Below are 57,671 nucleotides of genomic sequence, written 5' to 3'. Positions count from 1 at the left end.
GACATAAACTCCATTTGTTTGGTAAAGAAATCAATTAGATATCGATCCATTTCTTGTTTAGATTCTGGCCAGTTTTGCTGCCATTGAAGTAATTTTCCTGGCTGGTCAATATCTTTGCAATCTGGACTCATATATTTAAACAGATTTTTTCCCTTTTTTGAAATATCATAGCGTTTATTATCTAAGACACCTTGTCCATTGTCTTCTATTATTCCTGCTTGGCATAAATTTTCAATCATCGTACCTGAATATGGACTACCAGTTTCTGGATATAAACCTGTTCCTTTCCAATTATATACTATATCAACAACATCATGTTCGCTAAAATCAGATAGATTTTGAAGTCGAAAGAAAAGTTGCAAAACGTATTTTGTAAAAACAAAATTTTCGAATTCAATCTCAGCTTTTGTCAAAGCAGATTTAAAAAGTATACAAGAATTAAAATTGAAATTATACTCAAAATAACGCTTGGCAGTATCCAATTTTAACTGTTCTTGGAAAATTGGGTCATCTTTAGTTTTCTGATTATTTAAAGAAAAAAGAATATCCTTTTTGTCAAAACTTTTGGGGTGGCAGAATAAATAATTGTCCGTCAGTATATCTCCCAGACTTTGCTCGATAAGCACTTGAAATGCAATTGCTAGAGACACACCTAGAAAAGACATATAGACAATTTTTTCAGCAGATTTAAGAATAGAAGTATTGCTATAATCTGTCTTAGTAACCTCTTTGTTTTCAAGATGCCAGACAAATCCAGTATCTTTTCCTTCAGTTTTCCACAAAGGTTCAGCAATATGAGGAAAAGTTAAGCCTTCTATATCTTTAGTATAATCAAATTTATATATAATGGGTCCTGAATAATTTACTAAAAAATAGATGGAATGGGATGGCCAGATTTCTTGAACTTCATTTTTAAAAAAGTCAAAGTATTTATCACCTTGAATAACAATAACTAAGTTTGGTTTCTTGTTCATAGCACATTTTTACTTAAGAATGCTGCAAAAGTAAAAATATTTTGTAAGTTTTTTCTTTTATATTGTATTTATTTGCTAAGAACAAATTAATCTACAATAAACGTTTCCATAAATAAATCAAAAAGGCTCAACGTAATTGTTGAGCCTTTTTTTATATTTTAAAAATCTGTTTATTTATAAAACTTACGGTATTTAGAATATGTTATACCACCAATAATAGATATAGTTCCTAAGCAGTAGTAAATCCAGTTTAATGAATGTGCTTCACCACTTGCGTAAGAATGAAGACCAACCAAGTGGAAGTTTACGCCATAGTAGGTAAACAAAATCGAAACGAAAGCGTACATACTCATTAAATTAAAAAACCATTTTCCTCGCAATGCAGGAACAAATCTTGCATGAATTACAAATGCATATACCATAATTGAGATTAATGCCCAAGTTTCTTTAGGATCCCAGCCCCAGTAGCGTCCCCAGCTTTCATTTGCCCATTGTCCTCCAAGAAAGTTACCAATCGTAAGCATAATTAAACCAATTGTAAGCGCCATTTCGTTAATATATGAAATCTCTTTTACGTGAAGATCCATTTTGGCTTTGTTCTTTTCATTTGTAAAGAAAATCAATAGCAATGCTACAAATCCTAAAATCATTCCTAATGCAAAAGGTCCATAACTCGCTACAATTACAGCAACGTGAATCATTAACCAATACGAATTAAGAACAGGCTGTAAATTAGCAATTTCCGGATCGATCCAGTTCATGTAAGCCGCCATCAAAATCATCGCTGTCACAAACGCTGAAGAAGCAACAGTAAGTTTAGATTTTCTATCGAAAGCCAATCCAAAGAACATCGTTGCCCATGCTACATAAACAATTGATTCGTAAGCATTACTCCAAGGGGCATGCCCTGAGATATACCAGCGTGCCACTAAGCCTAATGTGTGAAGGAGAAATAAAAGTCCAACAATAATATGGAAAACATTTACTGTAATTCGAAGCCATTTTTTCTCAAAAAAGATATTTACAATCGCAAAAATGAGCATAAAAATAGAGGCTGTAATGTACCAATATGGCAGCTTCTTGAAAACATCGTATTTGTTATAAGCAATTTCGGCATCAATTTTTTGCTCGCTTGGACGAACTTTACTTCCAAATTTCTTTTGAAAACCATTGATACTTTCTACTAAATTATCTGCTGTATCGAAGTTTTTCGAAATCGAACCGTTATTTAAAGCGCTAAAATACAAAGGTAGAATTTGATTTACATAAGTAGAATCCATGCCTTTAAAAGCACCATGTTCTCTCTCTAAATAAGAAACCCATTTATTTCCTGGGTCATTTGGAACTGGAAAAATTTTCAGAATACTTCCGCTTAAAGCAGATTCCATTAAATTTACTTTTTTATCCGTTTCAATAAAATCTTTTTCAAACTGATTTGGATTTCCTGCTTTGTAAGCTGCATCTAAATACGGTGATAATTTATAATTTCCATGTTCGTCAAAAAACTTTACAAAAGGAGCGTATTTTGCTTCTTTTTCAATTCCGATGATTTTACGGATGCTATCATTTCCTGATTTAATATAAATAAGCGGAATCTGAATCCAAACCTGAGCATATTGCGTCATGGACAAAAATACCTGATCAGAATTCATTCCATTATACGTATCGCTATGACTTACTTTTCGAAGTAATTCAGATGAAAATGTATTAATAGGTTTCATCCTTCCTCCTGCATCCTGAATAATCAAACGCCCAAATTTTGCGGCGTGAGCTTCTGGAGCTTTATAAATTGTAAGCAAAGAATCTAATTGTTTCTGGCTTGGCGGTGCTGTTACGTGATTTGCATGATCATTCGGATCTGCACTATGATTGTGATCGTGTGAATGTACATGAGGAGTTTGTTGCGCAAAACCACTCAAGCTTATCATTAAAACAAGAATTGTGATTAGTTTTTCTTTTTTCTGCTGAATTTTTTCTAGTTTCTTTTTCAAATCTCCAAAACGAGAATGTTTTGTAAACATAATGGCCATTAGACCAAAGAAAAGCATAAAATATCCTAAATACGTAATTGAGGTTCCCCAGAAATCGTGGTTTACTGATAAAACAGTTCCTTTTTCGTCTGGATCAAATGAAGATTGGAAAAAACGGTATCCTTTGTGATCTAAAACGTGGTTCATATAAATATCAGCATCAAATGTTTCTGTAGAATCTATAACTGTTACTTTACTTTCAAAAGCCGAATAACTTTTTTCTGTTCCAGGGTATTTAGTGGCAATAAAATCATTTAAACGAACTTTAAAAGGTAAAATATACGCTTTACTTCCAAAGAATAAAGAATATTCGATGTTTCCAATTTTAACTGTTTTAGGCTCTCCAATACTTCCTTTTGAACCCATAAGCATTACTTCTTTCTCCTGCCCTTCTGCTTTAACTTTAACTACTAAACCATCTGTATGTGATTTTGCTTTAAAATCATTATTAGATTCATAAGTTATTTTTCCCTTCATTGGTGGTTCTGGAAAAACAATACGAATATCGCCAATGCTGTATAAAGAACGCATCATTAAAGGCTGAACATCATCTTTAGTTACTTTTCCTTTAAACTGATCTGCCATTCGCATAAACTCACCTTCAAAAGGAGTTTGAATGGTGTAATTATTAGTAGTTGTATTAATATTAATGGCACCGTCTGTATGTTTATTTAAAGCAAATAATACGTTGTGAATGTTTTGAACTTCACCTTCTTTAAGATAATGCTCTTCTCGTCCGCCTGCACCGGCTTCAACTAATTTAAGGTATAAAGTCCCTTTTGGGTCTGGTTTTACGACTTCCTTAGCTCCCATTATATAATTTGAATACGAAACTTCAAATGGAGTTTCATCAAATTTTCCTGAAATTGTAAAATCATTATTGGTTACTGGAGAAAGCAAAAGACTTTTTTCGAAAACGCGGCGTTTCATTTCTCCTTTATATTCACCATCAGCAAAAATGGTGATGAATGTTTTATCTGAATAAATCTGATTTTCAGCTGCTCCTTCACGAATTGGCATCATACCTTCATAACTGATATATCGGGTAATAAAAGCTCCTAATATGATAAAAACAAAGGCAATATGAAGTAATAAAGTTGCCCATTTTTCTTTTTTAAGTAATTGGTATCTTTTGATATTTCCGAAGAAGTTAATCATAAAAATGGCCATAATTGCCTCAAACCACCATGTGTTATAAATTAAAATTCTGGCTGTATCAGTATTGTATTTACTTTCGATAAAAGTTCCAACACCCATTGCAATTGCGAATGTTAAAAAAAGAACGGCCATTAAACGTGTAGAAAACAAAAAAGAGAATATTTTTTTATCCATTTCTTAGGGATTACATTGTATAAAAGTGCGACAAAAGTACTTAAAAATGTTGATTTGAAGTCCGTGTCTTTTGTTAATAAAAACCAAAAATGAAATACTTAATATAATTTTAAATTTCTTAAAATTTGAAAGCTTTATAAATTGTCTTTTAAAGAACTTCGTTCTAGCCTTTATAAAAAATAATACTAATTTTGCGATATGATTAGACTCACCATTATCGGTTCTGGAAATGTGGCACAGCATTTAATTAAAGCTTTTTCTGCAAGTTCTCTTGTTGAAATTGTACAGGCATTTTCCAGAAAAAAAGAAGCTCTTACGCATTTACTTGATGCAGAGAAAATTATAACCGATTTTTCTGCTTTAAAAGAAACCGATCTATATATCATTTCGGTTTCAGATAATGCCGTTTCTGAGGTTTCAAAACAGATTCCGTTTGAGAATAAATTAGTGGTTCATACTTCAGGAACTACCTCAATTGATGTTTTGGATTCTAAAAATAGAAAAGGCGTTTTTTATCCGCTGCAGACTTTTTCTAAAAATAAAGCTGTCGATTTTTCCATCATTCCGATTTGTTTAGAAGCTGATAATCAAGAAGATTATGATATTTTAGAAACAACAGCCAAAAGTATTTCAAATGCTGTTTTTTCTATCAGTTCTGAACAGCGAAAAGCTTTACATGTTGCTGCCGTTTTTGTAAATAACTTTACGAATCACTTATACCAGCTGGGTCAGGAAATTTGTGAAGAACATCAGGTTCCTTTCGAGATTTTAAAACCGTTGATTCAGGAAACAGCTGATAAAATAAAAACTTTAAATCCTGCTGAAGCTCAAACCGGACCAGCAAAACGCCATGATTCGGTTACGACCGATGCGCATTTGGATTATATTACAGACGAAAATCAAAAAAATATTTATAAAATACTAACACAATCTATACAGAATAATGGCAAAAAGTTATAAAGAAATAATGAACGACATCAATACATTTATTTTTGATGTTGACGGCGTACTTACAGACAGTTCAGTTTTTGTAACCACAGAAGGAGAAATTCTTCGAACAATGAATATTCGTGATGGTTACGCTATGAAAGCTGCTGTAGAAAGCGGTTACAACGTTTGCATTATTTCTGGCGGAAGTAACGAAGGTGTCCGAGTAAGACTTCGCAATTTAGGAATTACCGATATTCATTTGGGAACTCCTAATAAAGTAGAAACTTTTAAAGAATACACAGATAGTAACAATATCAAACCAGAGCAGGTTTTATATATGGGAGATGATATTCCTGATTATCACGTTATGAAATTAGTAGGTTTGCCAACATGTCCGCAAGATGCAAGTCCCGAAATTAAAAATATCTGTCGCTATATTTCTCATGTAAAAGGCGGAAAAGGCGCCGCGAGAGATGTTATCGAACAAGTGATGAAAGTTCAAGGTAAATGGATGGAACATTTTAACGGACAACACGATTAAGATTTGGCCACTATCACAGTTTACAGTTGCAGTATTCAGTCTCAGTAATAAAAAACCTTAGCCCCTTACAACCTAAAAAAATGAAATACCTAAAACTTATTCGTTATAAAAATCTACTAATGCTTGCTTTCATGCAGGTTTTGTTTCGTTATGTTTTCCTGGCGCAGCAAGATGTTCCGTTAGCATTGGCTGAATGGCAGTACGGACTATTGGTTTTAAGCACAGTTCTAATTGCCGCCGCTGGATATGTGGTAAACAATATTTTTGACATTCCAAGCGACACGATCAACAAGCCAAACGATGTCGTTGTAGGCAGAGGAATTTCAGAAACAAGAGCTTACAATATTTACATCGGATTAAATATAACTGGTGTTGCACTAGGATTTTATTTATCAAATGTAATTATGAGGCCCATGTTTGCTTCTCTTTTCATTTTTATTGCTTCTCTTCTGTATTTTTATGCTACCAATCTGAAACAAATCATGATTATTGGAAATGTAGTGGTTGCTTTGCTTCTTGCTGCAAGTGTTCTTATAATTGGTGTTTTTGATCTTTTTCCAGCAACAACATCCGAGAATCAAGCGCAGATGGCAAGTCTTTTCTCCATTTTGTTAGATTATGCCCTATTTGCTTTTATCATTAATTTTATACGAGAAATAGTTAAAGATATTGAAGATGTAGACGGAGATTATAATCAAGGAATGAATACTTTACCAATTGCCATTGGAAAAAGCCGCGCAGCAAAAATTGCATTAGCTACGGCGATTATGGCCTTTATTTTACTGCTTCTATATACCACTAAATATTTTTTTGAAAATAATCTTTTAATCGTAACATTTTATTCTTTTGCTTTTGTTTTAGCCCCTTTATTATACTTTATAGTAAAAATATTTGGAGCCAAAACGCAAAAAGATTTTCATCATTTAAGTACGATTTTAAAACTAATTTTATTCTTCGGAATCTTATCTATTCTAATCATTTTTCTGAACCACAAATACAATGCTTAAAGAAAAACTAAAAAAATACAGACTCATTCTTGCTTCGGGATCGCCTCGCAGACAGCAGTTTTTTAAGGATTTAGATCTTGATTTTGAAATCCGTGTAAAAGATGTTGAAGAAATCTATCCCCCTGAATTAAAAGCAGTTGAAATCACCAATTATCTAGCTGAATTAAAAGCTTCTGCATTTGACGGTGATCTTTCAGAAAACGAAATATTAGTTACAAGTGACACAATCGTTTGGCATCAGAACAAAGCTTTAGGAAAGCCTAAAAGCGCCGAAGAGGCATTTGAAATGATTAAATCAATGTCAAATACTACTCATGAAGTAATTACATCGGTTTGTTTTAAAACGAATACCGGTTCTACCCTTTTGCATGACGTAACGAAAGTAACTTTCAAAGAATTATCAGACGAAGCTATTTTATATTATATCGAAAACTATAAACCTTATGATAAAGCAGGTGCATACGGCATTCAGGAATGGTTTGGTTTCATGGCAGTTACAAAAGTTGAAGGTTCTTATACCAATGTAATGGGGCTTCCAACAGCCAAAGTTTATGAATATTTGAGTACATTAGTGTAAAAATTTAGATTATGTTTTCGTTTAAAGAATACACTCAAGAAATATTTGCCACTATAATTCTGCTTATTATTTTAATAGCGCTGAGAATGATTGTGGCAAAACTAATACGCCGTTATGCCAATACAAGTCACTTATTAGAACATCGTACTAATTTAGTAATCAAATACATTCACATCTTAATGAATATTTTGGTCACCATAAGTCTGATTGTAATCTGGGGAGTAGACACCAAAGATATTTTTATTACCGTTTCGTCAATTGCCACCGTAATTGGTGTTGCTATGTTTGCACAATGGTCGATATTAAGCAATATTACTTCAGGAATGGTTTTGTTTTTCTCTTTTCCATTTAGGATTGGAGATACTATAAAAATTCACGACAAAGATTTTCCTATTGAAGCTGAGATTGAAGACATCAGCACTTTTCATGTAAATCTAAAAACCAAAGACGGAGAAAAAATTATTTTTCCCAACAACCTTTTACTTCAAAAAGGGATTTCGATTCTTCCTACTCATCACGAAGAAAGAGAATTTTACGATTAATTATTTTTTGAATGGAAATTTTATAAAGTAAAGCGGAAAAGCTAGAACGATTTAATTTAAAGAAATCGTAAAATTTGCTTAACCATTTTACATTTATTTAATAAAATTTCATCAAAAATGATTCAACCTCTAAAATTGCCTTTTTATGCAAAATTGGCCTGCATATTAGTAAGTTTAATTTCGTTTGCTTATATATTTTGTATTGCTAAAGATATTCTGACTCCAGTATTGATGGCATTTTTATTTGCCGTATTACTGCTTCCTGTCTTTACCTTTTTAAATACCAAACTTAAACTTCCCCGACATTTGGCGGCTATTATTTGTATGGCAATTTTTCTTTCTTTCATTATCGGAATTCTTGTTTTTATATCCTATCAGGTTAGTTATATGGCAAATGACTTTGAAACAATAAAAAAGAACGCTAATTCATTTATTATTCAAATTCATAATTTTATACGAGAAAATTTTCAGGTAAGCATTGGTGAACAAAAAAAGTACTTGAATAGTGTAACACAAGATTCGGTTAAAAACGGACAGGCAAAATTAGGTTCTTTTATAGTTTCCGTAAGCGATGTACTTTTGGACAGCACCATTATTATCATTTATACATTTTTGTTTTTGATCTATAAAGAGCATTTCAAACTGTTTTTTGCCAAATTAATTTACAAAGAAAACCATGCTGTTTTAAAAGATATTCTTTCTCAAATAAAAGTTTCTATCAATAATTATATAGTAAGCCTTTTAATCGAAATGATTGTTGTTTCAATACTTACAGGTCTTGGACTTTGGATTATTGGCATCAAATACTTTGTTCTATTGGGATTAATTACAGGAATCCTGAATCTTATTCCTTATATCGGGATTACGGTAGCTGGAATTATTACCGTTTTAGCTTCGCTTACCGGTTCTGGTGAAACTTCGGTTATTTTAGGAATTTTGATTGTCAATATTATTGTTCAATTTATTGATAACAATTTACTTGTTCCATTAATTATTAACTCAAAGGTAGAAATCAATGCTTTTGTTTCAATTATGGGAATTATTGTAGGCGGTGCAGCAGCTGGAATTGCAGGTATGTTTTTGGCGATTCCACTACTAGCAATTCTAAAAATTATTTTTGACCGAATTGAATCTTTAGAACCCTGGGGCTATCTTATGGGAAATCATATTCCGCGAAGGTTTGCATGGAGAGTACGCAAAGTAAAAACAGAAAACTAAAAATCTGTTAATTTCTAAAATCATCTTTCTATTTATAGTAAATTCATATCATAATCCGCCTAAAAATTCTAATTACCTCTGAATGCGTCAAACTTTAAAAATAGTTGTTTTTATTTTCTTATGCTTTTGTTTTCAAAGCCTGAACGCTCAGACTGATAAGACAAAAAAGGATACGGCTCCGAAAAAGGACAGTACCGAGATTTATACGAAAATCAAAAATTATTCGAAAAAAAATAAATTCACGCAAACGCTTCATAAACTTCTTTTCAGAACTAAAAAACCTAAAAAAAGAGAAATAATTGAACCGGTTGATAACAATAGAACTTTTGAAGGCAAAATCATTCGAAAAATAAATATTATAACACTCGATCCTTTCGGACATTCGGTTGTAGACACTACAGCAATGCCGCGAAATTGGGGAGAAAGAACCGGAAACAGACTTCATCTTAAAACTAAAAAGTTTGCGATTTACAACCTGCTTTTATTTCGAAAAAACACACCTTATGATTCCTATAAAGTTCAGGAATCAGAACGTTTAATTCGTGCGCAGCGATATGTTACAGCAGTTCGTACAACAAATGAAATTGTAGGTGCAGCCTCTGACTCCGTTGATGTTACTATTCGTGTTCTCGATTCGTGGAGTACCATTCCTCGATTTTCAATTTCAAGCAGTCGTGTTTCGGCTGGATTTAAAGAAAAAGATTTTTTCGGAACCGGACAGCAGCTCGAATATCGTTTTACCAATAGGTTTGACGATGGTGCAAATGGTAACGAAATGACGTATACAGTTCCCAATATTTTAAATACCTATATAGGAACGGTACTGCATTATAATATGGATCTCGATAACAATTATACCAAAAGTGTTAAAGTGGAAAGAGATTTCTATTCTCCCCTTACCAAATGGGCAGGCGGAGTTTTCATTGGGCAAAATTATAGACGGGACACTCTTCAAGCACCTGATTTAAGTTATGCTTTTCAGTCATTTAAAAATAATTTTCAGGATTTTTGGGTGGGTAAAGCCACGAAAGTATATGAAGATGATAATGAAGCGATTACAAATTTAGTTACTACAGCTCGATTTTTGAATGTTGATTATACCGAATCACCAGATTCATTGTACGATTCCACAAATTTTTATTCCAGCGAAAAATTACTCTTAATGGGAATTGGTCTTAACAGGCGTAAATTTATCAAAGACAATTACATTTTTAGAAACGGCCAGACCGAAGACGTTCCGATTGGAAGAATCTACGGAATTACCTTTGGTTATCAATATAAAAACACTTTTTGGAGACCTTATGTTGGAGCGCAGTTTTCTTTTGGAAACTATTATAGGTTAGGATTTTTGAGTTTTAATTTTGAAGCCGGAACCTTCATCCATCAATCTAAAACCTATGATACAGCTTTCTTGGTTGAATCTAATTATTTTACAAAACTATATACGATAGGAAATTGGAAATTAAGACAGTTTTTTAATCCAAAATTTGTTTTAGGAATAAATCGTGAAAATATTATTGGCGACCAGCTTAACTTAAACGAACAGAACGGAATTGCTGGTTTTAATAGTGCGATTTACGGAACAAGCAAAATGATACTTTCGCTGCAAACACAGACATATTCACCTCATTCCTTATTAGGTTTTCGTTTAAATCCTTTCTTTAATTATTCATTCGCTATCCTGGGAAATCAAAATGATGCCATGATTAAGAATAAACCGTATCAAAAAATCACTTTAGGACTTTTAATCAGTAATGACTATTTAGTATTCAGTTCCTTTCAGCTTTCTCTTTCCTATTATCCTAGTATTCCATATCAGGGTGATAATGTTTTCAAAACCAATACTTTTGAAACAACCGACTACGGATTGCAAAGTTTTGAACTCGCAAAACCACGAATTGTTGATTATAAATAATCAAAATAAATTAGAAATTTTCGAAATATTTTTTAGCGACTTAAATCTTTAAATATCATTGTTTTACACAACAATTACAAAATAACTCAATCGACGAAACTACATATTTATTCGACGTAATACATTTCTTTTTTTATTTTTGGCACGGTATATGGAATTCCCTATACAAGATTAACATTTAAATTTTAGAAAAGATGAAAACGATAAAGTTAGCAATCGCCGGATTATTTCTTTTGGTTGCAAATGCCACACAAGCTCAGGTATCTGTTAACGTTAATATAGGTACTCCTCCAGCTTGGGGACCTGCAGGATACACAGAAATGGAATACTACTATCTGCCAGACATTGAAGCCTACTATGATGTACGTTCTGCACAGTTTATTTATTATGGAAGAGGAAAATGGGTTAGAACCACCTACTTACCAAGACAATACAGAAATTACGATTTATATGGAGGTTATAAAGTAGTGTTAACCGATTACCACGGAAGAACCCCATATGTGTACTTTGATCGTCATAAAGTAAAATACTATAGAGGATATCATGGACCAGCACAAAGACCTTACAAACCAAGACCTGCGTATGGATACAGCGAGCCTCGTCATAGACACTATGACAAACACGATAGACACCACGATAAACACGATCATGATCACGATGACCACGGACACGGACATGGTCATGGCCACGGAAGAAGATAAAATCTAATTCACTAGTTTTCAGCATAAAGAGAGTATCAAACACATGATACTCTCTTTTTTTATGATTTTATTTCCAGTTGATTTGTTAAAACATTGTATATTTAATATAAATACCTGTAAAGCAGTAAGTTTCGTAAGAAAAAAGTCTGATCTTACTATAATTATACCGTATCTTTGCCGCGAATTTAAAAAATCAAAAAACAATTTATGAAAAAGAATGTCTATTTACTTTCATTTTTAGCAATGTCATTATTCATCGCTTGCGACAAAAGTGATGATTCAAACGACAACCAGTCTACGAATAGCATTACGATTACTACAGACCAAGCCACTTTAAATCAAAGACTTGATTTAACAAACTCTGGAGTAGTTGCAATCGAGAACATTAATGCAACAGGAAAAATGGCAGCTGCAGCATCTACTACATTCCCATTAGTACAAATTGCAGAGGTAAAACCGCCGGTTGATGCAAATGGAAGAACTTTACAAGCCAGTCATGTTACAGTAAACGGAAATTATGCGTATGTTTCATACATTATGCGTGGCGATGCCTATTCGGGTGCAATTGATGTTATTGATGTTTCAGATCCTTACAAACCAAAATTAGTTACATCGGCTTTAATCCCTAATACTGATATTACCTCTCTTACATTCTCTGGTTCAAACTTAATTATTGGAGCTGCAAAAGATGTAGATAAAGACCCACTTTTAACTAATAACCCAGCTATTGCATTTAATATGGAATTAAGCTCAGGGCTTCTTACAGATAAATTAAAAACAAACTATTTAGAAAGCAGAGTTACCACAGATGTAGCATCTAATACTGCTAATTATTTTGCTGTAACAGGAGATAACGGAAGTTTATTTAAACTAAGCAGTTCTACTAAAGCCGTTACCGGAAAAGTAGCTGTAGCTGATTTACGCTCGATTGCTTTAACTAGCGATAAAATTGTTACTTTAAGTGGTACTAAGGGAGTTAATATATACAACCAAACAACGCTTGCCTTACAAAAAAGCTTTTCAACATCTACAGATGTAAGCGGCGCAAAAAGAACAATGGATATTGACGGAACAAAACTTTTTGTTTCTGAAGGAAAAAACGGTCTTGGTGTTTACGACATTAACAGCGGATCAAAATTGCAAACTCTCGGCATTCCAACTGCTGCAGAAGATAACGTAACAAATGCTGTTTCTTTTAATGATGGTTATGCTTTTGTTGCAAACGGAGCTTTAGGCCTTAATGTATATCAATCTGCAAATCAGCTTAATTTATTAGGTTCTGTAGGAATTGCAGGTTCTTCAAACTACGTAAAATCTAGTGGAAATTATATTTACGTAGCAAGCGGAACAGGTGGTTTAAAAATCATTAAAATGGAAAAACCAAGTACAGCTTTCGAAAGTTGTGCTGCTTACGGATTATATAATCAAGGAAGAGATTTGATTTTGAATTCAAATGAAATTAAATCTTATCAAGGAGCAACTGCTATCAATTCGGCTATTGTAAATTCTGGTGCTGTTTTAACACATTGTGGTTCTATAGCAGTTTTAAGCAATTTAACATTAAACAGTGGTGGGACATTTAACATGAGAGGAAGCATCTCGCAAGGTAAATACCAGCAAACAAACCCAACTGAACTTATTATCAATGACAAAGCAGTCATGAATGTTGAAGGTTCTGTTGTGATCTGGGGAGACTTACGATTAAATAGCGGTGCTACCATTAATTTCGTCAATAGTACTTCTTCTATCACTATTTACGGAAAAGTTACTAAGGGAACCAACGTAAAAATTACGGGAAGTTACGTAGATACCGAAAATAAATTAAAATAAAAGAGATTTTTAAATTTTCAATTTACTATAAAAGCCGTCAGTATTAAACTGACGGCTTTTTAGTTTTTACACCAAATTAGAACGAAAATTATCAAGCATTAACATTTCATTTAAATACTGTTCCGTAAAATAATTAGTATTTTTGAAGCTATTTCAAAAAAACAACTAACTATACCATGCGAAAAATACAGGTTCAATTTCTTCTTCTATTTTTTATAGGTTTTCAAACTTCATTTGCTCAGCAGCCGCAAAAACCAAACTCAGTCGAAATTTACAATCAAATTAAAAAACTAAACTTTTTAGGTTCTGTATTGTACGTTGCAGCTCACCCCGATGATGAAAATACCCGAATGATTTCATATTTAGCAAATGAAATGAATGCCAGAACCGGATATTTATCTTTAACCCGCGGTGATGGCGGACAAAACTTAATTGGTCCGCAACTCCGTGAATTATTAGGCGTTATTAGAACGCAGGAGCTAATTGAAGCTCGAAAAATTGACGGAGGAGAACAGTTTTTTTCAAGAGCAAATGATTTTGGTTTTTCTAAAAATCCAAGCGAAACTTTAGAAATCTGGGATAAAGATAAAGTACTTGCCGATGTCGTATGGACAATTAGAAAATTTCAGCCGGATATTATTATTAATAGATTCGATCATCGTTCGCCGGGAACTACGCACGGTCATCATACATCGTCAGCTATGTTAAGCGTGGAAAGTTTCAAATTAACAAACGATCCTAAAATTTATCCTGAACAATTAAAATACGTAACGCCTTGGCAGGTAAAACGTCAGTTTTTTAATCCTTCATGGTGGTTTTATGGAAGTCAGGAAAAATTCGACGCAGCTAATAAATCCAAATTCACCAAACTAGAAACAGGTGTTTATTACACTGGAATTGGAAAATCAAATCAGGAAATAGCCGCTTTAAGCCGCAGCCGCCACCAATCACAAGGATTTGGAAGCACAGGAGTTCGTGGTGAAGAAACTGAATATCTGGAATTAATCAATGGTGAAAAACCAGTCAATAAAGATGATTTATTTGACGGAATAGACACTTCATGGAATCGCGTAAAAAACGGAAAACCAATTGGAGATTTAATCAGCTCAATCATTTCAAAATACAATTTCAACAATCCATTTGCCAGCATACCTGATTTGGTAAAAGTATATGGAATGATCGAAGCTCTAGAAGACAGTCATTGGAAAACTACAAAAGCAGAAGCCGTTAAAAACATCATTGCTTCTTGCTCAGGATTATATCTTGAAGCAGTTGCAAGCGAGCAAGAAGCTACTCCAGGAAGTACCATCAAATTAAGTCTTGAAGCCATTAACAGATGTGCGGTTGATATGCAGTTAATAAGTGTTACAACACTTCCAGATAATAAAACAACAACCCAAAATGTAGCTTTGCGAAACAATAACGATCAAAAAATCAATCTTTCGTTACAACTTCCAAACAATATCGAATATACACAGCCATATTGGTTAAAAGAAAAAGCCAGTGTGGGAATGTATACTGTTTCTAATCAGGAAAACATTGGAATTCCTGACATTATAAGAGAAGTAAAAGTAATTTTTAATGTAAAAATAAACGGCGTCCAAATTCCTTTTGAACGTACCGTTGTATACAAATACAATGACGGCGTAAAAGGCGAAATGTATAATTTCCTTGATATCGTGCCAGAAGTTACAACTTCTATCTTAGAAAAAGTTTTAGTTTTTAGAGATCAGAAAAGCAAAATGATTCCAGTAAAAGTACGTGCTGGAAAAGACAATGTGCAAGGAAATTTACAATTAGAACTTCCTAAAAGCTGGAATATTTCTCCAAAACAAATTCCGTTTACATTAGATAGAAAAGGAACTGAGCAAATATTTTATTTTGAAGTAACACCTCCTTTAAATCCTGAAGAAGTTATTGCTAAAAGTGTGGCTGTGGTTGATAATAAACGTTTTGACAGAGATCAAACTATTATCGATTTTAGTCATATCACCAAACAAATGGTTTTAAAACCTGCAGAGTCAAAATGCATTAGAATTGACTTAAAAACTTCAGGCGATGCCATTGCCTATATTATGGGTGCTGGCGACGAAGTTCCTGAAAGTTTAATGCAGATGGGATATAAAGTTTCTATTTTGAAACCAGAAGAAATCACTCCTGAAAAACTAGATGCATTCAGCACTGTTATTACTGGAATTCGTGCTTACAATACTGTAAATGCTTTGGCTAACAAACAAAATATTCTATTCAATTTTGTGAAAAGCGGTAAAAACATGATCGTACAATACAATACATACGGTAAATTAGTAACCGATAAAATCGCGCCTTATCCATTAAAACTATCAAATGACCGCGTAACTGAAGAAAATGCTAAAATTACATTTCTAGCTCCAAATCATCCGGTTTTGAATACGCCAAACAAAATTACTTCAAAAGATTTTGAAGGATGGACACAGGAACAAGGCTTATATTACCCAGATGAATATGATGCCGCCTTCACTCCTATTATCTCATCGCACGATAAAGGAGAATCACCTAAAAATGGAGCCTTATTAGTCGCTCCATACGGAAAAGGATATTATATTTACACTGGTTTGAGTTTCTTCAGAGAATTACCGGAAGGAGTTTCTGGAGCCTATCGATTATTATCGAATATCATTTCGCTAAAGCAGCCGCTTGAAGCTCCAAAGCAAGATTTAAAGCAGTAAATTTTTAGAATATGCAGCCTAAAAAAACAAAAAAATGGAAAAAAAGCTACACCTATGTTCTCGTAGCTAATGCAATTTACATTGCTATTTTTGTCTTAATCATGCAATTATACTCATAACCTATGCAGCTATTTGACTGGATCGTACTTATTGTAACGCTATTATTTATTGTTGGTTATGGTTCTTGGAAAACCCGAGGCAGTAAAAATGTAGAAGATTTCATTTTAGGAAACAACGAAACACCTTGGTATACAGTTGGACTTTCTGTAATGGCCACGCAGGCCAGCGCCATTACCTTTCTATCTACGCCAGGACAAGCTTATCATGACGGAATGGGCTTTGTACAATTCTATTTTGGACTCCCAATTGCCATGATAATCATTTGTTATACGTTTATTCCTCTTTACCATAAAAATAAAATTTATACCGCTTATGAGTTTTTAGAAAAACGATTTGATGTAAAAACACGTTCCCTTGCTGCTATTTTATTCTTGGTGCAGAGAGGATTGGGAACTGGTCTTACAATCTATGCTCCGGCTATTATTTTATCGGCACTATTAGGTTGGAATTTAACCATAATGAACATTATAATTGGGGTTATGGTAATTATCTATACGTTTTCAGGAGGAACAAAAGCCGTTAACGTTACGCAAAAACAACAGATGTTTGTAATCATGTCTGGAATGTTTATTACCTTTTTTCTAATTCTACATTATCTTCCAAATGATATGACTTTTACAAGTGCACTGCACATTGCGGGTGCCAATGATAAAATGAATATCGTGAATTTCTCATTCGACCCAGAGGAAAAATATACTTTCTGGAGCGGAATTACCGGCGGATTCTTTCTAGCTCTTGCTTATTTTGGTACAGATCAATCTCAGGTGGGAAGGTATTTATCAGGAAAATCAGTGGCTGAAAGTCAGATGGGATTAATCATGAACGGGCTTTTAAAAGTACCAATGCAGTTTTTTATTCTTTTAACAGGAGTTATGGTATTTGTATTTTTTCAATTCAATCCGGTACCGCTAAACTTCAATCCAAACAATAAAATTGTAATCGAAAAATCTGCTTTTAAAGAAGAATACCATACTTTAGAAAAAAAATTAAGCAAACTTTCTGAAGACAAAAAAGTAATCAATCTATTGTATATCGATCAGTTGAATCAGGATTACGATAATCCTATTTTGCGTAAAGAACTGGTAACATTATCAAACAAAGAAAAAGATCTTCGTGATCGCGCTAAAGAAATCATTTCAAGAGCCGACAGTAATAGCGAAACCAATGATAAAGATTATGTTTTCTTCCATTTTATTCTGCATTATTTACCAAAAGGATTAATTGGTTTATTATTGGCTGTTATACTTTCTGCTGCCATGTCTTCAACTGCTTCTGGATTAAATGCTTTGGCTTCTACGACTGCAATTGATATTTACAAAAGAAATGTAAAAACCGAAAAATCAGAAAAGCACTATCTTAATGCTACTAAATTCTTTACCTTGTTTTGGGGAGTTATCGCTATTCTTTTTGCCTGCGTAGGAACTTTATTTGAAAACTTAATTCAGCTTGTTAATATCATTGGTTCTATCTTTTACGGAACCGTTTTAGGAATATTCCTGGTTGGATTTTACCTAAAAAGAGTTCAGGCAAAGCCAATGTTTATCAGTGCTATTATTAGCCAGCTGACCATTTTCGGAATCTATTATTACATGATTTACAGTCAGGAAAAATTAGGCTATTTATGGCTGAATTTCATTGGCGCAATTTTGACTATTGCATTATCGCTTCTATTACAGGTTTTATTCTTTAGAGGAAAATCAAATGATGATCAGGTAATTTTAGACTAATAAAATACAATCAATTCTAATACAAAATGCTCTTTATTAAGTTTGAAAACTTAAAAGAGCATTTTTAAAAACTACAAGTTTATAGTTCTATCACAAAATCTTTATCTTTGAGAAAGTTACTCTTAAAGAAAGCATTATGAAAGACTTAAAGAAATACAGTAATAAAACTAAAGCTGCTTTTGTTTTATTAGTTGTAATGCTTTTGATTCTGTTAGGAAACTTCAATACACTACAAAATTCCAAAAACGTAAACGAAAATATTAATGCTATTTACAAAGACCGTCTTGTTGTAGCACATTATATTTTTCAATATTCCAAACAGCTTCATTTTATAAAAGGCGAAGCTGAAAAATTAGATTTAAGCGACAATATTAAAAAAGACGAAATCATTCATACACTCAATATCATTCACAATATTGATGATTTGTACGCCAAAACTGTTTTAACAAATAAAGAAAAACAATACTTCGATACATTTTTAAGCGCCTGCAAAGAAATAAATCATCAAGTAGAAAATAAAAACTGGAATAAAATTGCCAGTTCAAGTGCCGAAGCTCTAAAAACTTTAGATGCTTTATCGCAGATTCAGATTGAAGAAGGCAAACTAAAACTGGCTGCAGCAAACAACATGTACAGCAAAAACAATAGTCTCGGACAGCTTCAAATCGCGCTTCTGATTATTCTTGGAGGTATTACTTTTTATCTCTTAATCAAAAAAATAAAGAAAACCATCAAAATTCCTGAACCACCTAGTTTGAATTAAAAATCTAGCATAAAAAAAATTCCAAAACCCGAAAGCTTTGGAATTTAGAAATTTTATATTGAAATTTTAAAACCTTATCTGCTCCATTCAGCGATACTGTCTTTATTCATTTTAACGTAATCTTGATTGTTTGCCGCTTCTGCAGCTGCTAAAGAAGCTTTTGCAGTTTCAACCGCACCTTTTTTATCTCCTTGTTTTGCCTGGATTAACGATTTAAGTCTTGAAACGTAATATGGTTTTTCAGCACTCATATCCAAAGCTTTATCAACGTATGTTCTTGCAGTTTCGATATTCCCATTTGACGAGAATAAATATTGAGCAGAAGCATAATAATCATTCCAAGTTGGACCAGACAATGTTTTTTCGATACTTGCTGTCGCTGTTTTTGCAGTTGGCACTTCAAATTTTAAAGCTACATGAGAGTTTTCCCAAGACATTTCTAAATATGCAAAATTAGGATCTAAACCGTTAATTCCGATTGTAAAAGTTTCAACCGGTGTTGGTAATGCATCTTCTTTTACAGTTGTTCTCAAAGCTACATAAGCATCACTCCAGTTTTCAGGTAATCCCCAATTATCAGTTGAAAGGTAAAAAATCACTTCCCAGCTTTCAATTTTAGGAATAGTATAAATTGAATATTTTCCTTTTTTAAGAGTTTTTCCGTCGATCACTACATCATCACTAAAATTAATGACCGTATTTTCATTAGCTCCCGTTCTCCAAAGTTTCCCAAACGGAACTAGATTCCCAAAAACAGCCCTTCCTCTGGCACCTGGTCTAGAATATGTAACTTCTACATCAGTTAATCCAACAGTTTGTTTTATATAAGCTTTTGGACTCGCCTGAGGCGTTCTAACCTGTGCTTCAGATGCAAAAGGAGCCACAAATATGGCTAATGCAATAAGTAATTTTTTCATTATTAGAGTTTATTTGTTTTTTTCAAATTTACAAATTCAATAAGGGAAAGAATGTTAAATTTTATATAATTCAAGGCTTTAACTGTGATATTTTTTGTGCATTTAATTCATTAAAATGACTGATTACAAGATCAGCTTCTGATAAATCCTGCAGGTTAGAATTTGCACTTCTGTAACCTACGCAATAAATTCCAGCACCTTTCGCCGCTTTTATACCGTTTGTACTGTCTTCTATGATGATGCATTCTTCTTTTGGGGCAATCGACAATGAAGCAGCGTGAATAAAGATCGCCGGATTTGGTTTTGACTGCGGAAAATCCTCTCCGCTCACAATATGTGAAAAATACTGATGAAGATTAAATCTTGTAAAAACACGTTCGATAGTAACTTTTGATGCCGAAGAAGCCAAAATCAGCTGCATACCATTTGCATACAAATCTTTAATTAATTCTTCAACTCCTTCCAATAGATATAAATCTTGTTTGGTATCGAAAGCATCGTTGAAAATATTTCTTTTTCTCTGAATTAAATCTTCAACCTCGTGCTCAATAACTGGGAAAAATCCTTTAAGAGTCTGGAAAGTATTTCGAGTTGATAATCCAGTAAATGAAGTATACATTTCTTCTGAAACATCAATATTTAACTCTGAAAATTGTTGGTAATAAGCATAACGATGAACGGGTTCTGTATCGACAATTACGCCGTCCATATCAAAAATTACTGTTTTAATCATTTTTTTTAAAAGGTGCTAAGGTTCTGAGGGGCAAAGGTTCAAAGGTTTTTCTACTGAGACTGAATACTGAGACTGAATACTGAGACTGAATACTGAGACTGAATACTGAGACTGAATACTGAGACTGAATACTGAGACTGAATACTGAGACTGAATACTAAGAAAAACTACTCTTCCTTTGCAATTAAATAACGAATAACCGTTTCAGCTGCGTGCAGACCAAATAATCCTGGCATATAACTATTGGTTCCGTAGAATGATTTTTTGAAGTTTTTACCGTCGGTTAACTTTAAGCTCTTTTCGTTTTGAATTTCCGAAGAAAAAACCACTTTCAATTTGTTGATTTTTACAGCTTTTAATCTTTTACGGATTGTTTTAGAAAAATAACAGTTGATTGTTTTAGAAATATCGGCCACTTTTACTTTAGAAGCAAGCATCTTTCCTCCTGCTCCCATACTGCTTATGATTTTAACTCTCTTGCGTTTTGCGGCTATAATTAAATTCAATTTTGGAGTGATACTGTCAATACAATCCAATACATAATCAAACTCTGGAGAAACGATTTCAAAAGCTCTTTCTGGAGATAAAAACTCTTTTACTCGAGTTAAATTTAATTCAGGATTAATATCCATTAAACGATCACCTACAATTTTAATTTTTGGTTCGCCAACTGTAGAATGAAGCGCTGGTAATTGTCTGTTAATATTTGTAATATCAACTACATCACCATCAACAATAGTCATATTTCCAACTCCTGCTCTCGCCAAAAATTCAGCAGCAAACGATCCTACGCCGCCTAATCCTACTACTAATACATTTGCATTACGCAAGTTTTCCAATCCTTCTTTTGTAAATAAAAGCTCAGCTCTTTCTGTCCACTCTGCCATATTTTATTTTTTGTTGTTTTTAGTTTTTATGTTTCAAGTTTGATGTTTAGGGTTGTCAGGCTGAACGAAGTCAAAGCATGATTTCTAAAACATCTCACTTCTTACTTCCTTTCAAATATATCTTTATAATTACTTGAAATAAGACTCTGTAATTCTTTTAACTCTAACTCTTTATATTCAGCTGCTAAATTATAGACATGTTCAATTCCTTCTTCAATTGTATCCGTTTCTAAAAAGAAACGATCACTAGGAACATTTTGAAAAACGCTTTTTAAATCTGGATTTCTCAATAAATATTTTCCAAATGAAATATAAAAACCTTCTTTAATAAGTTGTTCAGCCACTTGAATGTTTTTTGAAAAACCATGAATAATCAGTGGAACAGAAATATTCAATTTCTTTTTAACTGCAATTACTTCTTGGAATGCTGCCACACAATGAATTACAATTGGTTTCTTATATTTTTCGGCTAAAAGCAATTGTTTTTCAAAAACAGAAATTTGTTTGTCCAATGGCATTTCGATTCGTTTATCTAAACCGCATTCGCCTACTGCCAGACAATTTTTGTTTTGAAGTTTTTCTTCGATAATTTTCAACTCAAAATCAATTTGGCCGTCTTTTATATACCACGGATGAATTCCGATAGAATAAAATGGAATCGAAGCATCAAATTCCTGCGGATATTGATTGACCAATTCTAATATATTAGACTGATTTGTAAATTGATGAGTATGAAAATTAAAATATTCCATTAATGAAAAGTTTTCACACCCGCTTTAATTTCTACTTTTAAATCGTTCTCTAAAGGAACAAGCGGACAAGAATATTTATGATTATAAGCACAATACGGATTGTAAGCTTGATTAAAATCAACCGCAATTGTATTGCCTTTTGGAATTTTTAAGTCGATATATCTGCCGCCAATGTAACTTTCTTTTCCGCATGTTAAATCCGAAAAAGGCAGAAACAAATGATCTTTATATTCTTTTTGTTTAGAAAGCTCAATGTTTCTGTATACGTTCAACTGCATTTCTTTCCCTTCTAAAGTAAAAAACAATGTTCCGTACTTAATATATTGCGGAGTTCTTGCTCCTGTTGTTTTCATTTCGAAAACTTTTTCATTTTGAGCCTTTACGAATTTTGCATTCACAAAATACTTTCCATTAATCGGATAAAAATCTAAAGTTTTAAAGGTTTTCAGATCTTCTTCCATTAACGGACTTGTCTTAGCATCAGCATATTCAGAGTTAATCTGCTTTTGAAATTTTTCTGTTTCAGCACGGTTGAATTTCTTCTGACTAAAACCAAAACCAAAAGTCAGTAAACATATTAGGATTAAGCCTTTTTTCATCTTTGAAAATTTTCTGCAAAAATAGTTTAAAAGTAATAAAGCAGCAACCGTTCTAAGTTACAAAGTTTCCTAACTTTGTTGCAAATACAAGAATTATAATGCTAAAAACCGCTTTTAACCACTACATCAACAATTTTAGAGGATTTACTAGAGAAATTTGGATACTTACATTAATCACTTTTATAAATCGTGCAGGTACAATGGTACTGCCTTTTTTATCAAAATATTTAAAAGAAGATCTCCATTTTACTTATAATCAGGTTGGATGGATAATGGTTTCATTTGGTTTAGGTTCTATGCTGGGTTCATGGCTTGGTGGTAAACTTTCGGATAAAATCGGTTTTTATAAAATCATGATTTTCAGTTTGTTTACCAGCGGTGTCTCACTTTTCTTTGTACAATATATTACGACTTTCTGGGGACTTTGCATAGCTATGTTTGTCTTAATGACTATAGCTGATATGTTTAGACCAGCAATGTTTGTGTCGCTAGGTGCTTATGCCAAACCCGAAAACAGAACTCGTGCTTTAACACTGGTACGTCTTGCCGTAAACTTAGGTTTTGCTGCTGGTCCGGCTCTTGGCGGTATAATTATTATGGGAATGGGCTATTCAGGACTTTTTTGGGTTGATGGTGCTTCTTGTATTCTTTCGATATCTATTTTCGCTCTATTGGTAAAAGAAAAGAAAAAAGTAGAACACGATGATAAAGCCGAAAGCACATCTGATATAAAATCTGTTTTTCACGATACCATTTTTTGGGTTTTCTTATTTGTGAGTTTTATTACCGCGATTATTTTCTTTCAGCTGTTTACGACTTTACCTTTATATCATAGTGAACAATTTGGTTTGAGCGAATTCCAAACTGGATTATTAATGACCCTAAACGGGCTTTTAATATTTGCACTCGAAATGCCAACCGTTGGTTTTATGGAAAGAAAAGGATTTCCTAAAATCAGAATTATCATAATTGGATCTTTTATAATGGCTTTCAGTTATATATTACTCCTTATAAATATTTGGGCTGGAATACTTGTTATAGCTATGATTTGTATTTCGATTGGAGAAATTCTCACCTTTCCTTTTTCAAATGCTTTTGCCTTAAGTCGTGCTCCACGCGGACAAGAAGGCCGTTATATGGCTTTGTATACAATGAGTTTCAGTTTAGCACATATTGTAAGTTCTAAAGTCGGTTTTGAAATCATATCTGATTTTGGCTATCAAATTAACTGGCTATTTATGGCTTGTATTGGCTTCTTAGCAACTTGCTGCTGTCTTTGGATTAAGAAGGCCCTGCTTCTCGAAAAAAAGAAATAATTTTTCACCTTATATTAAAACACTATTATTCAAATCATTAACTTTGATTCTGAATACTTTCCGCATGCTTTTTTGTTTAGAAAAACTAAAAATTTAGTTAATAAACTATATTTGTAGTTGCGTAACTAAAAAAATAGTTGTACGTTTGAATTAAAATTAGAAAACATGCAAAAGTTAACCAACAAAGAAGAAGAAATAATGCACATTTTATGGAAGCTGAAAAAAGCTTTCGTAAAAGAAATTCAGGCAGAAATAACCGAAGATCAACCGCATTACAATACTCTTTCGACTATTGTTCGAAATCTGGAGGAAAAAGGTTTTGTGGCGCATAACGCATTTGGAAATACGCATCAATATTATCCAATTGTAACTTTAGAAGCCTACAGCAAAAAATATATGAAAACTGCAATTGATAATTATTTCAACAGTTCTTATAAAAATATGGTGTCCTTTTTTGCAAAAGAAGAAAAAATATCTGCAGATGAACTGCGTGAAATTTTAGAAATGATCGAAAATCCAAAAGATAAAAGATAAAAAATAATAATCCATGGAAGCACTTTATTTATATATCGCAAAATCGGCCGGTTTAGTTATACTATTTTACTGTGCTTATTATTTTTTACTCCGCAAAGAAACATTCTTTACTACAAACAGATGGTTTTTATTAACAGGTCTGATTACTTCGGCTGTTCTTCCTTTAGTATCTTATACCAAAGTAATTTGGATAAACGCCTCTCCTATTTCAAATTTAAATCCTCAAGAAATTCCGTTTCAACCTATAAAAAATGAAATCCATGAAATTAACTGGATTTACGTTATCTCTCTGATTTATGGAGTTGGATTTTTAATTCTCTTAATAAAATTTGCTTTGGATTTTTATAGTCTGCAATCCATTTTAAAAGGAAAGAAAATTCATCAGCAGGCAGACTTTAAATTTATTGATACTAACGAAAATATCGCTCCATTCTCGTATTTTGAATATATCGTATACAACTCATCAATGTATACCGATACTGAACTACAGAATATTATTGAACATGAAAAAGTACACAGCGATCAAAATCATACAATCGATGTTTTATTATCGCGTGCATTTTGTCTGCTCTTTTGGTTTAATCCAATCATCTGGATTTACAAAAAGGCAATTGTTCAGAATTTAGAATTCATTGCAGATAAAGAAGCAGCCAAGAAGTTAAGCGATAAAAAATCGTATCAATACACACTTTTAAAAATAACGACACACGAAAGCTGTGTTGCAATCACCAATCATTTTTATCAATCATTAATCAAAAAACGAATTGTCATGTTAAACAAAAATCAATCAAAAAAGAGAAATTCCTGGAAGTACTATGTTGTAATTCCAGCACTTGTAGCATTTGTTTTAGTTTTTCAAGTTGAAACTATTGCAAAAGAAAAACAGCAGATTGTACAATCAGGCAATGGAGAAATTAAATCTCTGGATGTGTACAAAATCAAAAAAACGTCTACTGATGCTGATTTAAAAGAAATCAAAGAGAAATTAAAATCAATTCACAACGTTGATTTTCAAGCTTCTGAAATTAAGCGTAATGCTCAAAATCAATTAATTTCTATTAAAATTGATATTAAAAACGGAAAACAAACTGCGCAGTCTATTCAGACTTCAGGAAATGAAGCTATTAAAGATTTTGGCATATTAGTTACAACAGATGAAAATGGAATCAAAAAAATTGGAATCCAAACTACTTCTGAACAAACAAATTCTTCTACAAAAACCGCTAAACAACTAAAAGTTGCTATCAGCAACGAACTAAAAAATAAAACTGAAACCAATGCTGACACTCATTCTTCTACTAGTACAAAAACTAATAATAATATTAGTACAAATATTAGCACTTTTGTAACAACTAATACAAATAGCAATGCTTCGACTAAAGTTGTAACCACCAATAATGGCTCTAATGTAACTGTTTATTCTTCAACCAATAAAACTCCTTTAGGATCACAGCTTATTATTATTGACGGTGAAGAAATGCCTGCCGGTTTTGATATCGAAGATATTGACAACGGTAAAGTTAAAAGTGTCAGTGTTTATAATGGTACAAATGCATTAGCCAAATTTGGTGACAAAGGCGCCAACGGAGTAATCGAAATCGAAACTCGCAAATAAAAACCAAAATGCAAAAACTAACCAACAAAGAAGAAGAAATCATGCATATTTTATGGAAGCTGAAAAAAGCTTTTGTAAAAGAAATTCAAGCAGAGATTTTAGAAGATCAGCCACATTACAATACTTTGTCAACCATTGTACGTAATTTGGAAGATAAAGGATATGTAGCACACAATGCTTTTGGAAACACACATCAATATTATCCTATTGTAAGCATTGAAGATTACAGAAAAGGTTTTATGAGCACGGCGATAGATAATTATTTTAACAGCTCTTATAAAAGTATGGTTTCGTTTTTTGCGAAAGAAGAAAAAATTTCTGCCGACGAATTACGAGAAATCTTAGAAATGATCGAAAATCCAAAAAAAGAAAAATAACCAGTATGGAAGCACTTTTCATTTTTATCGCAAAAGCAAGCGGATTAATTACTTTGTTTTATTTTGCTTACTATTTTTTACTCCGCAAAGAAACCTTTTTTAATAGCAGCCGATGGTTTTTATTAGCAGGACTTTTAACTTCGGTTATCCTACCATTTGTAATCTATACAAAAGTTATCTGGATAGATCCATCTCCTGTTGCTTACGAACCGGTTTCTTATGTTCCTATTGCAAATCATAATTATATTCCTTCTCACACTTCTCAGATTGCTGAAGAAGAACCTTTTGAAATAAACTGGAATTTAGTTTCCCTTGCTGTTTATACACTTGGATTTGCTGCCTTTATGATAAAATTCGGAATTGATTTCTATAGTCTAAATTCCGTTTTAAAAGGAAAGAAAATTGAGCAGCAGGAAGATTTTAAGTTTGTAGATGTAAATGAAAATATTGCGCCTTTTTCGTATTTCGATTATATCGTTTACAATTCATCGCTTTACAGTGAGGCAGAATTACAAAGTATTCTCGAACATGAAAAAGTGCACAGCGATCAGTATCATACTGTAGATGTAATTATTTCAAGGATTTTTTGTATTCTTTTTTGGTTCAATCCAATTATCTGGCTGTACAAAAAAGCCATTTTACAAAACCTAGAATTCATTGCCGACAATGAGGCTTCAAAAAAAATATCAGACAAAAAAGCGTATCAGTATACTCTTTTAAAAATAACAACACACGAAACTTGTGTTGCAATCACCAATCACTTTTATCAATCATTAATCAAAAAACGAATTTTTATGCTTAACAAAAATCAATCAAAAAAATGGCATTACTGGAAATACTATGCCATCATTCCAGCCCTAGGAGCATTTGTATTATTATTTCAAATTAAAACTATTGCACAGGAGAAAAAACGAGCACAAGAAAACGAAATTACCGTATCTAAAAATCAAGATTCGGAAATCTTTAAAATCACCAAATCAACAACAGATCAAGAATTAAAAGACTTAACTGCAAAACTTAAAACCGACCATAATATTGATATCAAGATTTCTGATGTTAAAAGAAATAGCAAAAACGAAATTACAGGTATTAGAATCAGAATGGTTAAAGAAAATGGCAAAATACAGATTATAGAAATGAACAGTTCTGATGCTATAAAAGACTGCAGTGTTGTTTTAAATACCGATGATGAAGGAAATAAAGACATTAGTTTAATTACTGAAGGTCAAACTGAACATCCTTTAGTTACAAGAAATAATGTCGTAATAAAAGATTTTAATGAAAATGATGCCGATCCTGTTGTAGGAAATTCTGCTGTAGCACCTGTTGCACCAGCGGCTCCCGTAGCGCCGGTATTTCCAGCTGAACCTATGCCTCCTCTTCCAGCAATCGATATGTCAAAAATGCCACGACCACCTGCAGCTCCTACAAATCCTAAAGACAAAGTTGCAATGGCAAAGTTTGAAAAAGAAATGGCCGAGTTTGAGAAAAAAATGGAATCATTCGAACCAGATTTATCTAATTACGAAAAGCAAATTGATGCTATCATGGCAGAACGCAGTGCTATTTTCGAAAAACAAATGGAGCAGTACGAAGTTGCAATGGAAAAGTTCAATAGCAACATGGAAAAATTCAATATTGACATGAAGTTTAAGTATGGAAATGATTCTAAAGAGTACGAAAACGGCATCAAGCAATATGAAAAAGACATGAAGCAATATGAGTTTGACATGAAACAGCATGAAAAAGCAATGCAGCAGCACGCTAAAGATATGAAACAAAGAGAAAAAGATATGAAGCAGCGTGAAAAAGACATGAAACAGCGTGAAAAAGATTTAAAAGCCTGGGAAAAAGAAAACAGAAAAGCTTAATACTTTTTACATTTTATATACTTGAAAAAGACTTTGCTAAACGCAAAGTCTTTTTTTTATATCTTTGAAAAAACAAATCTACTATGTTTAAAATATTAGCCAAACTAAACAAAATTCTTCTGCCTAGTTTTACTAAACAAGGTTTAGATATTTCTAAAGCCAAAAAATGGCAGATGGCTATAATTGGCTATCGTGCTTACGTTACAAAGCGTGCCCTAGGCAATTAAAAAATACATCCTTCATTATCACTTAACCGAAAATAAATTTCCTATTTTTTGGTGTTATTATTTTTATGAAAATTAGAGAATTCAACCTCCCTCCTGTTCCAGCGGTATTATTAGCAATTATAAGCGTACAATGTGGCGCTGCTATTGCAAAAACACTTTTCCCTGTTATTGGAGCAGCGGGAACAGCATCACTTCGTATTGGAATTTCAGCTTTAATTTTATTACTGGCTTACAGACCAAATTTTAAAAATATAACCAGAGCACAATGGAAAATTGTAATTCCTTATGGTGTATCATTGGGAGCCATGAATTTAGTGTTTTACTTCGCTATTGAAAGAATCCCTATAGGATTGGCTGTTACTTTAGAATTTGTTGGACCATTATTATTAGCTATTATAGGTTCAAAACGTTTGATAGACTATTGCTGGGTTTTATTAGCAGCCATCGGAATTTTATTTATAGCTCCCTGGACAAATGATCGCTTAGATTCTCTTGGCGTTTTATTTGCTCTTCTAGCAGGTGCTTTTTGGGCAGGTTATATAGTTTTGGGTGGTAAAATTTCTAAAATAATGAATAGCGGTTACGCAGTTTCTACCGGAATGTTATTTGCTGCCATTTTAGTGCTTCCTTTTGGATTTTTAGAAAATGGATTTGTTAATCTTACTCCTAAATTCTTCGGAATGGGAATTGCTTTGGCGCTTTTATCAAGTGCAATTCCATTTACTTTAGAAATGAAAGCTTTAGGACAGCTTCCTCCACGAACTTTCAGTATTCTAATGAGTTTAGAGCCAGCGGCAGCTTCAATTTGTGGTTTTATCTTTTTACAGGAAAATTTAAACTTATACGAAATTTTCGCTGTAATCTGTGTAATTATTGCATCGGCAGGAAGTACTCTGACAGCGAAAAAATAAATTTTAAATAATAAAAGCTCTGCATTCACAGAGCTTTTATTTATTCAAGAATTCGTATTTCAATTAGCTTTTTGGCAATAACACTGTGTCAATTACATGAATTACTCCATTTGACTGGTTTACATCGGCAATTGTAACTTTTGATTTGTTACCATTTTCATCGCTGATGTACAAATCTTTACCTTTCATCCAAGCTGTTAATGTACCACCGCTTACTGTTTTTATAGAAGCTTTTCCTTTACCATCTTTAATTGCTTTAGCAATATCAGCCGCATTCCATTTTCCAGAAACAACATGATAGGTTAAGATTGTTTGAAGTTTCTTTTTGTTCTCAGGTTTTAAAAGTGTTTCAACAGTTCCTTTTGGTAATTTATCAAAAGCTGCATTTGTTGGAGCAAAAACCGTAAATGGTCCTTTTCCTTTTAAAGTCTCTACTAAATCTGCCGCTTTTACAGCCGCTACCAAAGTGGTATGATCTTTTGAATTAACTGCATTTTCAATAATATTTTTGTTAGGATACATGGCAGCTCCTCCTACCATAACTGTTTTTTGAGCATTCGATGTAAATGCAAATCCTAAAGCCAAAACTGCCGCTGCTAAAAATTTTCTAGTTTTCATAATGTATATTTTAAGTTATAAGCACATTTACGCAGATAAATTTGTTTTGGTTTTAAGAATAATCAAAAAATAATTAAAAAAATCGCAAACTAGTGAAGAAGCCAGCAAAATTAAGCTTTGAAATATTTCACCTTTTTTACAAAAAACTTAAAAAATAGTAAATATTATTCTTATATTGTTACTAAATTCAGAACCAAAAACCACTTATCATGAAAAATCTACCCAAAAAAATCCGAAGTAAAAAATTAAGTTCTAGAGTCGATTTAACCGCAATGGTCAGCGTTTCTTTCCTGCTGATTATATTTTTCATGGTTGTTGGCGAATTATCGAAGCCTAAAACTCTCGCTCTAAATTTACCAGATCAAGATCCAATATGTGATGAATCTATAATAAGTTGTTATAAAACCGACCGTTTTTATACTGTACTATTAGGAGAAAATGATAAAATAATAACATATACGGGAATCTTGAATTATCCTATTAAGAAAACAAATGAGACCAATTATAGTAAAAATGGATTTAGAAATGAATTAAACATTGTCAATAAAAAAATTCTTGAATATTCAGCTGCTATAGGAAAACCAAATCGAGGCGCAATTGTTTTTATAAAACCATCCAGCAAAAGTAATTATGGAAATTTAGTTAATATTTTAGAAGAGATGAGACTGGCTAATATTGAATCTTATGCTATTGTAGATGAATTTACACCTGAAGAATCAAAATTACTGGCCTCTAATTAGTAAATAGAAAGCTAACAATTAAATCTATTTTTTATGCAAAATCTACCAAAAAAAGTTCGAAGTAAAAAACTAAACTCAAGAGTTGATTTAACCGCTATGGTTAGTGTTTCATTTCTATTGATTATATTTTTTATGATTGCAACTGAATTGAGAAAACCGAAAGTTATGGATTTAACCCTTCCATATTATGATCCAAAATGGGATCATATTATTAGTTGCGGAGTTGGATCAGATGATCGTTTAATTACAGTTATATTAGATGACAATAACAAAATAGTAACATATTCAGGTCTTTTATTTGATCCTTTTGAAAAACCAAAACAAATCAGTTATGGCAAAAATGGAATACGCAAAGAACTCTTTAATAAAAAGAAGAGAATCTTAGAATATTCGACAGCAATGGGAAGATCTAATCGGGGGCCAATTGTAATTATTAAACCAAGTAAAAAAAGTAATTTCAAAAATTTGATAGATATTCTCGATGAAATGACAATTACTGGAATTGATACTTATGCGATTGTTAACGAATTTACTCCCGAAGAGTCAAGATTATTAGCTTTAAATTAAAAAAATATCATTTTCAAATCGTTCTCAATTATCTCGGACTGACAGAAACAAAAAATAACCTGAAACTTTAAACCTGAAACAAATAATATAAAAACAAAAAAAAGTCCCACAGTAATGTGGGACTTTCTATTTATAAAAAGCTAAGAATTATTTTTTCTCAGTTTTTTCCATTTTAGCTTTTAAAGCAGCTAATACATCATTGTTGTCACCTAAAGTCGCAGCTGGTGCGTTAGTAGATGCAGATGCAGTAGTTTCAGCAGCAGCTTTCACGTTTTTCTCTTCTTCTTCTCTGAAGATAGCAGTGTGAGAAGCAACAACTCTTTTGAATTCTTTGTTGAATTCGATTACTTTGAAATCAGCTGTATCACCTTTTTTCAATTTCTTTCCGTCTTCTTTTTCAAGGTGACGAGTTGGAATGAAAGCAACGATATCATCTCCGAATTCTACAGTAGCTCCTTTGTCAACGATTTCAGAAATTTCACCGTTGTGGATAGTTCCTACAGCGAAAGAATCTTCGTATTGATCCCAAGGATTAGCAGTAGTTTGTTTGTGACCTAAAGATAATTTACGTCCTTCAACATCTAATTCTAATACAACAACATCAAGTTTTTCACCAACGTTTACAAACTCAGATGGGTGTTTAATTTTCTTAGTCCAAGATAAGTCAGAGATGTAGATTAATCCATCAATTCCTTCTTCTAATTCTACGAAAATACCAAAGTTTGTGAAGTTTCTAACGATACCTGTGTGTTTAGAACCTACTGGGTATTTAGAAGTAATGTCAGTCCATGGATCTTGAGTTAATTGTTTGATACCTAATGACATCTTACGATCTTCTCTGTCAAGAGTTAAGATAACTGCTTCAACAACATCTCCAACTTTCACGAAGTCCTGAGCAGAACGTAAGTGAGTTGACCATGACATTTCAGAAACGTGGATTAAACCTTCAACACCTTCAGCAACTTCGATAAATGCACCGTAATCAGCGATTACAACTACTTTACCTTTCACTTTATCACCAACAGTTAAGTTAGCATCTAAAGCATCCCATGGGTGAGCGTTTAATTGTTTCAATCCTAATTGAATTCTTGTTTTCTCATCATCGAAATCAAGGATTACAACGTTTAATTTTTGGTCTAATTCAAGAACTTCACTTGGGTGGTTGATTCTGCTCCAAGAAAGGTCAGTAATGTGAATTAATCCGTCAACACCACCTAAGTCAATGAACACACCATAAGAAGTAATGTTTTTAACAACACCTTCTAGTACTTGTCCTTTTTGTAATTGACCGATGATCTCTTTTTTCTGTACTTCAATATCAGCCTCGATAAGAGCTTTATGAGATACAACAACGTTTTTGAATTCGTGGTTGATTTTTACCACTTTGAATTCCATCATTTTGTTTACATATACATCGTAGTCTCTAATTGGCTTAACGTCAATTTGAGATCCAGGTAAGAACGCTTCGATTCCGAATACGTCAACAATCATACCTCCTTTAGTTCTGCATTTAACAAAACCGTTAACGATTTCTCCAGTTTCATTTGCTGCAATAACTCTATCCCAAGATTTGATAGTACGTGCTTTTCTGTGAGATAATACTAATTGACCTGTTTTATCCTCACGGATGTCAATTAATACTTCTACTTTGTCACCTACTTTTAAATTTGGGTTGTAACGAAATTCGTTTAAAGAAATAACACCTTCAGATTTAGCATTGATATCAACGATAACGTCTCTATCTGTAATTCTAACTACAACTCCTTCAACTACTTCTTCTTGATCTGTAGCGATGAAAGTTTTTGATACTAGTTCTTCAAACTCTTGCAAGTTTTTCTCATCTACTGCATCGATTCCTTCTTGGAAGTTGTGCCAGTTAAAATTTGCTAAAAACTCTTCTTGTGATTTTGTTTGTTCAGACATGCTGATAAAAAAATTTGTATTCTGTTTTTCTCGAGTTCCTCTATGCGATAGAAAATACAGAAGTTGTTTTACATAAATGGTTGATACCTAAAGGAAACTCTTCTCTGCCAAAAGGTCTGCAAAATTACTACATTTTTTTGTAATTACAAATAGATAAGCAACTTATTATTTATCCAGCAATATTTTTGAGAGTTCATTATTAACAGCTATATATTCTACAATCTGATTACTATCAAATTTAATATTGCCTTTATTGTCTAATTTTGAAGTCTTATTATCTATCGATAAATAGTTCTTTCCTGATTTTGATTTATAGAGTGTAAACACACTGTGGCTATCCGTTTCGCTGTTAACATCTTTACTTAATAAATCAAAATTATCACGATTGCCTGCTAGTATATCTGTAATTATCTGCTGTTGATTTTCAATGTAACTAAACGCAGGCAGGGTAATTTCTTCGTACCATGAATTGGTAGATTCTGAAAAAGGTTTTTGCGCCTCTAAATAAGGTAGAAATGCAGAAATTGCTGCTACAATAACAAATTCTATTGCCCAAATCACCCAAAGAAATGTTCCGCTAACTGTCGCTCCACGAATACCCCATGTACCATATTGATTAACCTGACCTATATATTCGAAAACAAAATCTGGTCGAAATATCAATGAGAAGACTTGTAAAAACTGAATATTGCTTACTGTAATTCCTATTCTATTTGAACCGTAACTTTCGCCTGCATTCATTACTAGATCTATCCAGATTGCCCAATGAAAATACAATGCTAAAAAAGCTCCTGCTAATCCAATGATACAACCTAAAAGCGGATTCCTAACTTTTCCTTTTTTAATCACAAATACAGAAATCACAAATCCTACAAGAAATCCAAAACCTATTGTAATAAAAAAGTTAATGTATATAAAAGGAATATACCAAATGCAATAGGCATATATTAACCCTAATATTGGAAATGCTATAGCAGTAGCTAATAAAAAATATAAAATAAAAATTAACGAAAACCTTCCTGATGGTTTGTAATACTTGTCCATAAAATAGTTATGATTTAATTATCTGCATTTTAATCTTCAAAAGTTGAAAGCTGAAAAAAATTCCTTAAAAATTTCCCATTAAACAAAATGCAAGAATAATACTACTTTTTGAACTTGCAAAATTGAGTTACTATTAATTAACAAAACCGAAATTTAGCTTCTCAATTTCAAAATTTTCTTTTTTTATTTAATCTTTAATTTTATATCAAAATGCTTGTAACTGTTTAGAATCCTTATTTATTTGACTCCAAAGTTCTTATTTTAAAAATTTACCATTTTCAAAATATAATTGTAAAGAAGGAAAAACACCAAATGAATATTTATTGCCTATATCAATTAAATGCTTTTGAGGATTTCGAGGTTACAGGTTCAAATGGTGGAAGATTTGTTCTGTGGTTATTCATACGTGGATAAAAACACTAAAATATTCAAAAAATTGTAATCATAAAAAATCCTATTTTGAAAACTGAAAATAGGATTTAAATATATTATAAAAAGAATCATTAATGACTCAAATTCTCAATTTCTTTTGGATCGTGTTTGTGTTTAAATAGAACAGCAAAAGCAATTGCAATCACCAAGGCATAAACTGCAAATGACAACCAGATCGTATGCCAGTCTTTCATTAAAACCGGATTTGTAAAAGTACCTTCAGGAGAAATTGAATTTCCCTGACTTTTTACAAATTCAACCATTTTTTCGTTAGTGGCATCCGTTTGTAAGAAACCTGCCAATTCTGTGGTGTTTGTAAATGATTTTGTAAAGAAACGATCAATTGCCCAGCCAGAAGTTAAACTTCCCAGAACAGCTCCTACTCCATTTGTCATCATCATAAATAATCCTTGAGCTGATGAACGGATTTTAGAATCGGTATTACTTTCTACGAATAATGAACCTGAAATATTAAAGAAGTCAAATGCCATTCCGTAAACAATACAAGATAAGATAATCATCCATAAGCCGTTTACAGGATCTCCGAAAGCAAATAATCCGAAGCGTAAAACCCAAGCCAGCATACTAATCAGCATTACTTGTTTGATTCCGAAACGTCTTAAGAAAAACGGAATTGCCAAAATAAATAATGTTTCAGAAACTTGCGAAATCGACATAATAATAGTAGAATACTTAATTACAAAAGAATCTGCATATTTAGGAAAATGTTTGAATTCATCTAAAAATACATCTCCATAAGCATTTGTCAATTGAAGTGCTCCTCCTAAAAACATAGAAAAAACAAAAAACAATGCCATTTTATAGTTTGTAAATAACTTGAAAGATTCCAAACCAAAAGTTTCTGTCCAAGTTGCATTTTCTTTAATCAAACGCTGTGGCTCGCATTTTGGTAAAGTAAAAGCGTAAATTCCGAGAATTAAAGCGCCTATTCCAGCGATATAAAATTGATATTCACTTGCTTTACTGCCGCTCAAATTGGTAATCCACATAGCCACAATAAAACCAATTGTTCCCCATACACGAATAGGTGGAAAATCTTTTACTATATTTTTGTTATTTAATTTTAATGACGTGTACGAAATAGAATTACTCAAAGCAATTGTGGGCATATAACAGCACATCGCTAAGAGCATTACTGCAATAAAAGTATCTGGTGTTGCTACTTGTGCGATTCCAAATAAAACGGAAGCGTATAAAATATGAAGGATTCCATAGAGCTTTTCAGCATTTACCCATCTGTCTGCGATGATACCTGTAAGCGTTGGCATAAAAAGAGAAGCAATTCCCATAGTTCCGAAAACCAGTCCAAATTGAGTTCCTTCCCAGTTTTTTGTGCCAAACCAATAATTTCCAATTGTTATAAGCCAGGCTCCCCAAACAAAAAATTGCAGAAAGCTCATTAATATCAATCTGTTTTTAATCCCCATATGATAAATTTGTCTTTTAAGTAAAAATGAAGTGGTAAAACTACCATTTAAAATGAAATCTACAAAAAATTACGTTGTTTTAACAACATCATTTACCAATTCCAAGACAGCCGTAAATTGCTCTTCTTTATTTAAGTAAGAATTATCAATCTCAATAGCATCTTCGGCAATTACTAAAGGTGAATCTTCACGGCTTGTATCGAGATTATCTCTTTCTACAACATTTTGTAAAACTTCTTCATACGTAACATTATCTCCTTTTTGCTGTAATTCGTCAAAACGTCTTTGTGCACGGGTTTCTGCACTGGCAGTCATAAATATTTTAAGTTCGGCATTTGGAAAAACTACGGTTCCTATATCTCTGCCATCCATTACAATTGCTTTGTTTTTTCCCATTTCCTGCTGCTGCTCAACTAATTTTGAACGAACTTCAGAAACAGCGGCTACCTTACTCACAAAACTTGAAACTTCAATAGTTCTAATTTGTTTTTCAACATTTTCGCCATTTAAATACATCTCTGCAAAACCTAAATCAGCATTAAATTTAAATTCTAATTGAATTTTTGGTAAATTCTGGATTAAAGCATTTTTATCAAAAAAATCGGGTCCTATTAAATTATGCTGCATAGCAAAATAAGCCACCGCGCGGTACATGGCACCAGTGTCTACATATACATATTCAAGTTCTTTTGCTAATTGTTTTGCCAATGTACTTTTACCAGTTGATGAAAAGCCGTCGATAGCAATTGTGATCTTTTTCAATTGTTTAATTTTAAATTTTTACTCTTTAGTTTATTCTTCTGCAAAAGCATAATGAGACTATGCAAATGTAGCCATCTTTCTTTTTAAATTGAATACTGGATACTATTAAACTTTTTCTTATAGACATTATCTTAAAGATCAATTTAAGCAAAAAAACCTTCTATAATCATATATCATACGATCATAAAAGGTTTTATTTTTATAATATCTTTTCAGAATTAAATATTTAGTAATAAATATCCAATATAATTTTCGATTTAGAGCCGTCAATTATCTTTTCAATTCTTTTAAAAAACTGCTCATTTACCATCGGGCAGCCATGACTATTACTTATGTAATAATCTTGTTCGCCATAAGGTACAGCAGAATAATAATGTAGTACGATTGCTCTTTTTAAAGCATTATTATTGGTTTCATCTAGTCCATTAAGTTTGTATGCTTTCCCAAATATTCCTTTATAACATTTCTCGATGGTATATTTACCTAAAGCGGTACAGTTTGAATTGGGAGTATTACTAAATTTAAGTATTCCCTTCACTCCTGTTTCAGATCCTGAACCGTGAGCCACAAGCCCTTGATCGATAACTTCATTTTTTTGAAGATCGTAAACAAAAAATCGGTTTTTTCCTGAAGGTACTCTCATATCTACCAAAAAAGCAATTTTGGTATTGTATTTATGATCGGTATCGATCATATTTTTAATATCGTCTATTCTGCTGTTGATTCTTTCGATTTCTACGCTTGTAATAGATTCTTTATTGAAGTAGTGTTTTGAACCCGTAAAAACGCCTACTGTCATAAACAAAAACAAACCAAGTGTTTTCATATAGGCTATTGAAAATTTAAAATTAAACCAAAAAGACTTGTATTGCCTGCTAATGTATATCTGGAATATGAATAATTAAATTTTAATTTATTCATTCGCAATCCAAATCCTAATGATATTCCTGAAAAATTGCGTTGTTCTTCCACGCGTAATTCCTCTCCTCTCCTGAAGTTGTATCCTAAACGCAGATTGACTGCTTTCTGGGGAAATAATTCAACCCCAAAAACAACATGTCGTAATGCGTTATTTACAAAAGAGACTTTTTCACTGCTAGTTGATCCATCAATATTGGTTTCTCCGCGTACGGGATTAGAAAAAGATATATTCCATTGCTGTAAATTCTCTAGCGTAAGATGCCAGCGAATAGGAACATGCTCTAATTCTTGCGAAGCTCCAGCAGTTATCTCAAAGGGCAAATTCTCCTGTATTCCTGCGTACGTTCTAAATTGCGTACCTATGTTTCTGATTACCAGAGCCAAATTTACGTTATTTTTTTCAATTACATATAAAAAACCTAAATCAATCGCAGCACCAAATGAATTATAACTTTCTAAGGTTGAAGTTATTAACTTTACATTAGCACCAATATGAAGATCTGTAAAAGGCACATTATAAGCATAGCCCAGCGATAGTGCGCCTTCACTTCCTGTAAAATCCGAAGTTTTCTGTCCGTTTTCATCATAACCTTCAAATGATCCGTAGTTTACATAGTTTATACCTGCGTAAAAAGTCTGTACATGTCGGTCGTAAGTATATGCATAAGAAGCTGTTCCATAAGAAGCTTCGCCATAATAGTTTCCATAATTTAGACCTAGATGATTGTCCATATCTTCATTTAACGCTGCCGGATTTGACATTGCCTGGTTGACATCTTCATCGTAAATGGTGATTGTTTTTCCACCCAAAGCTGCTTGACGTGGATTGGTGGTAAGATTAAGAAATTGATACGTGTAACGCCCACCAATCTGCCCGAACGAAGCCGAACAAACTGATATCAGTAAAAATAAAACATAGTGTTTTAACATTCTCTTAGTGGCGTTCCTATGTGGGAATAACGCAAATACAAATATAAAATTATATACCTGAAAAAATAATTTTAATACTACGCTTTGAATTATATCCAAATAGCAAGTTAAGAGTCACAAACCATAACTATATACTCATAAAAAAATCCAAACCCCATTGAATTGGAATTTGGATTTTAAAGTATTTTAAGTTTGAAATTATTTTAGCACTTTAGCATTTTTTACATTTTGATCTGTAAGTGCAATTCCTAATACTTCGCTCATTTCTTTTACATAATGAAAAGAAAGACCTTCTAAATATTCTGCTTTAATTTCGTCAATATCACTTTTATTTTCGTGGCATAGGATGATTTCTTTTATACCAGCTCTTTTGGCTGCTAAGATTTTCTCTTTAATACCGCCAACTGGAAGTACTTTTCCTCGAAGTGTAATTTCTCCGGTCATGGCCAAGTTTTTCTTCACTTTCTTTTGTGTCAATAATGAAACTAAAGAAGTAAGCATTGCAATACCAGCACTTGGTCCGTCTTTTGGAGTTGCCCCTTCTGGAACGTGCAGGTGAATGTTGTATTTCTGAAATAATTCTATTGATAAACCTAACTTTTTAGCATTTGCTTTTATGTATTCAAGTGCAATTGTAGCCGATTCTTTCATTACATTCCCAAGGTTTCCAGTAAGCGTTAAAGCTCCTTTTCCTTCAGAAATTAATGATTCAATAAATAAAATATCTCCTCCAACACTTGTCCAAGCCAAACCTGTAACGACTCCGGCAACATCGTTGTTTTCGTATTTGTCACGTTCTAATCTTGGAACGCCTAAAACTTTTACAATATCTTCATCAGTTACTTTTTTATTGTACTCCTCTTCCATTGCTACAGCTTTTGCAGCGTTACGAATTACTTGAGCAATTTTAGTTTCTAGATTACGAACACCAGATTCACGAGTATAGCCTTCCACAATTTTTTCTAATTGTTTTTTTCCAATGGTTAAATCTTTAGCAGTTAAACCGTGTGCTTCCAATTGTTTTGGGAAAAGGTGTCTTTTTGCAATTTCAACTTTTTCTTCAATTGTATAACCTGACATTTTGATTACTTCCATTCTGTCACGCAAAGCAGGCTGAATCGCTGCCATATTGTTTGAAGTCGCAATAAACATTACTTTCGATAAATCGTATCCCATTTCAAGGAAATTATCATAAAAAGCATTGTTTTGTTCCGGATCTAAAACTTCAAGTAAAGCAGAAGAAGGATCTCCACTGTGTCCGCTTGATAATTTATCAATCTCATCCAGAATAAATACAGGATTTGATGTTCCTGCTTTTTTCAAACTCTGAATGATTCTTCCCGGCATGGCGCCAATATAGGTTTTTCTGTGTCCGCGAATCTCAGCTTCATCACGTAAACCGCCTAATGAAATTCGAACATATTCGCGGCCTAACGCTTCTGCCACAGAACGTCCAATAGAAGTTTTACCAACTCCCGGAGGTCCAGTTAAACATATAATTGGGGATTTCATGTCATTTCGCAATTTTAAAACTGCTAAATGTTCGATCATTCTTTTCTTAACTTCGTCAAGTCCAAAATGATCTTTATCTAATATTTTCTGAGCATGTTTCAAATCGAATTTATCTTTAGAATATTCGCCCCAAGGCAATTCTAAAAATAACTCTAAATAGTTACGCTGAATTCCAAAATCAGGTGACTGTGGATTCATACGACGCATTTTTGACAATTCTTTTTCGAAATGTTTCTGCGTTTTTTCGTCCCATTTTTTGGTTTTGGCTTTTAAGCCCATTTCGTCCATTTCTTCTTCCTGCGAAACGCCTCCCAATTCTTCCTGAATGGTTTTCATTTGCTGGTGAAGGAAATATTCTCTTTGCTGCTGATCTAAATCAAAACGAACTTTTGACTGAATATCGTTCTTCAATTCTAATTTTTGAAGTTCAACATTCATATAACGTAAGGTTTCCAAAGCACGTTCCTTTAAACCATTTATCGATAAAAGACCTTGTTTTTCTTTTACAGATAAATTCATATTTGAAGAAACAAAATTGATTAAAAACGACTGGCTTTCAATGTTTTTAATAGCAAAAGTTGCTTCTGATGGAATATTTGGACTTTCCTTGATAATTTGAATGGCTAATTCTTTAACTGAATCTAAAATAGCAGTAAATTCACTGTCGTTTTCTTCTGGACGTGTTTCTCCTACTTCTTTTATATGTGCAGTCATATAAGGTTCTTCCGAAACTACTTCATCAATTTCGAAACGTTTTTTTCCTTGTAGAATGACAGTTACATTTCCATCGGGCATTTTCAAAACACGCAGAATTCTTGCAACTGTTCCTATCGTATGAATATCGTCTTTTGACGGATCTTCATCTTCTTCGTTAATCTGGGAAACAACACCAATGATTTTTCCGCCTGCATTGGCATCATTGATTAATTTAATAGATTTGTCTCTTCCGGCAGAAATGGGAATAACCACACCCGGAAACAATACTGTATTTCGTAAAGGTAAAATTGGCAGAGAAACAGGAAGTTCTTCATTATTCATTTCTTCCTCGTCTTCAGGAGTCAATAACGGAATTAATTCTGCTTCCGAATCGAATTCTTGAAGTGACAGATTGTCAATAGTAAGTATTTTATGATTTGACATAATAGTATATAAGTCGTTTTGTCATTAAAAGTTCAATCTCTATCGCATACAGCCTTCTAAAAGCTTTAAAATCTAATAAACGTTGTATTTATAAGATAGGTGGTAAAAATAGACAATCATTATGCCAAATCCAAAAAACGTCAGTTTTGAAATGCGATTAAATAGCGGTTTTAAATTATTCTCAAAAAAAATAAAATTATTTTTATCAAAAGTGTAACAAATAAAAAAATGTAAAGTCATTATAAAAAACTAGCAGCCAATACTTGAGTATAACTAATCAAAATATCGAAGAATTAATCGCGCTTTGTAAAAACCAAAATCAAAAAGCACAGTTTGAAGTTTACAATCGTTACAGTAAAGCTATGTACAACGTAGCGTTTCGTATTGTAAAAGACGAACACTTTGCGCAAGACGTCATGCAAGAAGGTTTTTTGAAAGCTTTTACAAAAATAAACGATTATAAACAGGAAGTCGCTTTTGGAGCATGGCTTAAAAGAATCATTATTAATTATAGTATTGATTTTTATAAGAAAAACAATGCTTTCCAGATGGAAGACCTGAACAAGACCCTTTTCAAAATAGAAGAAAACGATTCTATATTGTCTGAAAGTATCGACCTGAATTCGCTTAAAGTGAAGCAGGTTTTAGATACCATTTCGGGCCTGAAAGATAATTACAGAATGGTTTTGACGCTCTTTTATATTGAAGGTTACGATCAGGAAGAAATCTGTGAAATATTGAATATAAGCTACGCCAATTGCAGAACCACTCTAAGCAGGGCTAAAGAAAGTTTACGAAAAAAATTAGAAGATATATGAAAAAGGAAAATGACGAATTAGATCAACTATTTAACCAATTTGAAAATCAATGGGACATTCAGGAATTAAATCCAGACCATCAAGTTGATTTCTTAAATAAATTGAATAAAAAACAACCTAAAAAAAGGAATTATGCCGGCTGGGCCATTGCTGCTTCTATCGCGCTGCTTTTGGGTGTGTCTCTGTTTTATAACCAAGACGAAAAGCCAAAAGAATTCAAGTTTGCTTCGCAAGAAACGAAACGTACGGATTCTATCTTCAATATTTTGATCGAGAATGAGCTGGTTAAATTAAAAGAAAAAAGTTCTCCAGAAAATGAGCAAATTATTAATGACGCATTGAAACAAATGAAAGTTTTTGATGCTGATTATGAAAAGATCATTAAAGAGGTTCAAAAAAACGGAGAAAACAAACAAATCATTTATGCTATGATAAGCAATCTGCAGACTCGAATTTCTTTTCTGCAGACGGTTTTACAGCGAATTGAAGAAAATGAAAAACTAAAAAACACATCTGATGAAAAAACATTATAATTTAATAATCTTATTGCTTTTGATTCCTTTTTTAGGATTCTCAAATGATGACACTTATATTACAAAGCAAAAAAATATCAAAAAAACGTATATCGTAAATTCTAATGCCGGAATTGACATTGACAACAAATATGGAAATATCTCTGTATCAACCTGGGACGAGGATAAAATCGATCTTGATATTACTATAAAAGTAAATGGCGGCAATGAAAACTGGGTAAACGAACGTTTAAACAGTATTGATGTTGAAATTACAGCTTTGAAATCGTTGGTTAGCGCTGTTACAAATATTGGAAATTCTTCGTTTAAAAGCAGAGGAAGCAACAATAGCTTCGAAATTAATTATGTGATTAAAATCCCTAAAAATGGTTCTGTAAAGCTAGCCAACAAATATGGTAATATCTCTACTTTAAATCTAGAAGCTGCAGCAGATATAAACTGCAAATACGGAAAAGTTAGTTTAGGAAAACTTAACGGTTCTAGTAATCAAATTGAAATTGCATACTGCCAAAATTCAAGTATTGATTTTATTAAAGGCGGAAATATTGATGCCCGTTATTCTGGTCTAAAAATAAACGATTCGGGCAATCTCAATTTAAACGCCAATTATACTGATATTAATCTTAATGAAGGACAAAACATTAAGTATGATTGCAATTATGGAACTTTTAAATTCCAAAAAATCAACTCTTTAAATGGATCTGGAAATTATCTAACTATTTCAATTGGGGAAATCTCGAACAATCTTAATTTCGATACAAATTACAGCAAAATTAATATTGGCACCATGAATGACAAAGCGGGCAATGTTAGCATTAATTCAGGTTACACCGATATTTCATTAGGATATGCACCAAATTATGCTTTTGATTTTGATATTTCTACCCGATATTCAAACATCAAACATGATAATACTTTAGAAATTTTAACTTCTGAAGCCAAAAGCAATACCAAAAGAATAAGCGGTTATTATAAAAGAAAAGGTCAAAACAGAGTTAATATAACTTCGACCTACGGGAACATTTCTTTAATTAAAAATTAATCATCTAAAAAATCAAAACAATGAAAAAGTCAATTTTACTTTTAGCTTTAACTTTATTTTTTATAAACAGTTCGGCTAAGGCACAAGACAGAAACAAATTAAATGGAAACGGTAAAGTAGTTACAGAAACTAGAAATACAGGAGATTATAATGGTATTAAAATTTCAGGTTTCTTCGATGTCAATTTAGTAGCTGGAAAAGAAGGCAAAATCACAATAAAAGGTGAAGAAAATTTATTGTCTGCTATTAAAGTGGAAGTAGAAAATAATTCGCTTAAAATTTATATTGAAAGATTTACCAATATTCGTCCGAGCAATGGAAACAGCATTCAAATTACAGTTCCTTTTGAAAAAATTTCGGAAGTAAGTCTTGCTGGTTCTGGAGAAATCCAGTCAAAAGATGTAATTAAGAGTGATAAATTTGCAGTTAAATTATCAGGATCTGGAGACTTCAATCTTCCAGTAGATGTGAATACGCTAGAATTAAGTGTTAGCGGTTCAGGAAATGTTCACTTAAAAGGAACTGCAGATACATTTTCAACAAAACTTTCGGGTTCTGGAGATGTTGACGCTTCTAATTTAAAATCTAAAATTGTTGAAGCAAATGTTTCGGGATCTGGTAATAGTAAAGTAACCTGCAATGAAAGTTTAACAGCAAGAGTGGCTGGTTCAGGAAATATTAGATATTTAGGTAATCCTGAGAAAAAAGACGTGAAAGTTTCAGGATCTGGAAGTATTATAAAAGGTTAATTATACAAATAAAAATATCACGAATTTCAAAAATCATCATCAATCAAAATCTTTGCTTTTCGTGATATTTAAATTATTTAAGAAGACGTTTCAATTAATTTGAAACGTCTTTTTTATGAACTCTTCTCAATAGGAAAATGGCCGTTATAAAGAAAATAGCCAAAATAACAATCGCTGCGCGAGGACTTCCTGTAATTTGATCGATAATTCCGTAAACACACATTCCAATTACGATTCCTATTTTTTCTGCAACATCGTAAAAACTAAAAAATGAAGTTGTGTCCTCGGTTTCCGGTAATAATTTGGAATACGTCGAACGAGATAATGCTTGAATTCCTCCCATTACTAAACCAATTGCTGCTGCCATTGCGTAAAAATGAATTGGAAGTGTAATAAAAAAAGCTAAGGCACAAAAAATAGCCCACAAAGTATTAATAAAAATCAATGTTGGAATATTTCCCCATTTAGCAGAAGCGCGAGAAGTAAGAATTGCCCCAAACACTGCAATTATCTGTATTAATAAGATACAGATAATCAGCCCAATTGTGCTTTCATCTTTACTTGACCATTGAATTTCCTGAGCTCCAAAATAAGTTGCCACAAGCATTACAGTCTGCACAGCCATACTTGAAACAAAAAATCCTCCTAAATAACGTTTTAAAGGTGTGATATTTTTCAATGCTGCCCAGACTTTTTTAAGTTCTTTAAAGCCATTAAAAACAACACTTTTAGTTAATTTATTTCCTTCTTTACTACCTTTTGGAAGATAGTAATAGGTATATTGACTAAATAAAATCCACCAAACTCCTACCATTACAAACGAATAACGCATTGCTTTCATTGCTGCTTCGCCATCTGTTCCTGTGATTCCAAAGAGTTTTGGTTTCATGATCATTGCTAAATTAATTATTAGTAAAATCACGCTTCCAATATATCCTAAAGAATATCCTTTGGCACTAATTTTATCCTGCTGCTCTTCAAAAGCAATATCGGGAAGATAAGAATTATAAAACACCAAGCTTCCCCAGAAACCAAGAAGTCCAAGAAAGTAAAACAACAATCCAATATAAATATTATCCAAATCAAACCAATATAACCCCATGCAGGATAAAGCTCCCATGTAACAGAAAAATTTCATGAATGATTTTTTGTTACCAACATAATCCGCGATACCTGATAATAAAGGCGAAATAAAAGAAACTACTAAAAATGCTGCTGCTGTAATAAAACTTATTAATGCTGAGTTTTTAAGATGCATTCCAAAAACATCAATATAATGATCGCGATCACTAAATAATGCTTCATAAAAAATTGGGAATACTGCAGATGCAATAGTCAAGGTGTAAACGGAATTTGCCCAGTCATAAAATGCCCAGGCATTTAATAATTTCTTGTCTCCTTTTGGTAGGTTTTTCATAGAAATGGTTTTATTAATGCGCTACGAATTTATCTATTTTTTATGATAAACAAACAGAAATTATTCAAATCATACATTATTAAATCATGAACATCTTTAAAACAAAAAAGCCATTCTAAAATGAATAGCTTTTAAGTTTTTTTTGAGTGCAATATGATTTATTTGATAGTTCCCACTTTTAGTGCAATTGCTTTTGCTTCTGGAACTAAAGCTTTGATGTTGGCAATTCTTGTTGCATCTGACGGGTGCGTACTCATAAATTCTGGTGTTCCAGAACCTCCTGATTTGGCAGACATTCTACTCCAAAATGCCACTGCATCCTCTGGATTATAACCTGCAATTGCCATTAAAGTTAATCCGATTTTATCAGCCTCGCTTTCGTTGCTTCTACTGAATGGGAGCATGACTCCAACTTCAGAACCAATTCCGTAAGCTTGTGCAAATATCTGTTGAGTTGCTTCAGATTTTCCGCTAGTTGCAGCTCCTAAAGCCGCTCCTCCTATTTGCTGCAATTGTGCTGCAGACATTCTTTGCGCACCGTGATTTGCTAGAGCATGAGAAACTTCATGTCCCATAACAGTTGCTAAACCAGATTCATTTTGCGTGACAGGCAGGATTCCAGAATAGACAACAATTTTTCCTCCAGGTAAACACCAAGCGTTTACTTCTTTATTATCAACCAGCTTGTATTCCCAGCGATAATCTTTTAGATACTGTGTTTGACCTAAATAATTTAAATATTTTTCGGCAGCAGCCTTAATTCTATATCCAACTTTTTCAACAAGTTTTGCATCTGAAGTTCCAGTTATGACTTTATTTTCAGATATAAACTGATTGTATTGTTGAAAAGAAGATGGAAATAATTCACTATTTGAAACAAAATTTAAATTTTGTTTTCCTGTAATTGGATTGGTTGCGCATGCCACTGCAAGCGCTCCGAAAATTCCTAAAAACAAATATTTTTTCATAATTCAAGCTATTTTTCATACAAAAATACAATTAATAGGAAATAATGCTTTATACAATACGCTGAAAAAATATCAGAATTTTTATTTATTCACCTACAATATGCAATTCATTAAATTCTTTATCAACAATTAAATAATTATTCTCAAAGCGAACTTTTTCAAAATCTACTTTTTCATTGTCGATTTCAATTTCTGTAACTTGAAATGGAAGTCCAATCAGGTTGATTTTATATTTACTGTACGGTGTATCGTATTTACCCTCTTTATGAAGCTGTACAATTAGTTCTTTTTCTTTTCCAATAGTTCTTAAAGATAAAAAGCTAAAACGTCCTTTTTTATAATCATAACCATCCTGAGCATCTTCATAAATACTGGAACTTTCTTTTCCATTTTTATAATAAATATCCAATGTTAATTCGTCAAATTCAATTTCACCTACATATTGCTGCACTGGATATTTTGGAATAATAGCACCCGCTTTTACAAAAAGCGGAATTTCATCAAATTTCGTATCAATCCAGATTTCCCTGCCTCCAACAAATAGTTCGTTTGTCCAATAGTTATACCATTCTCCTCTAGGAATATACATACGTCTACCTACAGCATTAGGTTCAAGTATAGGACAAACCAAAATTTGATTTCCAAACACAAACTCATCATTGCGGTAATGTGTCTGTGTATCGTCTTGGTCGAAATACACTAACGGTTTTAACATTGGAATTCCTTCTTCAATGTACTGCCAAAACATTGTATACAAATACGGCAGTAATTGATAGCGAAGATTCACAAACTTTCTGGTAATATTGATTACTTCCTCGTCAAAAGACCAAGGTTCTTGATTTCCATGATCTCCAGAAGAATGCGTTCTACAGAACGGATGAAAAACTCCAAGCTGAATCCAGCGCGCGTACAATTCTCCTGTTGGCTGTTCAGCAAAACCGCCAATATCAGAACCTGTAAATCCCATTCCCGAAATAGACATTCTCTGTACCTGAATATTTGCAATCCACAAATGTTCCCAAGTAGCAACATTGTCACCTGTCCACGAAGATGTATAACGCTGAGCACCCGAATATGCTGATCGTGTAATTACAAACGGACGTTTGGGATAAGCAAAACGTTTTACACCATGATAAGTGGCTCTTGCCATTTGTGTGCCGTAAATATTGTGCGCTTTTCTATGACTGCAAGGATTGCCATCATAAAAATGACGGACATCCATTGGGAATGTCTTATTGGGCACTTCCATAACAGCTGGTTCGTTCATGTCGTTCCAAACTCCTTTTACTCCAATATCTGAAATCAATTCTTTAAATAATCCTGCCCACCATTCTCTAACAGCGGGATTTGTGTAATCAGGAAAATTACATTCTCCCGGCCAGACTTTTCCTTTCATATATGGGCCATCGGCTCTTTTGCAGAAATAATCTTTTTCAAGAGCTTCTTTATAAACCCAATAATCTTTATCAATTTTAATTCCGGGATCAATGATAACTACTGTTTTAAAACCATCTTCGGCTAATTCAGCAACCATCTTTTTGGGATCTGGAAAATAATTATTATTCCATGTAAAACATCGAAAACCATCCATATAATCAATATCCAGATAAATGGCATCACAAGGAATTTGAAGTTCTCTAAATTTCGAAGTGATTTCTTTGACTTTGCTTTCTGGATAATAACTCCATTTACATTGGTGATATCCTAAAACCCAAAGCGGCGGTAATTCAGGTTTTCCTGTTAAATCGGTATAAGTGGTCACGACATCCTGCATTTGCGGTCCGTAAACGAAATAATAGTTCATCTCGCCTCCTTCTGCCCAAAAACTGGTAATATTTCTTCTTTCCTGACAAAAATCAAAGAATGTTCTAAAAGTATTGTCAAAGAAAATTCCGTAAGATTGTTTGTTATGAAGACCAATATAAAACGGTACTACTTTATATAAAGGTTCCTGATCTTTTTGATAAGCATACTGATCGGTTGCAAAATTCTCAACTCTTTTACCTTTCAGATTCATTTGAGTCGCTTTATCCCCAAGACCATAATAACATTCTCCGTCTTTCGAATATTTGCTCATTTTTACAATGTTTCCACCGTATTCATAGCTTTCTTCCCAATGAAAACCTAATTCGTCTTCTAGTATCAAAAAATCATTTAAATCGTAAATAGACAAACGAAGATCTGATTTCTGGATTTTACATTTTACTTTACTGGTTCTGATTTGATAAAGCGTTTCTTCTTCAGTAACTTCCAAAAAATTATATCCGTGAAGCTGGGTTTTATCAATTGCATACGAAAAATCATTACTAAAATAGCCTTTTGTTGTAAAACGAAATCGAATAAGGCTGTCGCGGAGAATGGTAACCTTTAAGATTACTTTATTGTCTGTATGAAAAAATATGGAATCTCCCTCATGTTCATACGAAACGACTTTTGACGGATATAAATCGCCTTTATATTCTAATGATGTATTTGTAATCATATCGCAAATGAATTAATTTATAACTCTGGTCTTTCTTTCAAACATACAAAAAAACTTGGTAAACCTCTATGAATAAAAGGTTTATTAACGAAAACGTTTTTTCTGAATGAGTAGTAAATTAGACTTCAAAAAATCGAAAAATCGACAATTTAAGAACCATAAAATAATAAAATGCTATTAAAGAGAATTTAGATTCTTTATGAATAAGAATATATAGTAATACTTAGCGGCGGCAGTGTTAATTCTGCCGAAAAATCTCTTCCGTCATACGATATAGAATCAATTTTAAGCTGATTTGGAATCTCTATACCACTTCCGCCATAAATAGTTTTATCGCTATTGAAAATGGCTTGTATTTTTACATTTTCAGGAATTCCAATTCGGTAATTTTCTCGTACAACTTCAGTGAAATTGCATACAATAATTACTTTTTCATTTGGATTATTTCCTTTTCGGATATAGGAAAGAATGGCATTTTGATGATCTGAATAATTAATCCATTCAAAACCATCTCCTGTAAATTGTTTTTCATATAAAGCAGGATATGATTTATAAAGAGCATTTAAATCCGTAATTAATCTTTTAATTCCAGAGTGGTAGTCATATTCTAATAAATGCCAATCGAGACTATTTTGAAAATTCCATTCATTGGTTTGTCCAAACTCAGCTCCCATAAATAAAAGTTTAGTTCCTGGGTGTGTAAACATATAGCCATATATAAGTCTCAGGTTGGCAAAACGCTGCCATTCGTCGCCAGGCATTTTGTAGATAAGCGATTTTTTTCCGTACACCACTTCATCGTGTGAAAACGGAAGCATAAAATTTTCAGTAAAAGCATACGTCATCGAAAACGTCAAGTCATTTTGATGGTATTTGCGATAGACCGTTTCTTTTTGAAAATATTTTAAAGTATCGTGCATCCAGCCCATCATCCATTTCATTCCAAAACCTAAACCTCCTATAGAAGTTGGTCTTGAAACCATTGAAAACGATGTACTTTCTTCTGCAATAGTCTGAACTCCTGAAAAATTAGAATAGATTACTTCATTGAATTCTTTAAGAAAACTTATGCTGTCAAGATTCTCTCTTCCTCCATATATATTGGCTTCCCATTCTCCTTCATTTCTAGAATAATCAAGATACAGCATCGAAGCAACGGCATCAACACGCAATCCGTCAATATGATAGTGCTGTAACCAAAAAATGGCATTACTGATTAAAAAAGCCCGGACTTCATTTCTTCCATAATTAAAAACTAAACTCTTCCAATCAGGATGATAACCTTTTCTGCGATCAGGGTGTTCGTATAAATGCGATCCGTCGAAAAAACCCAAACCATGTCCATCTTCTGGAAAATGTGAAGGAACCCAGTCTAAAATTACGCCAATTCCTTCTTGATGCAGTCTGTCGACTAAAACCATAAAATCCTGTGGTTTTCCAAAACGGGAAGTCGGTGCAAAATAACCTGTAAGCTGATATCCCCATGAAGGATCATATGGATATTCCATAATCGGCATAAATTCAACATGCGTAAAACCAGTTTCTTTTACATATTTAACCAGTTCATCTGCGAGTTCTAAATACGACAAAAATCGATTATGCTCTGCTCTTCGCCATGAACCTAAATGCACTTCGTAAACTGAATACGGTTTATCTAATGCATTAAATTGTTCACGAGTGTGCATCCAATTTTCATCTTTCCAATTATAGTCCAAATCCCATATAACCGACGCTGTATGAGGAGGTTTTTCGCAATACAAAGCAAAAGGGTCTGCTTTTTCTGTTACAACTCCGTCAATATGCGATTGAATTTTATATTTATAAAGTGAACCTTTAGAAACTTCTGGAATAAATCCTTCCCAAATTCCCGAAGAATCCCATCTTACATTCAAATGATGTTCGCCTTGAACCCAATAATTAAAATCACCAACCACCGAAACAGATTTTGCTGTGGGAGCCCAAACGGCAAAATAAACGCCTTTTACTCCATCAACTTCAATTAAATGAGCACCTAATTTTTCATAGAGTTTAAAATGCTTTCCGGCTTTGAATAAATCTATATCAAAATCAGTAAAAAGGGAATGTGAAATTACTTTACTCATATTTTATTAGGCAATAATTGAATTTGTTTTTTTGAATTGGGAATTTAAATATTGAAAACAGACAATTTATTCAATCCTGAAGTTATCTGAAAGGGTTACTCCTTTTTTCACCACAATAATTCCGTCTTTAATACTATATAATTCGTTCGTAAAATTGTCAAGATGTTTTCCTCCAGAAATATGAACATTATTTCCTATTCGGACATTTTTATCGATCAATGCGTTTTTGATAAAACAATTTTCACCAATTCCCACATGAACTTTATTGATAGCCGCATCGTGATTCATTTCGTCAAGATCCTGATAAAAATCGTTCCCCATTACATAGCAGTTTTCTAAAACCGTTCCTTCGCCAATACGCGAACGAATACCAATTACTGAACTTTTAATTTCTTTGGCATTAATGATACAACCTTCCGAAATTAAAGATTGATTAATGATAGAATTTCTAAATTTAGAAGGCGGTAATAAACGTGGTCTTGTAAAGATTTTATTTTCGTTATCAAATAAATTAAACTCAGGAATATCGGCCGTTAAACCAATATTAGCTTCAAAGAATGATTCAATATTTCCAATATCTGTCCAATACCCTTCATATTGATAACTTAGAATTTTATGTTTTCCAACAGCCTGCGGAATAATCTCTTTTCCAAAATCTTTCGTTTCGGGATTTGCCATTAATTCCTCAAGCAATGACTTATTGAAAATATAAATTCCCATAGAAGCCAAGTATTTTTTCCCTTTTTGCTGCATTTGCTCACTTACTTCCGATTCCCATTCTGGCAATAGAGAAGCATTTGGTTTTTCGATAAAGGCATGGATATTATTTTCGTGATCTGTTTTTAAAATTCCAAATTCAGGAGCGTCTTTAGAATTTACCGGAAGAGTCGCAATTGAAATTTCGGCATCAGCAGCAATATGAGCTTCCAGCATTTCATTGAAATCCATCTGATACAATTGATCTCCTGATAAAATTAAGGCGTGATCAAAATCGTGTTTCAAAAAATGCGACATACATTGTCTTACAGCGTCTGCAGTTCCTTGAAACCAAGTTGGATTATCAGGAGTTTGTTCTGCAGCTAAAATATCAACAAATGACTGGCTGAAAATACTAAAATTAAAGGTGTTTTTTATATGAGCATTTAAAGATGCCGAATTAAACTGCGTTAAAACAAATATTTTAAATATATCAGAATTAATACAGTTTGAAATAGGAATGTCAACTAGACGATATTTACCTCCAATAGGAACTGCAGGTTTTGATCTTGTTTCAGTCAAAGGAAATAAACGAGATCCCTGACCACCTCCTAAAATAATAGCAACGACACTTTTCTTTTTAAATTTCATTTTTCTTAATTATTAGGTTGTATATTTCGATATATTCTTGGCAAACTCTTTCCCAGGAATGATCTGCTGCCATTCCTCTTTTTAAAACTTTATAGAAATTCTCTTTATCCTCATACAACCCCACTGCCCGATTTATTGAATAACAGATATCACCAACTGAAGCTTGGTCATGACATATACCGTTTCCATGATCTCCAAAATCAATTACAGTATCACGTAAACCTCCTGTTCTTCTCACAATCGGTATTGTACCGTATCGCATAGCATACATCTGATTTAATCCGCATGGCTCTACTCTTGAAGGCATTAAAATAAAATCTGAACCAGCATAAATCAAATGAGCTAATTCTTCATTATAGCCAATAAATACATTATAATTTCCTTTATAATCATTTCGCAATTGTGACAACTGCGATTCTATTTCTGAATTTCCTGAACCGAGAATTAAAATATTGATATTCTCAAAATGTTCTGAAAGAGCTAATGCTGAAGCTTGTGGTAATAAATCTCCGCCTTTTTCTTCAAACAAACGTCCTATGAAGCTAAAAAGCGGTTTAGACGGATCTAATTCAAACTGCTCACAAAGTTTTTCTTTATTTTTCTTTTTTCCATTTTCAAATGTTTCAATTGAATAATTTTGAGCAATCATTACATCTGAAGCAGGATTCCAAACCTGAATATCTATTCCGTTTAAAATTCCTTTTGATTTATTCCGAACAGAATTAAACAACAATTCTAATCCATTAGCTGAATAATTAATTTCATTTAAATAGCTGGGAGAAACTGTAGTAACAGCATGGGCACATTTAACTCCAACAGCCAGCGAATTAATGGAATGATTCCATTCTAAAAATCCAACGTGTTTCAAATCAAATTCGGGCAGATAATACAGTTTATCAAAACCAAACCAACCCTGGTATAAACCATTATGAATTGTAATCGCAGTTTTTACATTTTGTAAGTTCTCATATTTATAAGCAAACTGGAGTAAAAATGGAATTAATCCCGTATGATGATCATGACAATTGATTATATCCGGTATTTTATTTCTGGCGATAATCCAATCTAACGCTGCTATTTGAAAAGATAAAAATCGTTCAATGTCATCTTCATAACCATATATATTTGGACGATCAAACAAATCATTAATTTCAATAAGATATAATTCATACCCTAATTTATCTGAAGACTCTTTTAAAACACTAAAAGGAAAATTAAAGTTTCCTAACGTTACAGTTCCCCAATGAACACATTCAAATTTATTTTCAGTTCTAAATTTCGTAGAATAACAAGGTACAATAACACGAACATCATGACCAGCATCTTGCTGATATTTGGGTAAAGCGCCTACGACATCTGCAAGACCACCCACTTTTGCCATAGGGTAACATTCAGCACTTATATGAAATATCTCCATTTCAAAAATTAATTTGTAATTATTTTAATCGTACAAAATCATTAATATACTACATTTATGATTTTATTAAATTTAGGAAAAAATAAGTAAATTCTAACCCCACAAATAATTTTATTGATATGACAAAAAAGGCTGAAAATCCTATTAAATCATTAAAAATACCACAGTTAATAATTATATCTGGTAAAATTCTAGCGTTTTTTTCTACGAAATTAGTTACGAAATTTGCTTCAAAAATCTTTACAACACCCATAAAACATAAAATTCCGAAAAGAGAATTTCAAATGGATAGTAAAAGCGAGCAAAAGATTATACATGTTCCAGCTATAGATAAAAATATCGTAACGTATGAATACGGAAAAAGTGATCGCAAAATTTTACTGGTTCATGGCTGGTCTGGAAGAGGAACTCAATTGTTTAAAATAGCTGAAGAATTATTAGAGAATGGTTATTCAACTATTAGTTTTGATGCACCAGCTCACGGAAAATCTAAAGGACAAACCACCATAATGTCTGAATTTATTGCTTCAATATTAGAAATAGAAAAACATTTTGGACCTTTTGATGCAGCTATTGGACATTCATTAGGCGGAATGTCTGTTTTGAATGCCATAAAAGATGGACTAAAAGTAAATAAAGCGGTTATAATAGGAAGCGGTGATATTGTACAAGATATATTAGATGAATTTATTTTTAAAATGGAATTAAAAAAAGAATTAGGTCATAATTTGAGAGATTTCTTTGAAAATAAATACCAATTAAAAATGGATGATTTCTCTGCTTATAAGGCTGCACAAAAAATTGAAATTCCAGTTTTGGTAATACATGATAATGATGATCCTGAAGTTTCCGTTAAAGCAGGTATACACATTCACCAGAATTTAAAAAATGGTACTTTGATGCTAACTGAAGGGCTTGGACACCGAAAAATTTTAGGAAATCATAATGTAATTAAAAAGATTCTGGAATTTATTAAAAATTCTTAACTTTAATAAAACAAATATTTGATTTACAATACACTATAACTTTTATAAAATGGATTTATTTGGAGAAGCATCAAACTGGGAAACTAAACTAAAGCCCATTTTAAAGAAATATAAAGGAAAAAAACATCCTCTTGATTATCAAAATATTTACCAATTATTAGTAATGGTTATTTTATCGGCACAAGATTCAGATGCTAATATTAACAACATTTCACCTGCACTATTTGAAAAATATCCAACATTAAAAAATTTATCTGAAACAGATTTAGAGACCTTCATGCCGTATGTAACAAAAGTTCGAAATCATTCTACCAAAGCACAATGGATTCTTGAAATTGCTAAAACAATTAAAAATGATAAAGATATTCCCTTAACAATGAAAGAATTAACTGCTTTGAAAGGTATTGGAAGAAAATCAGCTAACGTTATTTTAAGAGAATCTAATAAACCTGCAGAAGGGATAATTGCTGATTTACATGTAATTCGTGTTGCTCCAAGAATTGGAATTATAAAAGAAAGCAAGGATGGAAATAAAGTAGAAAAAGATTTGATGCAGGTACTGCCTAAAAACATTTGGTCTGAAATTGGGATGGCGATCTCTTTTTTGGGCAGAGAAACGTGTAGACCAAAACCAAAATGCCCTGAATGTCTTTTAAAAGATATCTGTTGCTATTATGCAACACAAATTGCATAGAAAAATATTATTTTCTTCGTGTATCAATTAAATAAATAATTTTCCACGAATCTTTCTCTTTAAACAAAGTAAAAGCATTTACACCACTGTGACTGCGTTTATCATTTAGATAAAATTCATATGGAGTCCAAACGTGAGCCATTGAACCATCAATCTGAATAGAATAACTCAATATTTTCTCCTGAAATTTAAGATTTGAAGGGATTTCTGAAATTGATTTATAAAAGTCTTTAGCATTTTCGTCACTTAATTTATTCCCTTTTGTTAAACTTTCACTTATCGATTGTAAAATAATTTTATCAGAACAAACTGATTTCATTTTGATGGAATCTTTTTGATGAAATCCTTCAAAAAATGTCTCAATACATTTTTGAACTTCATCTTTTTGAGCATTTGACGACCAGCCTAAAAACATAAAAAATAAAACAATAAAAAACCTCATATCAAATAAATTTAAATTATACCCCAAACTGAGAAAAATGATGATCTAAATGTTTTGTAAACATATTATTCCATTCCTTAGAAGTTAGTTTACCAAATGAAAGAGATTCTTTTCCTTCAAATTCTCCCTCACCTAATTCTTGAGTTTTAATAATATAATTAATAAGTCTCCCTTTCTCGAGATCAAAATTACAATTCCCAGTAATAATAAATTGAGGAGCTGTTCGAATATTTTTTTTATACGGTGTTTCATCTACTACTTTATCTTTTATGAATGACCTTAAAATGAATCTTATAAAAGGATTTGGTTTTGGGTGGATACTATCATAAACCATTTCATACATAACATTGCAATGAGCGAGCATCTGATCAACAGACATTTTGCCCCAAAGAGGTTGTGAATCAATTTTTAATTGATTAATACGATTTAAGAATTCATCAGAGCCAATTTTTGAGAAAATGTTTTTCATAATTGTAATAAAATAGATAAAACAAAAATAAAGAATTATTTCTCTCGCACAACTCATAACTACAGATCAGATTTATACCAGAATTTTTCTAAAAGCATTAAAAACGAAAAAACCCTGTCCGGTATGGACAGGGTTTTAAAAAAGAAAGGCGGCGACATACTCTCCCACAATATGCAGTACCATCTGCGCAGGCGGGCTTAACTTCTCTGTTCGGGATGGGAAGAGGTGAGCCCCGCCGCAATAACCACCTTAAGGCTGTTAGTCTAAAGCCGCAAGTCATAAAGTTTAAAAGTCTTTCGGCTTTTTACTTTAATCTTTCGGTTTAAAGACTGCCCGCGACGGGCTGATATTTTAACATACTGGGATAAAGAAACAAATAAGACTTATTTTAGAAAGTTCTCTCCTCCCGGCTGCCCGGGAGGAAAAGGGTGTGCATAAGCTTACGGATTATTAGTACTACTCGACTATGACATTACTGCCTTTACATCTATAGCCTATCAACGTGGTCATCTTC

The 57,671-nt window shown here is 32.6% G+C and carries 50 protein-coding genes and 1 rRNA gene (1 of these 51 running past the window's edge); 27 read left to right on the top strand and 24 right to left on the bottom strand.

The annotated features are described in order from the left end of the window. Both P2W75_RS08055 and ccsA read right to left on the bottom strand, forming a co-directional pair. Window positions 1–974: the 5' portion of a hypothetical protein gene (locus P2W75_RS08055; RefSeq protein ID WP_276379960.1), read on the bottom strand. The gene continues 28 nt to the left of window position 1, outside the view; only the first 974 of its 1,002 coding nucleotides appear in the window; its start codon is at window positions 972–974; the stop codon falls past the left edge of the window. Between the two features lie 170 nt (window positions 975–1,144). Beyond that, entirely contained in the window at window positions 1,145–4,336 is a 3,192-nt protein-coding gene (ccsA, locus tag P2W75_RS08050; protein ID WP_276379959.1) for a cytochrome c biogenesis protein CcsA, read from the bottom strand. Between the two features lie 198 nt (window positions 4,337–4,534). Between ccsA and P2W75_RS08045 the strand changes: the two genes are divergently transcribed. From P2W75_RS08045 to P2W75_RS07990, 12 genes are all read left to right on the top strand, one after another. After that, window positions 4,535–5,296 carry a Rossmann-like and DUF2520 domain-containing protein gene (locus tag P2W75_RS08045; protein WP_276379958.1) on the top strand — a complete coding sequence of 254 codons (762 nt, stop codon included), beginning with the start codon at window positions 4,535–4,537 and terminating at the stop codon, window positions 5,294–5,296. After that, complete coding sequence (locus tag P2W75_RS08040) at window positions 5,280–5,807, top strand: HAD family hydrolase (RefSeq protein ID WP_207296201.1); 528 nt, start codon at window positions 5,280–5,282, stop codon at window positions 5,805–5,807. The genes P2W75_RS08045 and P2W75_RS08040 overlap by 17 nt, the downstream gene beginning before the upstream one ends. A gap of 80 nt (window positions 5,808–5,887) precedes the next feature. Then, entirely contained in the window at window positions 5,888–6,814 is a 927-nt protein-coding gene (locus P2W75_RS08035) for a geranylgeranylglycerol-phosphate geranylgeranyltransferase (RefSeq protein ID WP_276379957.1), read from the top strand. Further along, the gene (locus P2W75_RS08030; RefSeq protein WP_207296199.1) at window positions 6,807–7,391 is read left to right on the top strand and encodes a Maf-like protein; all 585 of its coding nucleotides are present in this window, start codon (window positions 6,807–6,809) and stop codon (window positions 7,389–7,391) included. Before P2W75_RS08035 ends, P2W75_RS08030 begins: the two co-directional genes overlap by 8 nt. A gap of 11 nt (window positions 7,392–7,402) precedes the next feature. Beyond that, complete coding sequence (locus P2W75_RS08025; protein ID WP_276379956.1) at window positions 7,403–7,933, top strand: mechanosensitive ion channel domain-containing protein; 531 nt, start codon at window positions 7,403–7,405, stop codon at window positions 7,931–7,933. Window positions 7,934–8,050: 117 nt separating this feature from the next. Continuing rightward, complete coding sequence (locus P2W75_RS08020) at window positions 8,051–9,151, top strand: AI-2E family transporter (RefSeq protein WP_276379955.1); 1,101 nt, start codon at window positions 8,051–8,053, stop codon at window positions 9,149–9,151. Window positions 9,152–9,233: 82 nt separating this feature from the next. Continuing rightward, complete coding sequence (locus P2W75_RS08015; RefSeq protein ID WP_276379954.1) at window positions 9,234–11,066, top strand: hypothetical protein; 1,833 nt, start codon at window positions 9,234–9,236, stop codon at window positions 11,064–11,066. A gap of 194 nt (window positions 11,067–11,260) precedes the next feature. Next, window positions 11,261–11,767, top strand: coding sequence for a hypothetical protein (locus P2W75_RS08010; RefSeq protein ID WP_207296195.1), 507 nt, complete (start codon window positions 11,261–11,263; stop codon window positions 11,765–11,767). A 207-nt stretch (window positions 11,768–11,974) separates the two neighbouring features. Further along, window positions 11,975–13,597, top strand: coding sequence for a hypothetical protein (locus tag P2W75_RS08005; RefSeq protein WP_276379953.1), 1,623 nt, complete (start codon window positions 11,975–11,977; stop codon window positions 13,595–13,597). A gap of 176 nt (window positions 13,598–13,773) precedes the next feature. Continuing rightward, complete coding sequence (locus tag P2W75_RS08000; protein WP_276379952.1) at window positions 13,774–16,305, top strand: PIG-L family deacetylase; 2,532 nt, start codon at window positions 13,774–13,776, stop codon at window positions 16,303–16,305. Between the two features lie 122 nt (window positions 16,306–16,427). Next, window positions 16,428–18,152 carry a sodium:solute symporter gene (locus tag P2W75_RS07995; RefSeq protein ID WP_207296192.1) on the top strand — a complete coding sequence of 575 codons (1,725 nt, stop codon included), beginning with the start codon at window positions 16,428–16,430 and terminating at the stop codon, window positions 18,150–18,152. Window positions 18,153–18,288: 136 nt separating this feature from the next. Next, a complete protein-coding gene (locus tag P2W75_RS07990; protein WP_276379951.1) occupies window positions 18,289–18,915 on the top strand; it encodes an MCP four helix bundle domain-containing protein in 627 nt (208 codons plus the stop codon). A gap of 74 nt (window positions 18,916–18,989) precedes the next feature. Here the strand turns inward: P2W75_RS07990 and P2W75_RS07985 are convergent, their stop codons facing one another. From P2W75_RS07985 to P2W75_RS07965, 5 genes are all read right to left on the bottom strand, one after another. Next, window positions 18,990–19,832 (bottom strand): DUF2911 domain-containing protein, encoded by an 843-nt coding sequence (locus P2W75_RS07985; protein WP_207296189.1) that lies wholly within the window; start codon window positions 19,830–19,832, stop codon window positions 18,990–18,992. Window positions 19,833–19,902: 70 nt separating this feature from the next. After that, entirely contained in the window at window positions 19,903–20,565 is a 663-nt protein-coding gene (locus P2W75_RS07980) for an HAD family phosphatase (protein ID WP_276379950.1), read from the bottom strand. Between the two features lie 167 nt (window positions 20,566–20,732). Next, window positions 20,733–21,452, bottom strand: a complete 720-nt coding sequence (locus P2W75_RS07975) for a ThiF family adenylyltransferase (protein ID WP_207296187.1) — start codon at window positions 21,450–21,452, stop codon at window positions 20,733–20,735. Between the two features lie 101 nt (window positions 21,453–21,553). Next, the gene (locus P2W75_RS07970; RefSeq protein WP_276379949.1) at window positions 21,554–22,204 is read right to left on the bottom strand and encodes a TatD family hydrolase; all 651 of its coding nucleotides are present in this window, start codon (window positions 22,202–22,204) and stop codon (window positions 21,554–21,556) included. Beyond that, complete coding sequence (locus tag P2W75_RS07965; protein ID WP_207296185.1) at window positions 22,204–22,803, bottom strand: DUF1684 domain-containing protein; 600 nt, start codon at window positions 22,801–22,803, stop codon at window positions 22,204–22,206. The genes P2W75_RS07970 and P2W75_RS07965 overlap by 1 nt, the downstream gene beginning before the upstream one ends. Before the next feature lie 98 nt (window positions 22,804–22,901). On the opposite strand from P2W75_RS07965, the gene P2W75_RS07960 reads away from it, so the two are divergent. From P2W75_RS07960 to P2W75_RS07930, 7 genes are all read left to right on the top strand, one after another. Further along, the gene (locus tag P2W75_RS07960) at window positions 22,902–24,119 is read left to right on the top strand and encodes an MFS transporter (RefSeq protein ID WP_276379948.1); all 1,218 of its coding nucleotides are present in this window, start codon (window positions 22,902–22,904) and stop codon (window positions 24,117–24,119) included. A gap of 165 nt (window positions 24,120–24,284) precedes the next feature. Then, the gene (locus P2W75_RS07955) at window positions 24,285–24,653 is read left to right on the top strand and encodes a BlaI/MecI/CopY family transcriptional regulator (RefSeq protein WP_276379947.1); all 369 of its coding nucleotides are present in this window, start codon (window positions 24,285–24,287) and stop codon (window positions 24,651–24,653) included. A 13-nt stretch (window positions 24,654–24,666) separates the two neighbouring features. Further along, window positions 24,667–26,268, top strand: coding sequence for a M56 family metallopeptidase (locus tag P2W75_RS07950; RefSeq protein ID WP_276379946.1), 1,602 nt, complete (start codon window positions 24,667–24,669; stop codon window positions 26,266–26,268). An 8-nt stretch (window positions 26,269–26,276) separates the two neighbouring features. Beyond that, window positions 26,277–26,645 (top strand): BlaI/MecI/CopY family transcriptional regulator, encoded by a 369-nt coding sequence (locus P2W75_RS07945; RefSeq protein ID WP_276379944.1) that lies wholly within the window; start codon window positions 26,277–26,279, stop codon window positions 26,643–26,645. A 5-nt stretch (window positions 26,646–26,650) separates the two neighbouring features. Beyond that, on the top strand, window positions 26,651–28,516 hold the full coding sequence (locus P2W75_RS07940) for a M56 family metallopeptidase (protein WP_276379943.1): 1,866 nt from the start codon (window positions 26,651–26,653) through the stop codon (window positions 28,514–28,516). Window positions 28,517–28,599: 83 nt separating this feature from the next. After that, complete coding sequence (locus P2W75_RS07935; protein ID WP_276379942.1) at window positions 28,600–28,743, top strand: SsrA-binding protein; 144 nt, start codon at window positions 28,600–28,602, stop codon at window positions 28,741–28,743. A gap of 65 nt (window positions 28,744–28,808) precedes the next feature. Continuing rightward, window positions 28,809–29,654 (top strand): DMT family transporter, encoded by an 846-nt coding sequence (locus tag P2W75_RS07930; RefSeq protein ID WP_276379940.1) that lies wholly within the window; start codon window positions 28,809–28,811, stop codon window positions 29,652–29,654. A gap of 63 nt (window positions 29,655–29,717) precedes the next feature. Here P2W75_RS07930 and P2W75_RS07925 read toward each other — a convergent pair whose 3' ends face one another. Further along, window positions 29,718–30,272: a fasciclin domain-containing protein gene (locus tag P2W75_RS07925; protein ID WP_207296177.1), complete on the bottom strand. Its 555-nt coding sequence runs from the start codon at window positions 30,270–30,272 to the stop codon at window positions 29,718–29,720. Between the two features lie 209 nt (window positions 30,273–30,481). On the opposite strand from P2W75_RS07925, the gene P2W75_RS07920 reads away from it, so the two are divergent. Further along, window positions 30,482–31,012 (top strand): biopolymer transporter ExbD, encoded by a 531-nt coding sequence (locus P2W75_RS07920; RefSeq protein WP_276379938.1) that lies wholly within the window; start codon window positions 30,482–30,484, stop codon window positions 31,010–31,012. 33 nt (window positions 31,013–31,045) lie between these two features. After that, window positions 31,046–31,579: a biopolymer transporter ExbD gene (locus tag P2W75_RS07915; protein WP_276379937.1), complete on the top strand. Its 534-nt coding sequence runs from the start codon at window positions 31,046–31,048 to the stop codon at window positions 31,577–31,579. Between the two features lie 147 nt (window positions 31,580–31,726). Here P2W75_RS07915 and rpsA read toward each other — a convergent pair whose 3' ends face one another. From rpsA to lon, 7 genes are all read right to left on the bottom strand, one after another. After that, a complete protein-coding gene (gene rpsA / locus P2W75_RS07910) occupies window positions 31,727–33,502 on the bottom strand; it encodes a 30S ribosomal protein S1 (protein ID WP_012024823.1) in 1,776 nt (591 codons plus the stop codon). Window positions 33,503–33,667: 165 nt separating this feature from the next. Continuing rightward, window positions 33,668–34,546 (bottom strand): hypothetical protein, encoded by an 879-nt coding sequence (locus P2W75_RS07905; RefSeq protein ID WP_276379930.1) that lies wholly within the window; start codon window positions 34,544–34,546, stop codon window positions 33,668–33,670. A gap of 503 nt (window positions 34,547–35,049) precedes the next feature. Then, complete coding sequence (locus P2W75_RS07900) at window positions 35,050–36,426, bottom strand: nucleoside permease (protein ID WP_276379929.1); 1,377 nt, start codon at window positions 36,424–36,426, stop codon at window positions 35,050–35,052. A 69-nt stretch (window positions 36,427–36,495) separates the two neighbouring features. Next, complete coding sequence (cmk, locus tag P2W75_RS07895) at window positions 36,496–37,188, bottom strand: (d)CMP kinase (RefSeq protein WP_276379928.1); 693 nt, start codon at window positions 37,186–37,188, stop codon at window positions 36,496–36,498. A 226-nt stretch (window positions 37,189–37,414) separates the two neighbouring features. Beyond that, on the bottom strand, window positions 37,415–38,014 hold the full coding sequence (locus P2W75_RS07890) for a murein L,D-transpeptidase catalytic domain-containing protein (RefSeq protein WP_276379927.1): 600 nt from the start codon (window positions 38,012–38,014) through the stop codon (window positions 37,415–37,417). 5 nt (window positions 38,015–38,019) lie between these two features. Next, a complete protein-coding gene (gene porQ / locus P2W75_RS07885; RefSeq protein WP_207296170.1) occupies window positions 38,020–39,039 on the bottom strand; it encodes a type IX secretion system protein PorQ in 1,020 nt (339 codons plus the stop codon). Between the two features lie 198 nt (window positions 39,040–39,237). Continuing rightward, window positions 39,238–41,691, bottom strand: coding sequence for an endopeptidase La (gene lon, locus P2W75_RS07880; RefSeq protein ID WP_276379926.1), 2,454 nt, complete (start codon window positions 41,689–41,691; stop codon window positions 39,238–39,240). Window positions 41,692–41,954: 263 nt separating this feature from the next. Here lon and P2W75_RS07875 point away from each other — a divergent pair, with 263 nt between their 5' ends. Genes P2W75_RS07875 through P2W75_RS07860 form a run of 4 tightly spaced genes read left to right on the top strand, consistent with a single transcriptional unit; the run spans window position 41,955 to window position 44,833 of the window. Next, window positions 41,955–42,509 (top strand): RNA polymerase sigma factor, encoded by a 555-nt coding sequence (locus P2W75_RS07875; RefSeq protein ID WP_276379925.1) that lies wholly within the window; start codon window positions 41,955–41,957, stop codon window positions 42,507–42,509. After that, complete coding sequence (locus tag P2W75_RS07870; RefSeq protein ID WP_207296167.1) at window positions 42,506–43,042, top strand: anti-sigma factor; 537 nt, start codon at window positions 42,506–42,508, stop codon at window positions 43,040–43,042. The genes P2W75_RS07875 and P2W75_RS07870 overlap by 4 nt, the downstream gene beginning before the upstream one ends. Further along, window positions 43,026–44,084, top strand: coding sequence for a hypothetical protein (locus P2W75_RS07865; RefSeq protein WP_276379924.1), 1,059 nt, complete (start codon window positions 43,026–43,028; stop codon window positions 44,082–44,084). The genes P2W75_RS07870 and P2W75_RS07865 overlap by 17 nt, the downstream gene beginning before the upstream one ends. Before the next feature lie 20 nt (window positions 44,085–44,104). Then, on the top strand, window positions 44,105–44,833 hold the full coding sequence (locus P2W75_RS07860) for a head GIN domain-containing protein (protein ID WP_276379923.1): 729 nt from the start codon (window positions 44,105–44,107) through the stop codon (window positions 44,831–44,833). A 94-nt stretch (window positions 44,834–44,927) separates the two neighbouring features. On the opposite strand, the gene P2W75_RS07855 is transcribed toward P2W75_RS07860, so the two are convergent. From P2W75_RS07855 to P2W75_RS07830, 6 genes are all read right to left on the bottom strand, one after another. Next, the gene (locus tag P2W75_RS07855; RefSeq protein WP_276379922.1) at window positions 44,928–46,250 is read right to left on the bottom strand and encodes an MFS transporter; all 1,323 of its coding nucleotides are present in this window, start codon (window positions 46,248–46,250) and stop codon (window positions 44,928–44,930) included. Window positions 46,251–46,408: 158 nt separating this feature from the next. Beyond that, entirely contained in the window at window positions 46,409–47,218 is an 810-nt protein-coding gene (locus P2W75_RS07850; protein ID WP_207296163.1) for a M48 family metallopeptidase, read from the bottom strand. Window positions 47,219–47,303: 85 nt separating this feature from the next. Next, window positions 47,304–49,700, bottom strand: a complete 2,397-nt coding sequence (locus P2W75_RS07845; RefSeq protein ID WP_207296162.1) for a glycoside hydrolase family 31 protein — start codon at window positions 49,698–49,700, stop codon at window positions 47,304–47,306. A 197-nt stretch (window positions 49,701–49,897) separates the two neighbouring features. Beyond that, window positions 49,898–51,802 (bottom strand): 1,4-alpha-glucan branching protein GlgB, encoded by a 1,905-nt coding sequence (gene glgB, locus P2W75_RS07840; RefSeq protein WP_276379921.1) that lies wholly within the window; start codon window positions 51,800–51,802, stop codon window positions 49,898–49,900. Window positions 51,803–51,868: 66 nt separating this feature from the next. Further along, window positions 51,869–53,149: a glucose-1-phosphate adenylyltransferase gene (locus P2W75_RS07835; RefSeq protein ID WP_276379920.1), complete on the bottom strand. Its 1,281-nt coding sequence runs from the start codon at window positions 53,147–53,149 to the stop codon at window positions 51,869–51,871. Then, a complete protein-coding gene (locus P2W75_RS07830; RefSeq protein WP_276379919.1) occupies window positions 53,139–54,566 on the bottom strand; it encodes a glycogen synthase in 1,428 nt (475 codons plus the stop codon). Before P2W75_RS07830 ends, P2W75_RS07835 begins: the two co-directional genes overlap by 11 nt. Before the next feature lie 119 nt (window positions 54,567–54,685). Here P2W75_RS07830 and P2W75_RS07825 point away from each other — a divergent pair, with 119 nt between their 5' ends. Together P2W75_RS07825 and nth are read left to right on the top strand one after the other, a co-directional pair. Beyond that, window positions 54,686–55,552: an alpha/beta hydrolase gene (locus tag P2W75_RS07825; protein WP_276379918.1), complete on the top strand. Its 867-nt coding sequence runs from the start codon at window positions 54,686–54,688 to the stop codon at window positions 55,550–55,552. A 49-nt stretch (window positions 55,553–55,601) separates the two neighbouring features. Further along, window positions 55,602–56,246, top strand: coding sequence for an endonuclease III (gene nth / locus P2W75_RS07820; RefSeq protein WP_276379917.1), 645 nt, complete (start codon window positions 55,602–55,604; stop codon window positions 56,244–56,246). Window positions 56,247–56,253: 7 nt separating this feature from the next. Here nth and P2W75_RS07815 read toward each other — a convergent pair whose 3' ends face one another. The 3 genes from P2W75_RS07815 to rrf all read right to left on the bottom strand — a co-directional run bounded on the left by P2W75_RS07815 (window position 56,254) and on the right by rrf (window position 57,409). Next, the gene (locus P2W75_RS07815; protein ID WP_276379916.1) at window positions 56,254–56,688 is read right to left on the bottom strand and encodes a nuclear transport factor 2 family protein; all 435 of its coding nucleotides are present in this window, start codon (window positions 56,686–56,688) and stop codon (window positions 56,254–56,256) included. A gap of 16 nt (window positions 56,689–56,704) precedes the next feature. Further along, window positions 56,705–57,157, bottom strand: a complete 453-nt coding sequence (locus P2W75_RS07810; protein WP_276379915.1) for a DUF1569 domain-containing protein — start codon at window positions 57,155–57,157, stop codon at window positions 56,705–56,707. 143 nt (window positions 57,158–57,300) lie between these two features. Then, window positions 57,301–57,409: ribosomal RNA gene (gene rrf / locus P2W75_RS07805) — 5S ribosomal RNA — on the bottom strand. Between the last annotated feature and the right edge of the window lie 262 nt (window positions 57,410–57,671).

This window comes from Flavobacterium sp. H4147 (assembly GCF_029360735.1).
Lineage (GTDB): Bacteria > Bacteroidota > Bacteroidia > Flavobacteriales > Flavobacteriaceae > Flavobacterium > Flavobacterium endoglycinae.
This window is presented reverse-complemented; position numbering and strand designations above follow the sequence as displayed.

Coding starts and splice junctions, on each gene's coding strand:
- ccsA (WP_276379959.1), bottom strand. CDS start 4,336: ATGGATAAAAAAATATTCTCTTTTTTGTTTTCTACACGTTTAATGGCC.
- P2W75_RS08045 (WP_276379958.1), top strand. CDS start 4,535: ATGATTAGACTCACCATTATCGGTTCTGGAAATGTGGCACAGCATTTA.
- P2W75_RS08040 (WP_207296201.1), top strand. CDS start 5,280: ATGGCAAAAAGTTATAAAGAAATAATGAACGACATCAATACATTTATT.
- P2W75_RS08035 (WP_276379957.1), top strand. CDS start 5,888: ATGAAATACCTAAAACTTATTCGTTATAAAAATCTACTAATGCTTGCT.
- P2W75_RS08030 (WP_207296199.1), top strand. CDS start 6,807: ATGCTTAAAGAAAAACTAAAAAAATACAGACTCATTCTTGCTTCGGGA.
- P2W75_RS08025 (WP_276379956.1), top strand. CDS start 7,403: ATGTTTTCGTTTAAAGAATACACTCAAGAAATATTTGCCACTATAATT.
- P2W75_RS08020 (WP_276379955.1), top strand. CDS start 8,051: ATGATTCAACCTCTAAAATTGCCTTTTTATGCAAAATTGGCCTGCATA.
- P2W75_RS08015 (WP_276379954.1), top strand. CDS start 9,234: ATGCGTCAAACTTTAAAAATAGTTGTTTTTATTTTCTTATGCTTTTGT.
- P2W75_RS08010 (WP_207296195.1), top strand. CDS start 11,261: ATGAAAACGATAAAGTTAGCAATCGCCGGATTATTTCTTTTGGTTGCA.
- P2W75_RS08005 (WP_276379953.1), top strand. CDS start 11,975: ATGAAAAAGAATGTCTATTTACTTTCATTTTTAGCAATGTCATTATTC.
- P2W75_RS08000 (WP_276379952.1), top strand. CDS start 13,774: ATGCGAAAAATACAGGTTCAATTTCTTCTTCTATTTTTTATAGGTTTT.
- P2W75_RS07995 (WP_207296192.1), top strand. CDS start 16,428: ATGCAGCTATTTGACTGGATCGTACTTATTGTAACGCTATTATTTATT.
- P2W75_RS07990 (WP_276379951.1), top strand. CDS start 18,289: ATGAAAGACTTAAAGAAATACAGTAATAAAACTAAAGCTGCTTTTGTT.
- P2W75_RS07985 (WP_207296189.1), bottom strand. CDS start 19,832: ATGAAAAAATTACTTATTGCATTAGCCATATTTGTGGCTCCTTTTGCA.
- P2W75_RS07980 (WP_276379950.1), bottom strand. CDS start 20,565: ATGATTAAAACAGTAATTTTTGATATGGACGGCGTAATTGTCGATACA.
- P2W75_RS07975 (WP_207296187.1), bottom strand. CDS start 21,452: ATGGCAGAGTGGACAGAAAGAGCTGAGCTTTTATTTACAAAAGAAGGA.
- P2W75_RS07970 (WP_276379949.1), bottom strand. CDS start 22,204: ATGGAATATTTTAATTTTCATACTCATCAATTTACAAATCAGTCTAAT.
- P2W75_RS07965 (WP_207296185.1), bottom strand. CDS start 22,803: ATGAAAAAAGGCTTAATCCTAATATGTTTACTGACTTTTGGTTTTGGT.
- P2W75_RS07960 (WP_276379948.1), top strand. CDS start 22,902: ATGCTAAAAACCGCTTTTAACCACTACATCAACAATTTTAGAGGATTT.
- P2W75_RS07955 (WP_276379947.1), top strand. CDS start 24,285: ATGCAAAAGTTAACCAACAAAGAAGAAGAAATAATGCACATTTTATGG.
- P2W75_RS07950 (WP_276379946.1), top strand. CDS start 24,667: ATGGAAGCACTTTATTTATATATCGCAAAATCGGCCGGTTTAGTTATA.
- P2W75_RS07945 (WP_276379944.1), top strand. CDS start 26,277: ATGCAAAAACTAACCAACAAAGAAGAAGAAATCATGCATATTTTATGG.
- P2W75_RS07940 (WP_276379943.1), top strand. CDS start 26,651: ATGGAAGCACTTTTCATTTTTATCGCAAAAGCAAGCGGATTAATTACT.
- P2W75_RS07935 (WP_276379942.1), top strand. CDS start 28,600: ATGTTTAAAATATTAGCCAAACTAAACAAAATTCTTCTGCCTAGTTTT.
- P2W75_RS07930 (WP_276379940.1), top strand. CDS start 28,809: ATGAAAATTAGAGAATTCAACCTCCCTCCTGTTCCAGCGGTATTATTA.
- P2W75_RS07925 (WP_207296177.1), bottom strand. CDS start 30,272: ATGAAAACTAGAAAATTTTTAGCAGCGGCAGTTTTGGCTTTAGGATTT.
- P2W75_RS07920 (WP_276379938.1), top strand. CDS start 30,482: ATGAAAAATCTACCCAAAAAAATCCGAAGTAAAAAATTAAGTTCTAGA.
- P2W75_RS07915 (WP_276379937.1), top strand. CDS start 31,046: ATGCAAAATCTACCAAAAAAAGTTCGAAGTAAAAAACTAAACTCAAGA.
- rpsA (WP_012024823.1), bottom strand. CDS start 33,502: ATGTCTGAACAAACAAAATCACAAGAAGAGTTTTTAGCAAATTTTAAC.
- P2W75_RS07905 (WP_276379930.1), bottom strand. CDS start 34,546: ATGGACAAGTATTACAAACCATCAGGAAGGTTTTCGTTAATTTTTATT.
- P2W75_RS07900 (WP_276379929.1), bottom strand. CDS start 36,426: ATGGGGATTAAAAACAGATTGATATTAATGAGCTTTCTGCAATTTTTT.
- P2W75_RS07890 (WP_276379927.1), bottom strand. CDS start 38,014: ATGAAAACACTTGGTTTGTTTTTGTTTATGACAGTAGGCGTTTTTACG.
- porQ (WP_207296170.1), bottom strand. CDS start 39,039: ATGTTAAAACACTATGTTTTATTTTTACTGATATCAGTTTGTTCGGCT.
- lon (WP_276379926.1), bottom strand. CDS start 41,691: ATGTCAAATCATAAAATACTTACTATTGACAATCTGTCACTTCAAGAA.
- P2W75_RS07870 (WP_207296167.1), top strand. CDS start 42,506: ATGAAAAAGGAAAATGACGAATTAGATCAACTATTTAACCAATTTGAA.
- P2W75_RS07865 (WP_276379924.1), top strand. CDS start 43,026: ATGAAAAAACATTATAATTTAATAATCTTATTGCTTTTGATTCCTTTT.
- P2W75_RS07860 (WP_276379923.1), top strand. CDS start 44,105: ATGAAAAAGTCAATTTTACTTTTAGCTTTAACTTTATTTTTTATAAAC.
- P2W75_RS07855 (WP_276379922.1), bottom strand. CDS start 46,250: ATGAAAAACCTACCAAAAGGAGACAAGAAATTATTAAATGCCTGGGCA.
- P2W75_RS07850 (WP_207296163.1), bottom strand. CDS start 47,218: ATGAAAAAATATTTGTTTTTAGGAATTTTCGGAGCGCTTGCAGTGGCA.
- P2W75_RS07845 (WP_207296162.1), bottom strand. CDS start 49,700: ATGATTACAAATACATCATTAGAATATAAAGGCGATTTATATCCGTCA.
- glgB (WP_276379921.1), bottom strand. CDS start 51,802: ATGAGTAAAGTAATTTCACATTCCCTTTTTACTGATTTTGATATAGAT.
- P2W75_RS07835 (WP_276379920.1), bottom strand. CDS start 53,149: ATGAAATTTAAAAAGAAAAGTGTCGTTGCTATTATTTTAGGAGGTGGT.
- P2W75_RS07830 (WP_276379919.1), bottom strand. CDS start 54,566: ATGGAGATATTTCATATAAGTGCTGAATGTTACCCTATGGCAAAAGTG.
- P2W75_RS07825 (WP_276379918.1), top strand. CDS start 54,686: ATGACAAAAAAGGCTGAAAATCCTATTAAATCATTAAAAATACCACAG.
- nth (WP_276379917.1), top strand. CDS start 55,602: ATGGATTTATTTGGAGAAGCATCAAACTGGGAAACTAAACTAAAGCCC.
- P2W75_RS07815 (WP_276379916.1), bottom strand. CDS start 56,688: ATGAGGTTTTTTATTGTTTTATTTTTTATGTTTTTAGGCTGGTCGTCA.
- P2W75_RS07810 (WP_276379915.1), bottom strand. CDS start 57,157: ATGAAAAACATTTTCTCAAAAATTGGCTCTGATGAATTCTTAAATCGT.